Source organism: Buchnera aphidicola (Nurudea shiraii) (assembly GCA_039829955.1).
GTDB lineage: Bacteria > Pseudomonadota > Gammaproteobacteria > Enterobacterales > Enterobacteriaceae > Buchnera_B > Buchnera_B aphidicola_AY.
Window position 1 is genome coordinate 346,030 of sequence record CP140035.1, and the last position, 57,671, is coordinate 403,700.

Here is a 57,671-nt window from a genome sequence, read left to right on the forward strand (position 1 = left end):
TTAATAAATATTAATATTTTAATTTTTTGAAATAAGTTATTACAATTTCAATCAGGAATAATTACATTTAATTCTAAAATAGAGATATCTTTTTCTTTATGATCTAATTGAACAGAAATCATCTTAGGATCTATTTTTACATATTTACAAATTACTCGAAAAATTTCTTTTTTTAATTCAGGTAAATAGTTTGGTTCATGATTTTTTTTTCTACGTTCAGCAACAATAATTTGTAATCTTTCTTTCGCTATTTTTGAAGTATGTTTTTTTTGAGATAAAAAAAAGTTTATTAAAGCCATATTTATCTCCTAAATAACCGTTTAAAAAAACTTTCTTTTTCTTTCTTAATAAATCGCAATGGAACTTGTTGACCTAACAAACGTTTTACAGTATCACAATAAGCTTGCCCTGCATTAGAAGTAGGATGTAAGATTACAGATTTCCCTTGATTAGAAGATCTTAAAACGAAAGAATCTTCTGGAATCACTCCAATTAACGGTATTCTTAAAATATCTAAAATATCTTGTACACTTAACATCTCTCCCTGGCTTACTCTAACGGGATCATATCTGGTCAATAATAAGTACTCTTTTATAGGATCGCATTTATCTTTTGAACGTTTTGACGTAGACGAAATAATTCCTAACATTCGATCCGAATCTCTTATAGAAGATATTTCTGGATTTGTAGTAATTATTGCTTCATCTGCAAAATATATTGCTAATACTGCTCCAGACTCTATTCCAGCTGGAGAGTCACAAATAATAATGTCAAACTTCATTTCTATTAATTCACAAAAAATATTATTAATTCCTAGTTTAGTTAATGCACTTTTATCTCTAGTTTGAGATGCTGGAAGAATAAATAAATTTTCAGTTCTTTTGTCTTTAATTAATGCTTGATTTAAACTTGCATCTCCATTAATTACATTTATAAAGTCATATATCACTCTACGTTCACAACCCATAATTAAATCTAAGTTCCTGAGTCCTATATCAAAATCAATTACTATTGTTTTATGTCCTTTTTGTGCAAAACCTGTCGCTAAAGCTGCACTAGAAGTAGTTTTACCTACGCCTCCTTTACCTGAAGTTACTGTAATAATACGTGTCATACATACATCCTTAATAATTTCAACTAAATTTTAAAATGTTTAATTTTTTATCTTTTATATAAATTCTTACGCTCTTTCCTAGAATATCAGGTAAAAACTGATCACTTAATAAATATTTCCCTGCAATTGAAATTAGTTCTGCAAAAAATTTTATACAAAATATTTGACACGTAGTATCTCCTTGAGCACCAGCTAACACTCTTCCTCTTATAATCCCATAAATATGAATATTACCATCTGCTATTATTTCAGCCCCTGGACTGACATTATTAATAATTATTAAATCAGAATTAGCAGAATAAATTTTTTGACCTGATCGAATAGGATAACTAACAATTTTAGTTTTTTTTTGCATATTTAAATTAATAGCATTAATATTATTCAATTTATTTTTACTAATATAGTTGACTAAGCTCTTTTCTTTTAAAAAAACGGGCAATCCAGATTCTTCAATCTTAGTTTTCAAAACAGTACTGTAACAATTACTAACCCCTAAAATGTAAAAATTAAATGAAGTAATTATTTTTTTTATACTATTCCAATTTTCTATGTTAAATATTTTTTTTAAATTAACTATTATAGGTAAATTTTTAAAAAAAATAGGAGACATATTTACTTTTTTTGTTAATTCTCTACTTATTAATTCTGTTGAATCAGTATGTAAATATAAAACTAATATTTTAAAAACGTTTTCTTTTAATTCTAATGGAGAACTTTTCATTTTTTCAAACACTTTATTGAAAAAGAAATTTAATAAATTTATTAGATAATTAAAGCTATTTTAACCTTTATTTAAAGTACATTTAAATATCAGAAATCTTATTAATAAGATAATTGTACCTTACAAAATTATTATTTAATTATTTTATATAAATTTAAAAATTCTAAATAAAAACTTAAAGTAACATTAAGTATATAATATCATTATAAATCTATATAAATTTTTAAAATGTTGTATTGTATATAAATAAAATTTTGTATTTAAAAAATTCTGATTTTAAACGTAACTATAACAATTAAAAAGCATGAAAAATATAAATAAAATAATTTTTAGAAATATCGATTTATTTTTAAAAAAAAAATTTTAATATCGGGAAATATATCTAACTTATTACATTTAAATAAACTTAGTAATGTTATAATATGTACTCAAAATTTTGAAAATTGGAATTATTTCAAAAAAACGATTCAACATAAAGTTAAATTTATTTTATTAGAAGAAAAAAAAATCATTTGCAATTCTGATGTTATTTTGTATTTTTGGCCAAATAGTAAATATGAAGCTATATTTCATCTTCAATATATTTTTTCTAAACTTTCTAAAAAAAGTTTAATTTTCCTCGTTGGAAGAAAAAATAGCGGAATCAATACTGCTAAAAATTTATTAAAAACATGGATAACATTAGAAAAGATAGATTCTGCTAAGCATTGTTTACTTTTTTGTGGAAAAGTAACTTTTAAACCTAAGTTTCACTTTAATAGTTTTATATACACAACAATTTTTAATGATATTCAAATAAAAACCATTCCAGGAATTTTTGGATACAAAAAAATCGATATAGGTTCTCAACTGTTAATTTCAACGTTTAAGAAATCAATACAAGGAGATGTGCTTGATATAGGATGTGGATCAGGAATTTTATCAGTATTATTATATAAAATTTCACAAAAAGTAAAATTGACACTTATAGATATTAATATAGCAGCTTTGGAATCTAGTAAATTGACACTAAAACATAATAATGTTCCAGGAGAAGTATTTCCAAGCAATGTTTACTCGAATATTTTTAAAAAGTTTAATTTTATTATATCTAACCCTTCTATACATAAAAATTCAAAAATAAATTTAAATTTTATAAAAGAAATAATTGAAAAATCAGAAAAATATTTGAAAGCAGGCGGAGAAATCAGAGTAGTAGTAAGTTCTAATATATTATGCCATAAATATTTTCAAAACACCTGTTTAAAATATAAAATTTTAAAAGAAACAAAAAATTTTAGAGTTTATCAAGGAAAAAATAAGAAAAAAATAAAATAACATATTTAAAATTATACCCAGAGCGGGAATTGAACCCGCAAAGCTTATACAGCCGAGGGATTTTAAATCCCTTGTGTTTACCAATTTCACCATCTGGGCTAATAGATTTTTTATTTTAAAAAAATTTTATAAGGCGCATCCCGGAATTGAACCGGGCTGCACGGATTTGCAATCCGCTACATAACCAATCTGTCAACGCGCCAGATATTTTACTCTATCAAAATTAATGTAAAAAAACAAGCACTTTAATACTAACAAAATTTTATAGTAATAACATATTTCTTAAAAATTATAGATTAAAGCTGTGAAAACTTCTTTTAAAAATTCTTAAGATATTATATAATTTAAACTTAAATTTTTTAAAATGGAGGAATGGCCGAGTGGTTTAAGGCAGCGGTCTTGAAAACCGCCGATGAGAAATCATCCGAGAGTTCGAATCCCTCTTCCTCCAAAATTTATTTTTTTTTCAAAATTAAAGAAAAGTGATATATTCTTAATCCTAATATAAATAACATTATGAAATAACTACACCCAGATATACAACAAACTAACATTAATTTACTTAATTTAAAAAATATTGTTCCTGTACTCCAGTTAGAAAAAAAAAATAGATTTAAATATAAAATACATGACATAAATACTACAGAGACAAAAATTTTTCCTAAAAAAATTGTCCAACCAGATTCAGGGGAAAAATATTTTTTATTGATAGAGATCCAATATAATAAAAAAAAATTGATCCAAGAAGAAATACTACTTGATAATGCAAAACTGTTATGCTGAAAATAAGGTAAAAAAACAATATTCATGAATTGAGTTATTATTAAGACAAAGATAGAAATTATTAAAGGACTAGTAAAATCATTATTAGAATAAAACTTAGGAAGTATAATTTTTACCAAAATTAATGGAATCAATCCAATTGAATAAAACATTAAAATATTTTTAGTCATAAATACATCAAATATTGAAAAATTTCCATATTGAAATAACACAATTATTACAATTTTCGACAATATGAATAATGCTATAGAACTAGGAATAGCTATTAGACATCCTATTCGAAGGGCCCAATCTAATAATTTACAATTTTCTTGTTTACTTATATGACTAGATTTAGTAGAAAACAATGGTAATAAAATTGTTCCTAAAGATACTCCTAAAATACCAGAAATAAATTCTATCAATCTATCAGAATAATATATCCACGATATAGATCCAGAGACTAAAAATGAAGCAGAAATAGTATTCATAATTATAGAAATTTGACTCACAAAAACTCCTATGATAACTATCATAGTTCTTTTAGAAACATTTTGAAATCTAAGGTTTTTTATATCAAATTTTGGAAATACTAACATGTCAATTTTTTTTAAAAATGGAATTTGATATATCAGTTGAATTAAACCCCCTAGAGATGTTGCCCATGCTAGAGATAAAATAGAAACATGAAAATACGAAGAAAAAAACAAAATAAAAATTATTATGTTTACATTGAATAAAATAGAAGAAAAAGCTGGTATAAAAAAATAATTCCAAGAATTTAAAATAGAACTAATAAATGATCCTAAAGAAACAAAAAATATATAAGGAAAAATTATTTTAAACATAAGCACTGTTAAATAAAATTTAAATGTACTTTGTTTTAATCCAGGAGAAATAATAAAAATTATCTTTGATGCAAATAGTATTCCAAAAATTGTAAAAATACTTAAAATAAAAACTATAAAACCTAATGCATTAGATATCAATTCTTGAATACGCTTTATACTATAAAAATGTTTATATTCTAATAAAACAGGAACAAAAGTTTGCAAAAAAAAACCTTCTGAAAAGATTCTTCGAAACAAATTTGGAATTTTAAAAGCTAAAAAAAAAGAATCGGTTAGTCCTGATGCACCAAACGTATATGCAATAAGTGAATCACGTATAAAACCAAGTATCTTAGAAAAAAAAGTTATAGCACTTAACGAAATTAATGATCTTAACACATTCATAACTATATTACCTTTTATAACTTATATATGTGATAATACTGAATTATCAATTTATCTTCTAAAACAATATTAATTTAACGCACATTGGTTCTTAAAATACAAGAATAATACTCTAATATTTTGAAATTTTAACTTATTTCAAGTGATTATAGATAAAATTATTATATATGAGAGATATACAAAATAAATTAAGGTAATTTACTTATAAAATTTGACGATATAACAATATACATTTTAAAAAAAAACAAAAAATAAAATATATACGTAAGAAACTCTTAAAAAATAGCCATTGCTTTCAGTTTAAACATTATTATCATTGTTGTATTAAGAAAAACATGAAAAATATTCAATACATTAAAAAAATTTAATGTGTTTAATTATTTATAATTTTATGTCACTTTGTATAAAAATTAGATGTCATAGATAACATTTTCATAAATAAAAGTTATTTTTATTTAGTTATATTTTTCAAAAATATATTAGTCATTCTTAAAATATAACAAAAAAGTTAAATTTATTGCTTTTATATTAAATATATATAAACATAAGTATTTTATAATAAACCAATAAAAATGAATAAAAAATCTCCCCTAAAAGCAAACAATTGATAAAAATTTTTTAACTTGTTATCATCACTATTTATATGTGTAGAGTTATTTAAATATATACTTTAAATTATTTTTAACACTCATGTTAAAAATACAACTTCCCAATATTTCTATCAAACAGTTTTGAAGTAATCAGAAATAACTAATGTATAATGACGTTACCTTTGTTATCTACTATTCCTAATATTATTTTTCCATTTTTTAATTTTACTTTAACCTGTTGATTTTTATAAGCATTGTTGATTGCTCGTCCTTCTAAAATGATTATAAATCCTATGTTTTTAATTATAACTAAGACTTTTTGATTTATCTCAATTAACCATTTAGGATGCAATAACGTCAAAGTTATTAATTCATTTTTATTTATGTTTTTTGAACTTATCAAATTCAATGCTTGTTTTTTTTTTAGATACATATTAAGAGGAATCTTATCTAAGAGTCCGTATTTAACAGATATATCTGTATCAGTTAATTTATGTCCTTTTTTAATATTTTTAGAAGCAATTAGATATTCTCCTCTAATTTCTATCTTAACTTGAACAAATTGATGTATATTTCCACAAATAACTTTAATATTTATTAATTCTGATGGTCTAAAACGATCTATTAAAATAAACTTAGGATTAAAGCAACTTATTTGATTTTTATAAGAAATATTATTATATAAAATAATACTTATATTTTTAAAATAAGAAAATTGTTGTTCTTTCAAAAATTTAACAAGATATTCCGGAAAACTATTCGCTTGAACTTGAAAAAAAACAAAAAATACTAAACAAAACAACATGAAAATTTTTAAAATCATATGTTTTCCCTCTCAACTTATTGAGATTATTTTAATCAAAATCTCAATATATACTTTTAAAATACTATAACTATATACACCTTATTTAATGTATAATTAAAATATACATAACATTTTAATAATATTTATGGATCTAAAATGTTTAACAAAATAAACAAAGAATTTTTTTTCGATGAATGTGTATTAAATTTACGTTCTTATCAACAAGAATTAATTGCTTCGAATATTGCAAATAGTAATACTCCACATTATCATTCAAAAAGTATAGACTTTTCAAAAGCATTAGATTTTTTATTAAAAACACAAAACAAAACATCTCAAAACGGATTAACATTGACTTCTAAAAAACATATTTCTCCTACCAAAGTAAAAGACTTTGAGGAATATAAAAACAAAATAAAACAAAACTATACTATTAAAAACAAATCAATTGAAATAGATCATGAAAAAGTTAATTTTGTTAAAAATAGTTTGCTTTACCAAATAGAAATTGCTTTCATAAATAGTAAGTTTAAAAACCTCATGAGTGTATTAAAAGGATAATTTATGTCTTTATTAAAAATATTTGATATTTCTAATTCAGCGATGAACGTGCAATCTCAAAAAATGCAAATTCATGCTAGCAATATAGCTAATATAGACAGTTTAGTGAATAAAAATGGAAAATTGTATCCATATATAGCAAAGAAAATTGTTTTAAAATATGGAAATATTAATGACTCTGAATTTGAAAATGTAAAAGTAGAAAAAATAATAGAAGATAAAACTCCGCTGAAAAAAATATACAATCCGAATAGTCCTATTGCAGATCCTCAAGGATTTTCTGAGATTTCAAATGTAAATCTCGTTACTGAAACAATTGATTTTATTTCAGCATCTAGAAACTATCAAACTAATTTAGAATTACTAAATACAGCAAAAGCTATGATTATAAAAACATTAACAATTGGACAATAAAAAAACAAGATGATAATTTTATTATTTGCTATCTTTCTATAATAAAATTAAGTATTTAATTTATGTGGATTTATAAAACTTATTGAAATAATTTAATCATATTAAATATTTTAAATTTTGAAATATAAAATATTTTCGTATATAGATCTCAATACTTCTATAATATTTATATTAAATACAAAAATTTTTGTTGTCTCACAATTTGTACTTACAAAATATAATAACATATCAATTAAAATCAAAATTGTTTATAATTAATTTAAATTTTTTAAAATATTAATTTAAAATAAAATGTGGAAATAGAGAAATACACAGTCAACTGTTTTAAACTTATTTGAAATATAAAATTTTTTAAATCTTTAATAGTTAAAATTTTCGAAAACTTTAACAATTTAAGCAATATAAATATATTTTATGTTTTGCGTATCAAATTTATTTGATACGTTAAAATTTTTCTAATAATATTACTAGCACGACAAATTGAAAATATTATTAATGTGAAATAAATAAATTTTTAATATTAACCATTAAGTTTTTATAATAATGTTAAATATATTAAATTAATATGAAATATTAAAATTTAACTATGCATTTTTATACTATTTTTTTATTAACTAAAAACGATAAAAATCATGTTGAATATTTTACAATTAAAAATTGTATATTATAATTCTATGTCGTTAAATATATAAATTGTTTTAAATACTAAACATTTAATATTAATACGTTATTGAAATATAATTTTTATAATTCATATTTTAATTCTCTAGTTTTCTTAGAAAAGGATTTTAAAATATTTATGGAACTTTTAGAAAATATAATAATGATATCTGCAAAAAAAATACTAGATGATCAAGAAATATTAGCTAATAACTTAGCTAACGTATCAACAATAGGTTTTAAATCAATACTAATTAATCCTACTATTCTATCTAATAATAAATTTTGTGAAAATGACTTAAAATTATCTAACAAACTCAAAGATCGAGACCCTACGCAAGGATTTTTTAGACTTACCAAACAACCTTTAGATATTGCTATTATTGATCAAAACGGATGGTTAATGGTAAAAACTAATAAGAATAAAATTGCTTATACTAAAAATGGACATTTAAAAACAAATATTAAAGGGCAATTAACTAGTCAAGGAAACATAGTTATTGGAGAAAATGGTCCTATAATTATACCAAAATATGATAGTATTAAAATACTATCTGATGGAACAATAAAAAATATAGATAGTAGTACAAAATTAGAAGAAAAAATAGACAAAATTAAATTAGTAAAAATTGATTTTAAAGATTTAACTAGTAATAATGGTTTATATTTCTTAAATAAAGAAAAAAAAACCAACATAAATAGTCAAGAAAATTCTAACATAAAAATATTATTAGAAACTTTAGAAGATAGTAATGTAAGTATTTCAGAAAATATAATTAAGATTATTGAAGATTCTAGAAAGTTTGATATTCAAATGAAAATTTTTCATGATTACGATGAAAATGTACAACTTGTTAATAAATTTTTAAATATTAATAACTAAGAGGGTGTTTTCTATGATTCCATCTTTATGGATTGCAAAAACTGGATTAGATGCTCAGCAAATAAATATGAATGTTATTTCTAATAATTTAGCCAATGTTAGTACTAATGGTTTCAAACGATCTAGAGCAATGTTCGAAGATTTAATTTATCACACTATACGACAACCAGGATCTAAGTCATCTGGAGACACAACACTACCATCCGGTTTACAGATGGGAACAGGAGTACGACCTGTATCTACTGAGAGAATTCATAATCAAGGAAATCTTTCCAAAACCGACTCTTCTAAAGATATTGCTATAAATGGAAATGGTTTCTTTCAAGTACAACTTCCAGATGGAGATTTTGCTTATACAAGAGATGGTTCTTTTCAGGTTGATCAAAACGGTCAATTAGTAACTAATAGTGGATTTCCAGTGCAACCAATAATTAGCTTTCCATCAAATAGTATTAATATGCAAGTAGGAAGAGATGGGACAGTAACTGTTACTATACAAGGTCAATCCCAACCAGTGTCAATAGGTCAATTACATCTTGTGAATTTTATTAATAGCTCCGGACTATCCAATGCAGGAGAAAATTTATATCAGGAAACTGAAGCTTCCGGAAGTCCTATTGTAACATCTCCAGGTCTAAACGGAACAGGATTATTGTATCAAGGATATGTAGAAACTTCTAATGTTAATATTGCAGAAGAACTCGTGAATATGATTCAAACTCAACGTGCTTACGAAATTAATAGTAAAGTTATTACAACAGCCGATCAAATGTTGCAAAAGTTATCTCAATTATAATTTTTAATTTTATGTGTTGTTTACTAAAATCTCGTTAAATTAGAATTGTTAAGGAACATATTTTAAAATTATGACATTCATTTTTAAAATAAAGTATTATTTAGTTTTTACTTGTTTTATAACACTTAGTGGTTGTGTCTTACATCCGAGTACAATACTAAATCAAAATGAACCAGATTCTTCTATAATGTGGCCAGACTTAATTAATCATTCAAACTATCAAGAACAACATACTGATGTTTCTCATTTTGAACCATTATTTGAAGATTACAGACCTCATAATGTAGGAGATACTTTAACCGTAATTTTGCAAGAAAATATTAGTGCTAGTCAAAGTTTATCTAATAATCTAACGCACGACGGCAGTACTAATCTCGGAATAACATTTGGAAGCAACTATAAAAATAACAATTATGAAAATAAAGCGGGACTGAATAGTTTTTCTAAAAATGATTTTCTCGGAACAGGAAGTTCATTTGCAAATAACACTTTTGTAGGATTAATTACAGTAACTGTTAACCAAGTTTTACCAAATGGCAATTTAAAAGTTATGGGAGAAAAAAAAATTTCAATAAATGAAGAAAAAGAAAAAATACGTTTTTCAGGAATAGTGAATCCACGAAACATTTCTCGAAACAATTCTATAACATCAACTCAAATAGCTGATTCACGCATTGAATATATTAGTTATGGACTTATTAATAGAGGACTCCATGTTGGTTGGTTTCAACGCTTATTTTTAAGTATTTTGTCTATTTAACAAAACTAAAATAGTTTTTTAGCATTGTAATTTTCGATATTTTTTACAAAATATTTAACTATTGAAATCAATTGATTAAGGAATTTTTATGTTAATAAAAATATTGTTGAAATGTATTTTTGTAACGTTTTTGTTAATGAGTACGAATATATATGCTGATAAAATAAGAGATTTAGCTACTATTCAAGGAATTCGAGAGAATCAACTTATAGGTTATGGATTAATTGCTGGATTAAACGGAACGGGGGACGATACCAATCATAGTCCATATACTGTTCAAACACTTAAAAATATGTTGAATCAACTCGGTATTGATTTTTCTATAGAAAAAAATATGCAATTAAAAAATATTGCTTCAGTTATAGTAACTGCTAAATATTCAAATTTTATCCATGTAGGGCAAAAAATAGACGCTTTCGTTTCTTCTATTGGAAATGCAAAAAGCTTAAAAGGAGGGATATTATTAATGACTCCCTTGAGAAGTACTGATAACAAAATATATGCTATTGCTCAAGGAAATATAACAGTTGACGAAAAATATTTTTCTAAAAACAAATTTAAAAATTTTTCAATTAACTTATATAACAGCGGAAAAATTATTGAAGGTGCTACAATAGAGAAAGAAACTTATAATAATTTTGAAAAAAATAGAGTTGTCACATTACAACTTAATAATGAAGATTTTACCGTAGTTCAAAAAATTAGTGATTTAATTAATATTAAATATCCTAATTCTGCAATTGCATTGAATTCTAGAACTATACAATTATATACTCCGGAAGATAATGCTATAAAAATTAAAATGTTGTCAATTATCCAAGATATTGACGTTGATACACCTATTCAAAATGCAAAAGTAATAATCAACACCAAAACTGGTGACATTGTAATGAATAATGAAGTAAAAATAAATTCTTGTGCAATAGCACATGATGATATATCTATGATTATTAATCATCCAAAAACCAAAATAAAAAAATTTCATACTCCATTTTTTAATGTTGAAACAAATACTTTAGAAACTAAAAACAAAAAAAATGAATATAACAATTATAATAAAAATAACAAGATACAATACATTGAAAAAGTTGTAAACCTTAGTGATATAGTACATGCATTAAATTCTCTCGGAATTAGACCACTAGAGTTAATAGCAATATTACAAGCTATGCATAACGCAGGATGTTTACGTGCTAAATTAGAGGTTATATAATTATGAAAAATGATTTTTATTTTTCTATGGATAAATTTTTAAACTTTAAAAACAATACTGAATTATCGCAATATACTAAAGAACAAAATGATAACAATATCTCAAAAGTAGCTAAGCAAATTGAAGGGTTATTTGTACACATGATGATAAAAAGTATGAAAAATAGCTTCCCAAAAGATAATTTAATTCAAAGAAATCAAGAAAACTTATATCAAGATGTCTATGATCAATTTATTGCTCAAAAAATTAGTGAAAAAGGAATAGGATTGGCTAAAATGATTGAAAAACAAATAAATTTATCAAATACCATGAATAATCAAATATTTCAACCAGAAAACGCGTAATTTGCTCTAAACATTATTTAAATTTTAAAAGTTAAAACTATTAACAACAACATAAACATAAAATTGTAAATTTTTTAGTTTTAAATATTTTGAAATGTTTTAACATGTAATATTTAGATAAATTTATAAATATAAGAATTTAAATTTATGTATAATTACATTTCTTAAAACATAACACTATAAAATGTTTAATTTTTAAACATTATTAAAAATTTTAATACATAAATATTGTTTTTAATTAAGATATGTAAGGCCTTACTCAACTTTATCTGTATAAATAAATTATGTTTAATACAACATATACATAAAAATTAATTCACTTTTTTTAATAAATATTGTTTTTAAATGTACTAGTCATAAATGTATGTTGTGATAACTACATTAGTTAAATATAAATTAAAAAACAATTAATATTGTATTTCATATTTTTTATTACACATAGTACATAAAAAATAATTAAACTTTTTTCTGAAAAAATTTAAACGTTGTCTCGACATTTCTAATAAACCAAATTTAGAAATGTTTCCAATTTTAATAATAGCACGATCTTTCTTAAGAAAATGACGCAAACTATGTAATATCGATTTTTTGTTGTTAAATGTTTTCATGTTAATGAAATCAATGACAATTAGCCCTCCAAGATCTCTTAATCGCAATTGACGAGCAATTTCATAAATAGCTTCCAAATTCGTGTTAAACGCTGTTTGTTCAATATTCACACCTTTAATTGATTTACATGAATTAATATCAATAGCAGTTAGCGCTTCTAAAGAATCAATGGTAATGGAACCACCAGAAGGAAGTTGAACAATACGTTGAAAAATAGAATCAATTTGTGATTGTATTTGATAATGTTCAAACAATGAATTCTTTCCAGAATATAATTTTATTTTATCTTTAAAGTCATATCTTTTTAGTATACATAAATAATTATACATGTCATTTAAAGTAATGGGGTTATCTACAAGAATTTCACTAATGTCTTTACACAAATAATCTCGAACAGTGCGAAAAATTATGTTTTCTTCTTGATAAATTAAAAATGGAACTGAACTTATTTCTGCTATTTTTTGAATATTTTTCCAATGCTTTAATAAAACGTTTAAATCTTCTTGTAAATCAATTGTTGATTTTTTAAGTCCAGAAGTCCTAATAATTAAACCCATTTTGCTAGGAATGTTTAATGTTACAAACATTCTTTTTAAGTTTATTCTATTTTTACCTTGAATTTTTTTAGATATTCCTTTTAATCCCGGATTTATTGGCATAAGTATTAAATAACTACTTATTAGACTTATAAATGTAGTTAATGAAACTCCTTTTTTTCCTCTTTCTTGTTTACTAATCTGAACAATACATTCTTGACCTAATTTTAAAATATTATTATAGTTATGATAAATTTTATTAGTTTTTTCTTTTAAAAAATATGTCTCAGAGATTTCTTTAAATGGGAGAAAACCACATTTATTAGCTCCATAATCAATAAATGCTGCATTTAAACTAGATTCAATTCTAATTACTTTCCCTTTATAAATATTAAGTTTTCTATGTTTATATTTTGAATATTCTATATCTAAATCATATAAATTTTGACCATTTATATAAGCAACACATAATCTCCCTTCTTGAACAGAATTAATTAATATTCTTTTCATTATAATTTTCTCATTTTAGAATAAAAATAAAAATATATAACGTTTTAAATTAATTTAAAATTTTTATAATATAAAAAATAGATATGTTTATACTATATTTAATTAATAATATTTTAAAATTAACCAAAACATGTCAAAAATTCAAAATAATAAAAATATATAAATTATATTATAGAAGCTAAAAATTTTTAAACTAAAATGTTATATTTTGTTTAAATTAATCTTATAAAGTTTTATTAACTTCAACCATTTTATATTTTTTAATAATGTTTTTACAAATTAAAAATTTTTGACACATTATATATGGATAGTTTATGGTAACTAAAATTATTCCTACATCGTTTTTAGAAATTAAAAAAGAACATATAAAACAAAGAATAGATAACTTTTTATTTAATAAATTTAAACAACTTTCAAAAAATACAATTTATAAAAAAATAAGAACAGGTCAAATTAGAATCAATAAAAAACGAATACAACCCAAATATAAGTTACAATTAGGAGACTATATTAGAATTCCTCCTATTAAAAGTTTTTGTAAAAATATAAAAACTAAAAAATTAAGCAAAAAGTTAAAATCTCTTCTTGATAATAGCATTTTATATGAAGATAACTACTTATTAATACTTAACAAACCTGCTGGAATAGCAGTACATAGCGGAAGTGGAATTAATTTGGGTATTATAGAATGTTTTAGAATACTACGTCATAAAGAAATAGAACTTGATTTAGTCCACAGACTTGATAGAGGAACATCTGGAGTACTTATTTTAGCAAAAAAACGCTCAATGTTACGTGAATTACATAAACAGTTAAAAGAAAAAAAAGTTCAAAAAAAATATTTAGCTTTAGTTCATGGAAATTGGCCTGAAAACATAAAATGTATTTCAGCCCCTTTACTAAAAACTAAAATCAATTTAAATCACATTGTTAAAATTAATAATATTAATGGAAAATTTTCAAAAACTTTTTTTAAAATAAAAAAAAAATATACTCATAATACTTTAATGCTTATTACTCCAATAACTGGAAGAACTCATCAAATTAGAGTTCATACCCAATATGCAAATCATCCAATTGTATTAGATGAAAAATATGGTAAAATAAATTTAGATAACATTATAAAAAGTAACTTCTCTACTAAAAGATTATTATTACACGCTTCTTCTATTGTTTTTTTTCATCCAAAAATAAAAAAGTCTTTAAAAATAGTAGCTCCTATAGATAAAGAATTTCAAAATATGTTGAACAATCTTTAAAATAGCTATATTTATACAATATTTTACAAAATTAAAACTATGAAGAACATATAATAAAAGACTAAATTAGAAAATTTAATAATAAAAATTATAAATTTTAAAATAAACAAGTAACAAAATATTAAAGTTTTTTATTAATATTAAACTTACATAATATATTCAAACGCAAGGAAATATCTTATGGCAGTGCAAAAAAATAAACCAACTCGATCCAAAAGAGGAATGCGAAGATCTCATGATCACATATTAAAAACTCCAATATTATCTGTAGACAAAACATCTAAAGAAATCCATGTGAGACACCATATTACTAAAAAAAAATATTATAGAGGGAAAAAAGTAATTTAATTATTTCTTAAAAATATAATCTTAATTTTTAATATTAAGGTGCTATTTAAGTTCAAATAGCACTCATATATTGTTTTCAATATATTATATAAGTAATAACCTTTGAAAACATCGACACATTTAATAAATATTCTTATATTATATATTGAATTTCTTAAGAAAATTTAAATTTATAAGAAAAACTAAAATTTATATAAAATCATTTTCTATATTAAAATAATGTTTAAATTAAAAACTTTATTTCTATTATAATTAAATATATTAATAAGCTTGTAAAACTAGACTACAATTTAGTTATAAAACTTTCATAAAATGAATATAAATTCTCAATATTAAATTTTAAAATTTTTATAAGGGTTTATCAAAATGCGTCTTGTTTCTATTTTATTTCCTGGACAAGAACCACAAAATATAAGTACATTATCTTATTTTATAAATAAACATTCAATTATAAAAAATACTTTTGATGAATCTTCTGAATATATTGGATGTAATTTACGTAAACTTATTCAAAAAAGTTCAGATACAATGATAAATAAAAGTAAATATTCTAAATTAATTATGTTAACATTATCAATTTCTATATATCGACTTTGGAAAAATAACAATAAGAGAGATTTACTAATATTAGCTGGACATAGTTTAGGAGAATATTCAGCATTAGTTTGTTCTGAATCTTTAAAATTTCAAGATGCTATAAAACTGGTTATCTTACGTGATAAATTTATGAAAAAATGTATGGGGAAGAAAAAAGGAGCTATGCATGCTATAATAGGATTAAGTGAATTAGATATACAAAAGATTTTAAATAATATTAAAAATTCTGAAAATGTTTCAATAGCTTGTATTAATACTAAATATCAAATAGTTATTTCGGGAGAGGAATCTATAGTTTTTAAAATAAGTAATATATGTAAAAAAAGTGGTGCAAAAAAAATTTTTCGTCTTTCTATCACTCCTCCATCTCATTGTACATTAATGAAGAAAGCTTCAAAAAAGCTATCAGAAGTATTGAATACTATACCATTTAAAAAACCAATATTTCCAGTAATTAATAATGTAGATGCACAATGCGAAACTTCCGAATTAAACATTAAAAACGCTTTATCTAGGCAATTATTTTGTCCGGTAAAGTGGATGGATTGTATAATATATTTATCCAAAAAAACATCTATATTTTTTGAAGCCGGATTAAACAATACATTAATTAATCTAAATAAATTTATTATTAAAACTCCATCAACTTCACTTAATATTAAAACTAACATTATTCCATAATTACAATACTATTAAATAAAAATTAATAATGAAATCAAAAAAAATAGCATTAGTAACAGGAGCTAGTAGAGGAATAGGAAAAGGAATTGCAATTAAATTAATAGATAAAGGAATTATCGTTATTGGAACATCTACATCTTTTCATGGAACACAAATAATTGATAATTATTTAAAAAAAAATGGAACTAGTATTATTCTTGATGTTATGAATCCTCATTCCATTCAAAATACTATATCAGAACTTTATAAAAACTTCGAATATATTGACATATTAATTAATAATATAGGAATTACAAAAGATAAATTATTAAAAAATATGACATATAAAGATTGGGAGGATGTTTTAAAAACTAATTTAAATTCTATTTTTTACATATCGAAACCTATAATAAACAGGATGACAAAAAAGAAAAAAGGGAAAATTGTTACCATAGGATCTATTATGGGACATATAGGAAACTATGGACAAACTAATTACTCTGCTTCTAAATCTGGATTAATTGGTTTTAATAGATCTCTAGCTATAGAAGTAGCTTCTAAAGGAATTTGTGTAAATATGATATCACCTGGATTTATAAAAACTGAAATGACTAAAAATTTAACAGAAAAAACAAAAAAAAAATATCTTTCTAAAATACCTATGAAAAAATTTGGAACAATAAATGATATATCTGAAACTGTATTATTTTTGATATCTGACGACATGAATTATATCACAGGTCAGGTTATACACGTTAATGGAGGAATGTATATGCCTTAAAATTTAAATAAATATACAAAAATATTTTAATATTATATTATACAATACCTTTGTTTCGAAATATTTGTTTAAACAAACAAGAGATAATTCATATGGATCATATAGAAAAGAAAGTAAAAAAAATTATATCGCAACAACTAAGTGTCATGCCAGAAGATATTCATAACAAATCACTTTTAATTGAAGATCTGGGATCAGACTCATTAGATAATGTTGAATTAATTATGAATTTAGAAGATAAATTCAATATTGAAATTCAAGATGAAGAGGCTGAAAAGTTCAATACGGTACAATCAATAATTACATTTATAAAAAATAAAGTATCATAAAATTCATGATATATTTGACAAAATTTTTAATATTTTTAAAAAACTATCAAATAAACGTAAAATTTTAATTTTGGAAATTATAAGAATGTCAAAAAGCAAATTCATAGTAATTGAAGGAATAGAGGGATCTGGGAAAACTACTATATGTAATTTTGCTAAAAAATTATTATTTAAATATGGAATTGCTAATGTAAAAAATTTAAGAGAACCTGGTAGTACGCCTTTATCTGAAAAAATAAGATTTTTAATTCAAAATTCCATACAACATGAATATATTTTTAACGAAACAGAGCTATTATTGATTTATGCAGCAAGAGTACAATTAGTAAAATCAATTATTAATCCTGAACTTAAAAAAGGAAATTGGATTATTAATGATAGACATTCATTATCTTCTCTAGCTTATCAGGGTGGAGGTAGAGGAGTTAAAAAAAAAACTATATTATTATTACAATCAATTTTTTTAAAGAACTTTATTCCCGACATAACATTTTATTTAGATGTCCAACCTATTATTGGACTAAAACGCATTCAAATAAGAAACAACTTAGATCGAATAGAGAAAAATACATTAGAATTTTTCGTTAAAGTTCGAAACGCATATTTAAATTCTATAAAAAATAACTCTAAAATTATTAGAATTAACGCTAATTATAATTTAAAATTAGTAAAAAGTAACTTCAAATTAAAGTTTTATTCTTGGTTAAAAGAAAACATATGAATTTATATCCATGGTTATTAACTCACTATGAAAACATAATTAATCATTTTAAGCGAAAAAAAAATAATAATTCTATTATTTTAGAGACAAATAGAGGAATGGGTGTTGCTTTATTAGTAGAAAAAATTGGATTTTGGTTATTATGTTCTAAAAAAGAAAAAACGTTTCTTTTTTGCAAAAAATGTCAAGATTGTCAATTAATGAGCACGCATAATCATCCTGATTGGTACAATGTAAAAACTTTATCTCAAAAAAATATAATAGGAATAGAAATTATAAGAATGTTGCGTAATAAAATAACATTTACTGCAACGAGAAATAAAAACAAAATTGTGTATTTTCCTGACATATCACAATTAACACAATATGGAATTAATGCATTATTAAAAACTTTAGAAGAACCACCTAAAAATACATATTTTATATTTGTAAATTACTTTTCTTATCCATTATTATCGACATTACGCAGTCGATGTATTTCGTATAGAATCTCTGTTCCGTTAGAATCAATTAGCTATACTTGGTTAAAAAGTTATAATTCTAAAATGCAAGATAAAACTATTATAACCTTATTACGTGTAAATCAAGGACTTCCTATTTTAACACAAAAATTTATTTTAAAATCTTTATGGAAAGAGCGAAATACATTTTTTCTGTGTATAGCAAAATTTATCCAAGATAAAAATTTTTTTTGTATTTTAAACAATTTTAAGTTAGGAAATATAGAAAAAAAAATTTTTTGGTTATGTAGCTTACTGATCGATTCTATAAAAATAAAACATGATAATGAAAATAACATGATAAATTTAGATAATGCAGATATAATAAATTTTTTAAAAAATAAACTTTCTTTTCATTTGCTTGATTATAGCTTTAGATCATGGATACATTGTAATTTTAAATTAAATAGCATACCTGGAATTAATTCAGAACTGTTATTAACTGAACAACTGTTACGATGGGAAAACATTTTAAATTATTAAAAACTAATTTTGCAAAAGAGAAAATATTATGTTCTTTGTAGACTCACATTGTCATCTAGATCTTTTAAATTACTATAATCTCCATTCTGGATTAGAAGATGTATTAAATAAATCTATTAAAAATAACGTGAAATTGTTCTTAACAGTATCAACGTCTATCAATAATTTTAATTATTTAAAAAAATTTATAAAAGGAAATAAAAATATATTATTATCTTGCGGAATTCACCCTCTAAATCTAAATTTAGACTTTAATGATGTAAAAAATCTAAAAACATTTTCTAAAGAAAAACGAGTAATAGCCATAGGTGAAACAGGATTAGATTATTATCACTCAACAAAAAAACAAGATCTTCAAAAACTATTATTTCGAAAACATATTCGAATCGCGATAGAATCCAAAAAACCATTGTTAATACATACTAGACATGCGGTAAAAGATACGATAAATATCTTAAGAGAAGAATCAGCACAAAAATGCATAGGAATTATTCATTCTTTTACTGAAAATAACGAAATAGCTAAACATTTTTTAAATATGGGATTTTACATATCTTTTTCTGGAATTGCAACATTTAAAAATTCAGAACATATACGAGAAACCATCAAATTTGTACCATTAGATAAAATACTTTTAGAAACAGATTCCCCATATTTATCTCCCATACCTCATAGAGGAAAAGAAAATCAACCAGCTTATTTATATAACTTAGCTCTAATTATTGCCAAATTAAAAAAAATTAGTATTGAAACTCTTTCATATCATACCACAAAAAATTTCTTTAAATTATTTAATTTAAATTCGCGTTTTTTAAATATTTCTTAAATAAAATATTTTACCGAAAAGCATCTATGATTACTTATTATTTTAAAAAAATTAAACTTTACCTACACAAAAAATGAAGTTATTTTACTTAAACTTTATGTAAAATCTAATAAGGCGTTAAACATATATGTTTAAAAACATATTTTCAAATTTACAAAAAATAGGAAGATCATTAATGCTTCCCGTTTCTGTATTACCTATTGCAGGAATACTATTAGGAATTGGTTCTGCAAAACTTTATTTTATTCCTCATATTATTTCTAGTATCATAGCTGAAGCAGGAGGAACGGTATTTTCTAATATGCCTTTAATTTTTGCTATTGGCATAGCACTTGGATTTACCAAAAATGATGGAGTATCTGCATTAGCAGCAGTGATAGCTTATAGTATTATGATACAGACGCTTTTAGTAACAAGTTCATTTTTCTTAAATCTTTCAATATTAGAAATAAACCAAAAGCATTTATTAGATACTGGAATATTAGGAGGTATTATAGCTGGATCTATTTCTGCATTTACATTTAATAAATTTTATAATATTCAACTTCCTGATTATTTAGGTTTTTTTTCTGGAAAACGATGTGTTCCAATTATATCAGGATTATTAGCAATTTTGATAGGATCGATTTTATCACTTATTTGGCCTCCTATAGGACATATTATTAAAAATTTTTCAGAATGGGCTGCATATCAAAATCCTACATTAGCCTTTGGAATATATGGTATAGTAGAAAGAGCTCTAGTGCCATTTGGATTACATCATATTTGGAACGTACCTTTTCAAATGCAAATAGGAGAATATACAAATATAACAGGACAAACTTTTCATGGAGATATTGCTAGATATATGGCTGGTGATTCTACAGCGGGAAAATTATCCGGTGGTTTTATATTTAAAATGTATGGTCTTCCCTTTGCAGCACTAGCAATATGGCGTTGTGCTTATATAGAAAATAGAGCTAAAATTGGAGGAATCATGATTTCAGGAGCATTGACTTCTTTTTTAACTGGAATTACTGAACCAATTGAGTTCTCTTTTATATTAGTAGCTCCAATATTATATGTTATACATTCTATTTTAGCTGGTTTTGCTTTTCCCATTTGTATTTTTCTAGATATGAAATCAGGAACTAGTTTTTCTCACGGATTAATTGATTTCGTGATACTTAGTGGAAATAGTAATAACTTTTGGTTATTTCCTATTATAGGAGCATTATACGGTTTTATTTATTATAGTTTATTTTATATAATTATAAAAAAATTAAATTTAAAAACACCAGGACGTGAAGATTCTAATATAATTTCATCATCTAAAAATATAAAAGAAATGGTACCCTTACTAATATCAGCATTAGGAGGAAAAAATAATATTGTAACTTTAGATGCATGCATTACGAGATTACGCATTACAGCTGTTGATACTTTAAAAATAAATACAAAAAAAATTAAAGATCTAGGTGCTGTTGGAGTAATTATATCAGGATCTGGAGTACAAATCGTATTTGGGACTAAATCAGATAATATAAAAACAGAAATGGATTATTATATGTCTTGTCTTTCTTCTATTCAGGAGTAAACTACTTAATAAAGTTATAAATAAAATTTAATTATTTTATTTCTAAAGAAGTTTAATCGAATTTAAAATGATCTTGTATATAAAACCAAAAATTTAACAACTTAAGGTATTAAAATGAAAAATTCAAATATATTTAAAAATATAATAGAAAATAAAACATCTTCAAAAATAATTTATCAAAATAAAAATGTAACTGCGTTTCACGATATTAACCCAAAAGCACCTGTACATATATTAATTGTTTCAAATAAGTTAATTAAATCTTCTAACGATATTGATAAAAAGAATATATATATATTAAGTGATATGTTTTATATAGCAATCACATTAGCTAAAAAATTCAAAATCAATGAAACTGGATATCGATTAACCATAAATTGTAACGCGCACGGTGGCCAAGAGATTCCTCATTTACATATGCACTTACTAGGAGGAAAAAATTTAGGACGCATGTTAACTTAAAAGTTTAAGCTTATATTTTAATTAATTTTTTCTAAAACTAGACTATCGTAAGATTTTAACATAAATCTGTTATATATAAATATTAGTTTTATGCTAATTTAACAATCTTCTTGTGAAATATGAAAAAATTTCTATAAAAAGAAAATTAAAAATTTCACTAAAAAACTAATTACATTCTAAAAACTCTTAAATACATTTATTCAGTGAAATAAAATCGTTAAAATATTGTCTAACATAATTTATTACTAATTAATACAATAAAACAATTGAAATTATTTTGGAATGTAATTCTAATAACTTAATATTTTTACACTCTACATTTATTAAAGATATAAATACAAAATTATATTAATTTAAATTCAATTATTAATATGTATTATTAACAATACACAGTTCATTTTCAAAATTATACATCTATCATAAGATAATTTACTTAATTAAACACTAAACTTTTAAGTTTTCATATAATGATAAAAATATTTATATTGACAAAAAATTATCTTATCAAGAGTAACATACAAATGTAATTTGTATTTTTATAAAAAGTACGATTACTAATTTACTTTGTTTCTATGAATTTATTAAATATTAGAATTACGCACAGTTCTAGGAAAAGGAGATACATCTCTAACGTTTTTAACACCAGTGATATAAGATAACAAACGCTCAAAACCTAATCCAAATCCAGAATGCGGAACAGTTCCGTATTTTCTAAGATCCCTATACCACCAATAACTTTTTTTATTTAATCCACATTCGGAAATTCTTTTATCTAAAATTTCTAAGTTTTCTTCTCTTTCAGAACCCCCTAGAATTTCTCCAACACTAGGAACTAACAAGTCCATTGATGCAACAGTCTCATTGTTTTCATTCAATTTCATATAAAAAGCTTTAAAAGATTTTGGATAATTTATAATTATAGTAGGAAGTTTAAAATATTTTTCTACAAGATATTTTTCATGTTCAGAAGACAAATTTATTTCTGATGAAAGTATATTATCAGAAAATTTACCAGATTTTTTTAATATACTTATAGCTTCTTTATATTCTATTCTAAAAAATTTTTTACTTAAAAATTTTTCAAGTCTATTAACAATATCAATATTTAATACGTTTTGTAAAAACTTAATATCAATAAAACATGTTTCTAATACAGTACCTACCACATCCTTCAACATACTTTCAGAAAGATCCATTAAATCCTTTAACGTAAAAAAAGCACTTTCTACTTCTAACATCCAAAATTCAGCAAGATGTCTACTTGTATTTGAATTTTCTGCTCTAAATATAGGTCCAAAAGAATAAACTTTAGATAAAGCACATGCATATGCTTCTAGATTTAATTGCCCAGACACACTTAAAAAACTTTCTCGTCCAAAAAAATCTTTTTTAAAATTAGTTTTTAAAAAATTGTCTATAGGAATATTAGAAAAGTCAAAAGTAGATACTCTAAACATTTCGCCTCCACCTTCCGAATTTAAGCTAGTAATAATGGGAACTGGTATCCAGTAATATCCTTTTTTACAGAAAAATTGATGTAAAGTATAAAACAAACAACTCCTAATTCTAGATATAGCTCCAATAAAATTAGTTCTCGGTCTTAAATGAGAGTTCTGTCTTAAATATTCAAACGTATGTTTTTTAGACGTAATAGGGTATTTTGAAGGATCTTTTATATTTCCAATTACTTTTATTTTTTTTGCTTGAATTTCATATAACTGTTTAATTTTTGGAGATTTTACTAATTTCCCACTAACAACTATAGAACATCCCGTTGTAAGATTCTCAATTTCTTCATAATAATTAGGTAAAGAACAATGTGCTACAATTTGTAACGTGTTAAGACAAGATCCATCATACATATCAATAAATGTAACCCCAGACTTTAAATGTCTTCTATTTTTTATCCAACCTTTTACAGAAATATACTTGTTCGTGTCTATTTTATTTTCATGTATATTAAATATAGAAAACATATTCATAATTTTATTCTCTAATAAATTATTAATATAGATTTTTATTATAATTATAAATTAAAAGCAAACTTTAAATCTTTCATAAACATCTTATTACAACATACTGTTTTTCCTGAACTATCTGAGATTTTAGCTACTGGTTTTCCATTACATTCTACTAATTTAATTACAATATTTAATGGAGTTACATTAGGAATATCGCAAGTTAATTGTGTTCCTATTCCAAATATTATGTTTATCTTTTTTTTGAAAAAATAAAATAACTTTTCTATTTTATTAAAATTTAGATTATCTGAAAATAATAGCGTTTTTGTAAAAGGATCGATTCCTAAAGATTTATAATGACAAATTGCTTTTTTTCCCCATTTAAATGGATCTCCAGAATCATGCCTTAATCCTTGGTAAGAATTAGCTAAATTAAAATTGAAATCATTCAAAAAAGAATCCATAGAAATACAATCTGTAAGAGCAATTCCTAATTTTTGTTTATATTGTTTTAACCATATTTTTAAAGCCATCTTTTGACTATTTTTTAAAATAGGACTTATCTGTTGATGTGCTTGAAACCATTCATGAGATTGAGTCCCTACTGGACTTATATTTAACATTCTAGAGATATGATAATTACTTGTTCCAACTAACCATGGAAAATTCTTTTTCAAAAACTTAACTATAGCAAAATGAACATTATAAGAAAATCGTCTTCTTGTTCCAAAATCTATTATTTTTAAATTAGACATATTTATATTTTTTGTTTTTTTTAAAAAATTAAAAATCTTTTTTTTTAAAAAATCTAAAGCTATTTTTTTCGTAATGTGAGGAGATTCATTTGTATGAACAATTTCACTAATTAATGATAACAAAGGAACTTCCCATAATATAACTTCTTTCCATAATCCATGTATGCAAATACACAATTTACCTTTATTATTAAATATTTTTACTTGTGAAATATCATATCTAAAATTTTTCAACCATAGCAAATATTCTTTTTCAAAAAAAGGAAAGGAAGACAAATATATGTATTCATCATGAGTAAGATATAAGGTAGAAGACATCATTTCAATTTGCTGTAACAAAACTTTAGAATAACATCCAAAACGATTAATGCCTCGACATAAAAATTTAGAAGATACAGATACATCGGGATAATGATAAAATACAGCTTGCTGCATATGAAACTTGTAAGCGTCAGTATCCAAAAAATTTTTTAATATTGGGTAACTATATTTTTTCATATTACACTTCTACATACATTTTAACGAATAATATGTGTAAAATATTCATATAATAATATATTTTATATTATAATTATCTTAAAATATACTTTTTGATTTAAAAGTTATTAACTTATATTTTTAACATGATGTTTTTGAAATAATTATAACTTTATAATCGTTATTACATAAAATTATATAATACTTAATACGACAATAAATATTTTTTAAAATCATATATATGATATAAAAACTAAAATATTATATAAATTTATTCAAAATATATCATTGTGTTTAATCTAAAAAATTTAACTTGTTAATATTAAATTAAGCATAAAATAAAATAAATTTTGATAAAGATATAAATCTTATCTGTAATTTATATTTTCTAAAATACTAATTAAATTATGTTTTTAAAATGTTTGAAGTTTAATTTCAAAATTTTAACATCAGATATTTGTTGATAAATTTTTGAGATAAAATCCATGAATCTATGCAATGGATATTTTCTACTTCTTAGTTACAACACAGAAATAATACATCTATCTGTTTAAATCAAGTTTAAACAATTATACTTTAAGTTCAATAACATTAAAATAACTTTTTAAATTAAAACATCTCATTTTACAAGTTGTAAGAAGACATAGAAATAAATATGTGTACGTATACTATTTAAAAAATCGCAATATAAAAATATCTTAAAATTACAAAATAAAATTAAATATACATAAAAATAAAAAAAGAAACGTTCATAGAATTTACATCTCTATTAGAGTTAAAATTTATTTTAATATGTTAAGATAAAAACTTAACAAAATTTCTAATAATTCAATTAATCAAAATATAGAAAATCACAAACTTAAATAAAGACTATATTATACTTGTTATTAATCAAATAATTATAATACGAAAATAAAAAGTTAAACTATCCTCATTTGTTATAACCTAAAATTCATATTATATAATAATCTCATACGTTATATTTCTAAGATAAAGTTATTATTAATACAAACGATATAAATTTATCAATATCTCATAAAATAAGATTAAACAGAAAAATTGTATTCTTCTTTAATGTATAACAATATTAAAATTTATAAAAGATATTATAAAATATTTGTAAGATAATTACTACAAATCTACAATATATCAATAATTTTAAAAAATTAATTAAATTAAACACAAGTATAATTAACTTTTTAGAAATAATTAATTGTTTAAAATTATAAAAATATCATTTACATTAATATGGAATCTTATGATCAAGTATTATAATATTAAAATTATTCAAATTAATTAGTAAATTTTGATATTTGCAAATCACTTTAAGTTTAAAAATTAGAGGAAATCATGGCGTTAATTTATGTACAAAATGCAAGCTTTACATTCAATCATATTGCATTGTTAAATCAAATAAATTTCAAAATAAATAAACGAGATAGAATTTGTTTAATAGGTAATAATGGAACAGGAAAATCTACTTTCCTTAACATACTTACAAAAGAAGAACCTCTAGATTCTGGATTTGTTATATATAAAAATAACGTAATAGTAAAATACTTAAAACAAAACGTAATCTATAACAATACTCAGTCTGTTTATGAATTTATTTGCGAAGGAATAGAACAAGATTCTGAACATTTAAAAGATTATTTTAACCTTTTAAAACACCAAAACTCTAAAACATCCTCATATTGTTTAAACATATTAAAAAAACTAGAAAACATATTTAATAAAAAGAACTTGTGGAAAAAAAAAGAAAAAGTTGAAAACATCATAAAAAGTCTCAATTTAAACGAACAAGATATGATATCTTCGTTATCTAGAGGTTGCCTTAAAAAAGCAGAATTAGGAAAGATATTAATAAGTGATCCTGACCTAATGATATTAGACGAACCTACAAACTATTTAGATATTATTACAATTAATTGGTTAGAAGAGTTTTTAATAAAAAACTTAAAAAGTGTATTATTTGTCTCTCATAATCGGTCTTTTATAAACAAAGTATCTACAAAAATTATCAATTTAAATCGTGGAAATTTAATTTCTTGGACAGGAAACTATGATTCTTTTTTAAAAGAACAATATAACAATGTTTGTTTATCTCAAATAAAACAAAAAAAATTTAATAAAAAACTCAAAAAAGAAATACTATGGGCTAACAGCGGAGTACAAGCAAGATCTACTAAAAATGAAAGTCGCATTAAAGAATTAAAACGTATGATAAATGAAAAAAATTCTAATACAACATGCAGAAACACAATAAACATTTTAATAAATCAAGATAACTATAAAGGAGATATTTTCTTTAAATTAAGAGAAATATGCTTTAAAAAAAATGATACTAACTTAATTTATAATTTTTCTGATACTATAAAAAAAGGGGAAAAAATTGCATTAATAGGAGCTAATGGAAGCGGAAAAAGTACGCTGTTAAAATTAATATTAGGACAACTACATCCTGATAACGGAAGTATTTTTTCTAATTCAAATGTTAAAATTGCATATTTTGATCAAACTAGAGTTGAAATTAATTTAGAAAATACTGTATTAGAAAATTTATCTTCTATAAAAGAAGAAATATTAATTAATTCAAAAAAATATCACAAATTGAAATATCTAGAAAGTTTTTTATTTCCAAAAGAAAAAATTAAGCTACAAGCAAAAAAATTATCAGGAGGAGAAATAAACAAATTATTATTAGCTAAATTATTTTTAAAAAAAAGTAATGTACTAATATTAGATGAACCTACTAATGACTTAGATCTAGAATCATTAAAGAATTTAGAAAACGCATTACAAAAATATACAGGAGTAATACTGTTTATTAGTCATGATGAAACGTTCGTAAAAAATATAGCTAATAAGTATTGGAATTTTGAAAAAAACGGATATATACAAAAATATCTAAATTTTCATAGTATGAAAATACTAAAAAACTCTAAGAAATATTCAAAATATAACTTAATCCTTAAAAAGAAAAATAAAACACTTCAAAATAAAAAAAAACATAGTTTTCTAAATTACAACTTAAAAAAAGAACTTAAAAACATACTGAATAAAATAGAAAAAACAGAAAATGATATAGCAAAATTACAAAATAATGTCAACTCTTCAAATTTTTTCTCATATACACTCTCTGTTCAAAAAAAAGAAATATTAAATCAGCTAAAGATTTTAGAAAAAAACTTAAAAAAGTATTTATTAAGATGGGAATACTTAGAGTTACAAATTGATAAAACAAACAATTAAATTTATTTAAATATAGAGTTTTCTATTAAAGCAAAATAATTATTTTAAAGAGCCCATATTAAAACGCTTAAACTAAATAATTTTATTGTCTTATAAATACTATTTTTATAAACTTATGAATTTAAATTCTACTGAATAATTTTAGACTTCATTTTACTAACATAATAACAATGCTTTGAACAAAAATTTTCAAACTTTTTTGAACATTTTAAACATTGAAGAAATAAATTGTGACAAGATTGATTGTAACAATTTTTATAGAAATCACAATATTCATTACATTGAGAACATTTTGACAAAACATGATTCGAAACTTTTTCACTTATTCTCGCATCAAAAACAAAATTTTTTCCTTGGAAAAAAATAGGAATTCCATATTTCTTAGCACTATTAACATATCCAATAATTCCTCCCTTTATTTGATATATATTTTTAAATCCATTATATAACATGAATGCTGATGCCTTTTCACATCTTATTCCTCCAGTGCAATACATTACAATTTTTTTTTCTTTTTCATCTTTTAAAAATTTAATAATTTCTTCCAACTGCATTTTAAAAGTATTTACTGGAATATTTATAGCTCTTTTAAAATGCCCAATTTTATATTCATAACAATTACGTATATCTAAAAAAATTACATTTTTTTGATTCAACATAATATTAACATCTATAGCATTTAAATACTTTCCAGTATAATTTAAATCATAAAAATTTTTAGACAAATGATCAGCTAAAATAGTATTTTTCACTTTCATTTTTAATACCCAGAAAGCTTTCCTATTATCCAATGCAATATTAATCCAAACATCTTTTAGTACATTAGAATAATTTCGAATAAAATTTTTTGCTCTACTATACATATTAATAGGAATGCTTATTTGAGCGTTAATTCCTTCTTTAGCTATATATACTCTTCCTAAAATACCGAATCTTTTAAAATTTATATACCAGTCGTCTCTCAATTTTTTAGGATTATGAATTAAAAAATATTTGTAAAAAGATATTGTTATTCTAGAAACATCATCAAACAACATCTTATTTTTTAATTTTTTATTAGAAACTAAATTATGTAACACAGTCATAATACTGTATCTCCTTTATTATTTGTGTACTTACATAAATTTTGAAATATATGATTATAAACTTATTTAAATTTGTGTAAAAACAATAAACTTAAAACAACATTTTCTTTTTTAAAGATAACTGATTGTGAATTAATTGAAATTGAACTAAACGATTTCTAGTATTCTTAATAATTTCAAAAGAAGCATTATCTAAAAATTTTTGATTTGACAATCTTAATTGTAATTGATCTATTTTTAAACTTACTTTTAAAATTTCTTTTTCTACTTTTCTTAATTCTATTTCTCTTAAAAATTTCTTTGATATAGGAATTAATATCTCTGTTTCACGAATTAAATATGTTGAAAATAAAGATTTGTTTTTCTTACCTGAAAATATAGTAATACTTTTCAGATATAAAACATTTTTTAAATATTCTTTATATTTTTCAATCATCTTCTGTACTTCTAAATTTATGTTTTTAAAATATATAGATATTGATTCTTTATAGGATAACTTTACATTCATTCTATGCTGACGTACTATTAAGAATACGTCTCTAATCCACTTCATATCTTTTAATATACTTTTGTTTTTTAAACGTTCTTTATATTTAGGAAACGGACGCAATATAATGCTATTAGTATTTTTTTTTATATCTAAAAAAATTCGAACTTTTTGCCAAATTTCTTCAGTAATAAATGGAATAATAGGATGAGCTAAACGTAAAATTGATTCTAAAACATATAACATAGTACGTTGAGTTCCAATTAATTCTAGTTTTGAACAAGAAGTAATAAATGATTTTACTAACTCTATATAAAAATCGCAAAATGTTTTCCAAATAAATTCATGCAATATACTTGAAGCTATATCAAATCGATACGTATCTAACGCAATTCTATATTTTTTTATTGTAATATTAAGTTTTAACATAATCCATTTGTCAGTGGTTGATAATATAACTTTCTTACCTTGCATAAGTAGTTCTTTATTAAGATTCAATAATACAAATCGACTTGCGTTCCAAAGTTTATTACAAAAATTTCTACAAATATATAAACGATGCAAATTCCAATTAATATATTTAGTTTGATTCGATAAAGATGAACAAGTAAATCTCAATGCATCCACACCAGTAGCATCAATACCATTAGGAAATGTTTTTGTGGTATTTTTTAAAATTTGATTTTTTAAAGAAGGTTGTAACATGTTCTTTGTTCTTTTTTTAATTAAATTTTCTAGTGTAATACCATCAATTATATCTAATGGATCAATTACGTTTCCTTTCGATTTAGACATTTTTTTTCCATTTTCGTCACAAATTAAACCTGTGATATATGCTATTTTAAAAGGAACTTTAGAAAAAATATTAGTATCTTTTATAAAATGAATACTAAGCATAATCATTCTAGAAATCCAAAAAAAAATTATGTCAAAACCGCTTACAATTATATTAGTTGGATAAAACATATTTAAAATTTTAGTTTTTTTTGGCCATCCTAATGATGCAAAAACCCATAAACCTGAAGAAAACCATGTATCCAATACATTTTTATCTTGTTTTAATTTTATATTGTTAGGTAACATATATTTTTTTCTTATTTCGCATTCGTTATGCCCGACATATATGTTATGATGTAAATCATACCAAATAGGAATCTGATGTCCCCACCACAACTGTCTAGAAATACACCAATCTTTAACGTTCTTCATCCAGGAAAAGTAAATTTTTTCATATTTTTTAGGAATAAAGCTTATATATCCATCTTGTACAACTTTAGATGCTTGTTTTGCTAATAACGAAACATTTAAATACCACTGATCAGTTAAAAAAGGCTCAATAATAGAATTACTTCGATCACCATATGCAAGAGTAACATTTTGTATTTCTGTTTTATCTAATTGCTGATTTTTAATCAATTCTTTTAAAATTTTTTCTCGCGCTACAAATCTATTTAAATTCTGAAATCTAATAGGAATTTCTTCAGAATATAAAAACGAAGGTTCTCCATTTATATTATATTCTTTTGCAATATGAGAAATATTTCCATCTTCAGTAAAAACATTTATCATAGGTAAATTATGTCGTAAACTGACATCAAAATCGTTGAAATCATGAGCAGGAGTAATTTTAACACATCCCGTTCCTTTTTTCATTTTAACGAAATTATCTCCAATAATAGGAATAACTCTATTAATTAATGGAACTAATACTTTTTTTCCTATTAACGTACTATATCGCATATCTTCAGGATGAACTGCAATCGCTGTATCTCCAAAAAGTGTCTCAGGTCGCGTAGTAGCTACTATTAAGTACTTGTGTTGTTGTACATTATGTGTTAAATTAGTATCGTCATTAATTATAAAATATTTTATATACCACATACTGTTTTTAGAATCACAATGCTTTACTTCCAGATCAGAAACTACTGTCTTTAAAATAGGGTCCCAATTAACTAGCTTTTTTCTTTTATATATTAATTTTTGATTATATAAAACTATAAAAGCCTCCCTAACTGCATAAGACATTTCAGAATCCAAAGTAAATTTTTCTTTACTCCAATCTACAGACATTCCTAGTCTACGCATTTGATTAGTAATGTTTTTTGAAAGTTTTTCTTTCCATTTCCAAGCTTTTTTTATAAAATTTTTTTTTCCACATTCTTTAAGTGTTTTTTTGTCTTCTAATAATATTTTTTTTTCAAGAACAATTTGAGTAGCTATCCCAGCGTGATCAGTGCCTACCTGCCAAAAGGTATTTTTTCCTTTCATACGATTATATCTTATTAAAATGTCCATAATCGTATACTGAAACGCATGTCCTATATGTAAATCACCAGTAATATTTGGAGGAGGAAGTATAATACAAAAGTTAGATTTTTTATATTTCAAATCCGGTTTGAAATAATTATTAACTTCCCAAAAATTATATAACTTTTCTTCTATTTGTGCAGGATCAAAATGTTTTTTCATTTTTAAAATGATAATAGAAATATAAATATATTATATTAAATAATAATTCAAAGACATAAAAAAATATACATTTATATAAAAATACTACTAATTTTTTAATTTATTTAAAATAAATTGAGCAAGTAACGACATAGGACGACCCGTTGAACATTTTCTTCCTTTCGAAATCCATGCAGTTCCAGCAATATCTAAATGTGCCCATTTATATTTCTCTGAAAATTTAGATAAGAAACAGGCAGCAGTAATGGCACCCGCGTATTTTCCTCCAGTATTATTAAGATCGGCTATATTTGATTCTAAACTTTTATAATATTCATAAAACAAAGGCAAACTCCACACTTTATCATCTGTTTGAACACTTGCTTTTTCTATTTCTTTAGCTAATTTATTATTGTTGGACATTAATCCAGTTACATAATTTCCTAATGCAACTACACAAGATCCAGTTAACGTAGCTATATCAATAACTATATCAGGATTAAACCTTTCTACATAAGTTAATACATCACATATTATCAATCTGCCTTCAGCGTCTGTATTTAATACTTCTATTGTTTTTCCAGACATTGTAGTTAAAATATCACTAGGTCTTAAAGACCCCCCGCTTAACATGTTTTCACATCCCGCTAATATTCCTATGACATTTATAGGCAATTGTAATTCAGATATAAAAACCATTAATCCCAATACAACTGCTGCTCCAGACATATCATATTTCATTTCTTCCATATTATTAGAAGGTTTTAAAGAAATACCTCCAGAATCAAAAGTAACACCTTTTCCTATGAAAACAATATTTTTAGATGCATATTTTTGATCACCTTGATATTTAATAACAGACATCATAGGTTTATTTTTAGATCCACTACCAACAGACAAATATGCATTCATTTTTAAATTTTTCATATCATTATGATCAATAATATTTACACTCATAATTTTTGGATATTTTAAAGATAATTGTTTAGATTTATAAGAAAGATATGCAGGAGTACAAATATTAGGTGGAGTATTTGACAAATCTTTAGCAAGTTTTATTCCTTTTGAAATAGCTATTCCATGTTTAATAGCTTGTTTTACATACAATATATCGTCATTTAAGTTAACATCAAAAAAAATTTTCTTTAACACAAAAAAGGGTTTTGATCGTATAGTTTTAAACTTATTAAAACAATATATATTTTCCTGAATTATTGCAATAAAATGTCTAATTTTCCAATATATATTTAATCCTTGTACATCCATATCAGAAATAAAATATTTTGCATTATGAATTGGTAATTCCTGAACAATCTTAAAACTCATTTTAATAATTTCTATATATCGATGTATATTAAACGAGCATTTTTTTCCAAATCCAAGTAATAGAATCCTTTTAGAAGTGATATTAGGAACATTGTGTAAAAACAAAAATTGTTTGTTTTTTCCTTCTATTTCTTTATTACTAATTACTTTTTTTATATAACCATTAGAAATTTTATCTAAATCTTTAAGAGATCCGTAAATTTTTGCATCTTCAAAGAATCCTAAAATTAAACAGTTAAAGTTACTTTGACTTATTTTTGTGTAATCTAGATTATATTTCATATTTTCCCAAAATAGTTTTAATGTAGAAGTTAGTTTCATTAAATCGATGTAACTAAATAAAAATTAAAATATCTAAAACGTTTTTAATTTCAATAACATTTGAATATTTCGCAATATATAATATTAAAAATACTTAGAATTTAACAATTATTTATAAAAATAAAACTGGAATACAAACCCTGTAAAGAAATTGTGATTTAAATTCAATAAAAAATATGATAGCATTTAATTTTATTCAAATAATTTAATGTAAATATTCTATATTTTCAAACACATTGTATATTTAAAATATATTAAATGAAACATTATGTAATATATAAATTTTTTCGTAATTGTTTTTAAAAAATATTTTATTATATATGAGAATTTATATTATTTTAATTTAAAACTTCTTTAAATTATCTTTATTTTTCCTTTATTATATCATTAAAATATATATAAAAATAATTTCTTATTTAGGAAAATAATGAACACATTATACAAAAAAAGTTGTCTTAGATTGCTAGATTTCAATAGTCGTGAAATTCAACATATTATCAAAGTAGCAGGTTCTTTAAAAAATTTAAAAAAAAATGGAAAAGAAAAATGCTATTTAAACAATAAAAAAATTGTTCTAATTTTTGACAAAGAATCTACAAGAACAAGATGTGCATTTGAAGTTGCAGCATTTGATCAAGGAGCGAATGTTACATATTTAGGTCCTGGTAGTACTCATTTAGAATATAAAGAATCAATTCAAGATACTGCAAGAGTGTTAAGTCGCATGTATAACGGAATTCAGTATCGTGGTCATAACCATAAAACCATTGAATCTTTAAAAAAATATTCTACTATACCAGTATGGAATGGATTAACAAAAAAATTTCATCCTACGCAAATTTTGGCAGATTTATTAACTATTAAAGAATTGTTACCTTTCAAATCATTATCTAATGTTAGTTGTGCCTATGTTGGAGATGCAAAAAATAACATAGGAAACACTTTATTAGAAGCAGCATCACTACTAGGATTTAATTTACGTCTGGTTGCTCCTATAGAACTCTGGCCTCAATCAAACTTTTTTTTGAAATGTAAACTACAAGCAAATAAAAATGGAGGAGACATAATTTGTACAGAAAATATTAAAATAGGAGTACGACATGTAGATATTATTTACACTGATGTATGGATTTCTATGGGAGAATCGAAAGAAATGTGGAATAATCGTGTAAAACTATTGAAAAAATATCAAGTAAATTCTGATATGATTCATTTAACACAAAACAAAAACGTTCAAGTTTTACACTGTTTACCATCTTTTCATGATGAAAGTACTATTATAGGAAAAAAAATAATACAAGAAAACAATTTAAAAAATGGTATAGAAATTACTAATGATATATTTGAACTATATTCAAATACAATTTTTGAACAATCTGAAAATCGACTGCATACAATCAAAGCACTTATGATCACTAGTCTTATAGAAAATTTTTCTTATTAAAATATAACTTTATATTAAAACTAAAATGATAATTAACATAAAGCACTTAAAAGTTTAAAATATATTGTATCTATTTTGAAACATGATATACATTATCATTATAATTATAATGCTAATTTTAATAAAGAAGAATAATAAAAAAATGAATCAAAGTTTACATTTAAAAAGTATTATATCTATCAACGATTTAACCAAAAAAGAACTAAAATTAATTTTAAAAATTGCTAATGTTTTTAAAAAAAAAATTATCTCAAATTATTAAAAAATAAAATCATCGCCATCTGTTTTTTCGAAGCTTCTACTCGCACAAGATTATCTTTTGAAACTGCTATACTTAAATTAGGAGCATCAATTATTGGATTTTCTGACGGAAATAACATTTCTCTTGAAAAAAAAGGAGAAAGTCTATCAGATACTATATCAGTTATTAGCGCATATGTTGATTTAATTATTATCCGTCATCCTAAAGAAGGATCAGCTCGATTAGCATCTGAACATTCTAATCACATTCCCGTGATAAATGCTGGAGATGGTGCTAATCAACATCCCACTCAAACATTATTAGATTTATTTACTATTCAAGAAACACAAAGAAAGTTAAATAATTTAAAAATAGGAATTGTAGGAGATTTGAAATATGGAAGAACAGTTCATTCGTTAACGCAAGCTTTGTCAAAATTTAAAAACAATAGCTTTTTCTTTATTTCTCCGGATACACTTACTATGCCTAATTATATAAATACTATGCTACACGAAAAAAAAATAATTTGGAATAGATACGAAAGTATTCAAGAAATAATTCCAAAAATAGATATTTTATACATGACACGTGTTCAAAAAGAACGATTTAAATCTCCTGAACATGTCAATATAAAAACACAATATATATTAAAAGCAACTGATTTACACAATGCTAAAAAGAACTTAAAAATCTTACATCCATTACCTAGAATTAATGAAATTGCTAAAGATGTAGATCAAACACCACATGCTTGGTATTTTCAACAAGCGAAAAACGGAATATATGCACGTCAAGCATTATTAGCACTTATATTAAAAAAAAATATAATATGAATCATATTAAAAAATTAGAAGTAGAAGCAATTAATTGCGGAAGTGTTATTGATCATATCCCTATTTGTATAGGCTTCAAATTATTAACACTATTTAAACTTTCAAAAATAGAAGAGCGTATTATAATAGGATTAAATTTACCTTCAAAAAAAATAATTAAAAAAGATCTAATAAAAATAGAAAACATATTTTTAACTGGTAATCAAATAGATCAATTATCAATCTATGCTCCATACGCTACAGTAAATTATATTAACAATTATAAATTAATAGATAAGATATTTCTTAATGTACCACATCAAATAAATAAAATCTTGCTATGTCCTAATAATAATTGCATCAGTAATGACATAGAAATATCATCTAGCTTTAAATTTAAAAAAAATAATAATATGTATTTAATATGTAAATATTGTGAAAAAGAATTTAAAAAAACATTATTTTAGGAAATCAATGACTAATAAAATTGATGTTTTAAATCATTCTTTATATATTTAATAGTAAAAATTTAAAATTAGTAAAATATTTCCAGGAAAATTACACTATGAATACAAACGAATGTAATAAAGATATAGGGTCACATCCTATAGGACCGTATACAACAGCAATACAAGTAGAAAATTTAATTTTCATATCAGGACAAATTTCTAGTTCCATTGATAAAAATAATGAAAATAACAGTATTATACTTCAAACTAAAAATATATTAAAAAATATCAAATGTATTTTAAAAAGATATAATGCTAAAGTTGAAAACGTCATAAAAACTACTTTATTTATAACTGATCTAGAAAAATTAAATATTGTCAATGATACCTACAAAAAGTTTTTTTCAAAATATTCTAATCGTTTCCCTACTAGATCTTGTGTTGAAGTATCTAAATTACCACAAAACTCTTTGATTGAAATCGAAGCTATCGCATATAAAAGTTTGACTTAAAATAAAATATAACAAGGCAAAGAATGTACTCCTTTGCCTTATAAAATAAATATTTATAAAATATGAAAATAAAATTTCTGTAAAATTATATTAAATTAATAACAATTTTTAAAATGTTTTAAAATTATGTTATTTAAGTCAAATAAAATCTGACGTATGTTTTATATAAATAAATTAAAATTTAAACATTTTAATTTCATATATGTAATACATTAAATAACTTTACGATGATAAGAAAGGATATGTTTATTATCTTTATACGTATTTTTAGTGATTTTTGTTTGATCAATTATTTTTTTAGAATTAAAAGATTCTTTATTATAATTTTTTTTCTTATTTCCATATCGATAATTATTTTGATGTTTTACATTATGCAACATTTTCATATTAATTAATTTATTGAGTATTTTAGTATGAGAAAACAATTTTGATAAAACTGTTGATAATTTTTTTGGTAATTCAACTGTAGAATAAGTTGAAAATAATTTAACGCTACCAATATTTTTACTGCTAATGTTCCCCTCATTAGCAATTGCTCCAACAATATGACGTACTTCTACACCATCGTTTTTTCCCACTTCAATTCGATATAAATTCATATTATTATTTTCTTTATTTCCTCGATGAAGTTGAAAATTCTTTTTAGTATCATGATATCGATTAACATAATTTTTACGTTCGATTGTATTTCGAAATGCATACATTGAAATATCAGGTTTAATAATAAGAGGCCGTTCTCCTTGTGCCATTTTCAATAACGCAGCTGCTAACAATTCTATGTCTAATTTTTCTAAAGATATTAACTTAGGTAATAACTTGCGATATTGATCTAGATCTTGACTTTCTAATTGAAATTGTACTTTTTTTGCAAATTTTTCTAATCTACGCTTACTTAAAAATTCAATTTTTGGTAATTTTACTTCTGTCATATTTACTTTCATAATTCGTTCAATATTTCTTAATAAACGTCTCTCTCGATTTTCAACAAATAATAATGCTTTTCCTTTTCTACCTGCTCTTCCTGTACGACCAATACGATGTACATACGATTCTACATCCATAGGAATATCATAGTTAATTACTAAACTTATTCGATCAACATCTAATCCTCTAGAAGCAACGTCAGTGGCTATTAATATATCTAATCTTCCATCTTTTAATTTCTCTAACGTTTGTTCTCTAAGAGATTGATTCATATCTCCATTTAATGCAGCACTGTTATAACCATGATTTCCTAAAGCTTCAGAGACTTCTAATGTCGCGTTTTTAGTTCGTACAAATATGATTGTTGCAGAAAAATCTTCTGCTTCTAAAAAACGTACTAATGCATCAGTTTTTCTACCATATACTATCCAAAACTTCTGTTGAATATCAGGACGTGTAATAGTATTAGATTGAATTTTAATTTCTTTTGGATTTTTCATAAATCTTTTAGAAATTCTTCGAATAGCATCCGGCATGGTAGCTGAAAATAAAGCTGTTTGATGATTCATTGGAATTTGAGACATAATATTTTCTACATCTTCTATAAATCCCATTCTTAACATCTCATCAGCTTCATCTAATACCAAACCATTTAAATTAGATAAATTCAATGTCCCTCTTTTCAAATGATCAAGTAAACGACCTGGAGTACCAACTATAATTTGAGGTCCTTTTCTCAAGATTTTTAATTGCACATCATATTTTTGACCACCATATAACGGTAGTACACGTAATCCAATTAAATTTTTTGAGAAACAAGAAAAAGCCTCAGCAACTTGAACTGCTAGTTCACGAGTAGGTGTTAAAACTAAAATTTGAGGAATTTTTAAATGTAACTTAACATTATTTAATAAAGGTAAAGCAAAAGCAGCAGTTTTTCCACTTCCTGTTTGTGCCATCCCTAATACATCTTGTCCAGATAAAAGGTATGGAATACATGCAGATTGAATAGGAGAAGGTTCAACATATCCTATATCATTCAATGCATTTATGATAGACGAATTTAAACCTAAATTAGAAAATGTTTTTTTATAAGTATAAATCATGTAAAATATATGTGCCTCTTAAGTAACAACGACCAGTTTACATAACTTATAATAAAAATATTTTTTATTTTCATTGGAAAATGTTAACCGGTTCAAAATAGATAATTAAAATACTCATACTCTAAAAAGAGTAATAATAAATTATTTTCATTATATTTCAATAAAATATTTAAATACATATTTTATCAAATATAACTTAATACATATAGAATAAGATTCGAATCGTATTGAACGCTTAAATGCATCTATACATTTAAATTTAAAGTTAATAACTAAAATAGCATTTTGAAACAAATTCTAAATATTACTTTACTAATTTTAAATAGTTATATAGATTAGCTTGAATTAGTACAAGTATTATATTTTAAAGTATAATACAAATATTTCTATAAAATAGAACTTTCAATATTAAAATTTAAATATAATATGTTTTGTTAAAACTTATAAAAATTTTTTAACATATTGTAGTAATACAACATTATTTGTGATACAAATTGAAATTTAATATAAAGATGTTTTATTTTCTTTAATACTTAATCTCAATCTACCTTGCCTATCTATTTCTAATACTTTTACAAATACTTTTTGATTTAACTGAAGATGATCAGCTACTTTCTCTACACGTTTACTAGAAATTTGAGAAATATGAACTAATCCTTCTTTTCCTATTCCAATAGATACAAACGCACCAAAATCAACAATCCGAGTAACTTTACCACTATAAATCTTTCCTACTTTAATTTCAGTTGTAATTTCTTTAATCCTACGAATAGCATTTCTAGCTTTCTCTTGTATCATAGCAGAAATTTTAACTGTTCCATTATCTTCAATTTCGATTGTAGTACCTGTTTCTTCTGTTAACATTCGAATAACTGATCCGCCTTTTCCAATTACATCTTTGATTTTTTCAGGGTTTATTTGAATTGTATGAATACGAGGAGCAAATTCAGAAATATCCCCCCTTGGTAATCTTATCGCTTTTTTCATAATTTTTAAAATATACAACCTAGCTTTTCTTGCTTGATAAAGTGCTAACTTAATAATCTTTTTAGTGATACTATTAATTTTTATGTCCATTTGCAATGCAGTAATACCATTTTTACTTCCAGCCACCTTAAAATCCATATCGCCTAGATAATCTTCATCACCTAAAATATCAGATAAAATTACAAATTTATCTAATTCTTTTACTAATCCCATAGCTACTCCTGCCACTGCTGATGATATTGGAACTCCAGCATCCATAAGAGCTAAAGAAGCACCACATACCGATGCCATAGAAGAAGAACCATTAGATTCCATTATTTCAGAAACAATACGTATTGTATAAGGAAAATTTTCCAACTTCGGCATAACTGCTAATATACTACGTTTTGCTAACTTTCCATGACCTATTTCACGACGCTTGGGAGAACCTACAGTACCTATTTCACCTACTGAATACGGAGGAAAATTATAATGAAATAGAAAGTTGTCTGTCCTATCACCTAACAATTCATCAACGTTTTGAGCATCACGAGATGTTCCCAAAGTAACTGAAACTAAAGATTGTGTATCTCCTCTTGTAAATAATGCAGAACCATGAACTCTAGGTAATATCCCGGTACGTATACGTATCTCACGTATTGCCTCTTTTTCTCTACCATCTATTCTTAATGAATTACTTAAAATACGATTCCGAACAATATCTCTTTCAATGTCTTGAAATAAAGACTGTATTTCTATTTCATTTATAACAAAATCTTCACCAATCAAAGTGGTTATTGTATCAGATTTAATTTTGTTTAACATTTCTAATCTTTTTTTTCTATCTAAAATTTTATATGCATCATCAATATTGCTTTTAGAAAGATCAATAACCCTTAATTTTAAACTTTCATCTATAAGATTTAAATTAGTTTCCCAAGCAGGAATATCTATATCACTCACTAAACTGTTGATATTCTGAATAACTATTTGTTGTTGTTGATGTCCAAAAAAAATAGCTTCTAAAATTCTATCTTCAGATAAAATATTAGCTGCAGCTTCCACCATTAAAATAGATTGCATAGTACCAGATATTACTAAATCTAAATCACTTGACTTAATCTGATCAACATTTGGATTTAATATATATTTATTATTTATATAGCCAACTCTAGCCGCTCCAATAGGTCCAGAAAATGGTAATCCTGATATGCTTAGTGCAGCAGATGCTCCAATTATCGCAATAATATCAGGATTTACTTTTGGATTTAACGAAACTACTGTAGCAATAATTTGTATTTCATCGAAAAATCTTTTTGGAAACAATGGACGAATAGGACGATCAATTAAACGAGCAATTAATATTTCATTTTCACTTGGTCTACCTTCACGCCTAAAAAAACCACCAGGAATACGTCCTGCGGCATAAGTTCTTTCTTGATAACTTACTGTCAACGGAAAAAATTTTTGATCGGATAATACTTTTTTTTGACCAACAACAGTTACGAATACCGAAGTATCATCCATGCTAGCCATTACAGCTGCATTGGCTTGTCTAGCCATTTCACCTGTTTCTAATGTAACAGTATGTTGACCATATTGAAATTTACGTACAATAGGGTTTAACAAAATAATGTCCTTAATATTTTATAATTGACATTTCTATCAAATATGATTTAAAAATTAAAAATTTTATTTGTTTTTAAATAAAATATAAAATATTTAATAAAACACATGAAATGTTTGAAAATAAAATGTTTTTAAAAATATTGTTACTATGTAAATTTCACATTTACTGAAAATCTTTAAAAAGGGCTACCTGCCCTTTTAAAAACATAGTTTTATATATGCATTAAAACAAAACATTTATAATTTTAATTTTTAACGACGTAATTTTAACTGATTAATAATGTATACGTAACGTGATGTATCTTTATTTTTTAAATAATTTAATAACTTTCTACGATGCGATACCATATTTAGTAATCCGCGCCTACTACAGAAATCTTTTTTATGAATAAAAAAATGTTTTTGTAAACAATTAATTTTATATGTTAATAAAGCAATTTGTACCTCAGATCGTCCGCTATCTTTTTTGTTAATACCGAATTTTATAATCAAATCATTTTTTTTTAAGATATCTACAGACATATTATTATACTCCATGTAATGTTTTGCTATTAACAGAAAAATAAAAACTAAGAAATATATTTAATATTTATTATATTACTATTATATAGATCTTGTAAAAAATATCCAGAATACTAATTATCTGAAACTAAACGATAAGGAAATAACTCTCGACATTTATTAACTTTTCCTATTCCAATAAATTGTTTATCTTTTCCTTGTGTTATTCGAAAAAATAAACTATTTGAGTTACAAACAACTTTAATTTTTTTTCCACTTTTTATTGTATGCGCTTCTGTATCAGATACATTTATTTCTGGAAAAATTAATACAGGAGAATCTATAGGAAACAAAATCTTATTTAATTTTTTAAAAAAAATCTTTATTTCAAATTTCTTTAGTGATTTAAGTTGACTTATAGTAACCATACTAGAAGATAAATAATTCCCTACTTGTAACCTATGCAATTTAATTACATGCGCTCCACAACCTAAAGATTCTCCTATATCCTCTATTAAAGTTCTAATATACGTTCCTTTAGAACATATTACTTCTAATTCTAAAAAACAGTTGTCATAATTGATATATTTCAATTGATAAATAGTAATTTTTCGACTTTTTCTAGGAACGATAATTCCTCTTCGAGCATATTTATATAACGATTTACCTTTATATTTTATGGCGGAATACATTGAAGGAGTTTGTTGAATTTCCCCTCGAAAAGAATTTAAAACTTCAACTAACTTTTGAAATACAAAATTTACTGTTCTCGTTCTAATAATTTTACCTTCGGAATCTGATGTATCTGTAGTTTGCCCTAATTTAGCTAAAACACAATAATGTTTTCTAGCTTTAAATAAAAACTGGGAAAATTTAGTTGCTTCTCCACAACAAATTGGTAACATTCCTGTAGCAATAGGATCTAATGATCCTGTATGTCCTGCTTTTTTTATATTTAATATCTTTTTTACTTTCTGTAAAATACCATTAGAAGAAAAACCGCTAGGCTTGTTTATTAATATAATGCCATTAATTCTTTTAAATACATTTAAAGACATTTAACTATCCTTAACGTTAAAGCTTTTTTTTTGCTTCATGCAATAAAGACTTGTTTATCAAATTATTCATTCTTATACCTTTTATTAATGAATCATCATAAAAAAAACTTAAAACAGGAACAACTCTTAAAAAAATTCTCTTAGCTAATATATATCTGATATAGGATGCAGATTTTTGTAGTTTCGAAATAACCTCACTGGAAGAAAACATTGTATCTGTATTAAAAACACTAATATATACTTTGGAATAGTTTAAATCTCGAGAAACTTGTACTTCCGAAACTGTTATTAAAAATTTTAAAAAAAAATTTCCTAAGAAATGTTTAATAACCCATGAAATTTCTTTTTTTAGTTCTTTTGATACACGAAGAGAACGGTTAGACTGTAACATTTAAAATGCTCTCCAATCATTTCTTAAAAATTAGAAAATTAACAATATTTATGTTTTATTTAATTTCTAACGTACAAAACGCTTCTATTAAATCATTAATACAAATATCATTATAATTTTTTATTCCGATACCACATTCTATTCCCTTTTTTACTTTATTTACATCTTCTTTAAATCTTTTTAAAGATTCTAACTCTCCATTATAAATTACTTTGTTATTTCTTATTATTTGAATTAAATCATTTCGTCGAATTATGCCTTCAAGTACTGTACATCCAGCTATATTTCCAAATTTTCGAGATTTAAACGTATTTCTTACTTTAGCTAATCCTAAAGTTTTCTTTTTATGCTTAGGAGACTTCATTCCATGCATAGCTTTTTTAACTTCATCAAAAATATGATATATTACTGAATAACATCGACAATTCAAATTTTCTACTTCAATAATCCGTTTTGCAGAAGATTCAAGTTTAACATTAAATCCTATAATAATAGAATTTGAAGCTAACGCTAATGATGCATCAGTTTCTGTAATATTCCCTACTCCTTTTCCTATAATTTTTACTTTTATATCCTTGTTAGATAATTCCTGTAAAGAATTAGAGATAGCTTCTAAAGATCCTTGAACATCTGACTTTAAAATAATGTTAAAATTCAATAAATTATCCCGTTTTATATTTTTAAAGATATCAGATAATTTAAAATCTTTTTTATTAGAAAAAAGATTTTCTTTAATTTTTTTTTGACGATATAAAGCCACTTCTCTAGCATCTTTTTCATGTTTAACTACGATAATTTTGTCTCCAGAAATAGGAATTCCTGACAATCCTAAAATTTTAACTGGAATAGAAGGACTAGCGGATTGAATTTCTTTATTTTTTAAATCTTTCATAACGCGAATTTTCCCATATTCTAATCCACATAGTACTATATCTCCTTTATTTAATGTACCTTCTTGTATTAAAATAGTAGCACTAGGTCCATTTCCTTTATCCAAAGATGCTTCAATTACCGATCCTGTAGCCATACCTTCAAACGTTGCTTTTAATTCTAACATTTCAGACTGTATTAAAATAGATTTTAACAAATCTTCAATACCTTCACCTGATTTAGCTGAAATATGAACAAAAATATTTTCACCGCCCCATTCTTCTGGAACAATGTTATGTTTTATTAGTTCATTTTTAACTTTTTCAGGTTCTGAGTCCAATTTATCTATTTTGTTTATTGCTACTAATATAGGTACAGATGCTGCTTTAGCATGTTGTATTGCTTCTATTGTTTGAGGCTTAACACCATCATCTGCAGCTACTACTAACACTACTATATCAGTAACCTTTGCACCTCGAGCTCTCATAGCAGTAAAAGCTGCATGACCCGGAGTATCTAAAAACGTAATAATTTTATTATTTACTGTAATATGATAAGCACCTATATGTTGTGTTATCCCTCCTGATTCTTGAGAAGCAACTTTAGTTAGTCTAATATAATCTAACAATGATGTCTTTCCGTGATCAACATGACCCATAATAGTTACTATAGGAGGACGGGTTTCTACATTTTTCTTATTAACATTACGATTTTCCATAATTTTTTTTTCTAATTCATTTTCATAACATATGGTAACTTTATGTCCCATTTCTTCTGCTACTAATTGTGCTATATCTCTATCTAAACTTTGATGAGCAGTTGTTATTATGTAACCTAGTTGGGTCATAACATTAATCAATTTAGAACTTTTTATTGCCATTTTATTGGCTAATTCAGATATCGTAATAATACTTCCAATGGTTACATTTCTATTCACTATAGAAGATGGTTTTTTAAAGATTTGCTTTAATGTACTATTTTTATAGTGTTCATTATTTTTTTGTACACGAACAGATTTTCTTATATTTTCTAAATTTTTTGTTCTTTCAATATTTTTTTGACGATGTACTTTTATTTTATTTTTTTTATCGTTTAATCGAGTATTAAATGTAATATTGTTATTAACACTATTATTTATATAATCAGTTTGAAATATGTGTTTCTTAACATGACGTTTATCATTTGTTAAAAACTTTCCTTTATTATTATTTTTATTTGCTTGTTTTTTTTCAATATCAAAGTTTTGTACACTTAAGTTACTCTTTAATTTCGTTTTTTTTAAAAATATTTTTTTGTTTCCAACAAGATTAGGAATATTAGATATTTTTCTTTTATTATTTTCAAACATTTTGTGTGAACTACTTAAAATACGACCATCTTGAAAGCTATTCTTATAAGAATGATCTTTATTTCTATTATTTTGATTTCGAGTTAATTGAACATTATTTAAATTTTTTTTAACTATTTCGTTAGTAGTTTTTAATGTTTTACTTTTTAATGTTTCATCACATTTTGAATATATTTTCTTTTTTCTAATTTCAACATGTATGTACTTATTTTTTCCCCCTGAATTAGGTATACTTAGAGTACTTCTAGTTTTCCTTTTTAAAATTAATGTATTTTTAGAAATAGAATTAATATTTTTTAAATATTCTTCTAAAACTTTTTTTTCGTATTTCGAAATGTAATTATATTTTGTTTTTATAATTCCGGCTTTTTTACATTGTTGTATTAACTTTTCTATTGAAATTTTCATTTCATTAGCTAATTTTTCTATTTTAATTTCCATAATTATATTGATTCCTTCTTAAGTCTTATCACTAAACCAACATATATTACGCGCTTCCATAATTAAATCACCAGCAGTTTTCATGTTGAGTTCTTCAATATCGATTAGATCATCTACACTTTGATCAGCAAGTTCTTCTAAATTAAAAATATTTTTCTTTACTAATTTAAAAGCTATTATTTTATTTATTCCTTTCAATTTTAATAATTCTGGTTCTGGCTCTTTTTGTTCTGGTCCTTTTTTATTTTCTTCCTGCATTAGAATTAAAGATTTTCTTGCTTCTTCTCGAATTAAAGAAGCTAACTTTTTATCAACACCACTAACATTGAGTAATTCTTCAATTGGAACATAAACTAATTCTTCTAATGAAGAAAAACCTTCTCTAATTAAAATCTTTAAAATTTTTTCATCTATTTTTAAGTATTTTTTAAAAACATTCAAAATTTTATCAACTTCTTTTTGATGTTTTAATGTTAAATCATCAATTGTCATAACATTAATTTCCCATCCGCTTAAATGAGAAGCTAATCTAACATTTTGTCCATTTCTTCCAATAGCTTGCGCTAAGTTTCCAGAATGTACAGCAATATCCATAGTGTGTTTGTCTTCATCCATTACAATAGAAGAAACATCAGCTGGAGCCATAGAGTTAATAACAAATTGAGCAGGATCATCATCCCAAAGCACTATATCAATACGTTCACCACATAATTCACTAGATACTGCTTGAACTCGGGCTCCTCTCATCCCAACACATGCTCCCACTGGATCTATTCTTTTATCATTACTCTTTACCGCAATTTTAGCTCTTGACCCTGGATCACGAGCTGCTGCTTTAATTTCGATAATTTTTTCTCCTATTTCTGGAACTTCAATTTTAAATAATTCGATTAACATTTCAGGTTTTGATCTACTTACAAATAATTGAGCACCTTTTGATTCAGGATGAACTGCATAAAGAACACCTTTAATACGATCACCTATTCTGAAATTCTCTCTTGGTAACATATCTTCTTTAAGAATCAATGCCGAAGCATTATTACCTAAATCTAAAGTGATACTATCTCTATGAATTTTTTTTACTATTCCTGTTATAATCTCTCCAGAATGATTTCTAAATTGATCTACGATCATTGCTCTTTCTGCTTCTCTTACTTTTTGAACAATAACTTGTTTTGCTGTTTGAGTAGTTATTCTATCAAATGTAACTGATGACATTTTATCTTCTATATAATCATTAACTTTTATTAAGTCATTTTCAAAACGAGCAGCTTCTAATGTAATTTCTTTTGTCGGATGTAATACCTCGTTAACAACTAGCCAACGACGAAATGTTTCAAAACTTCCATCTTTTCGATTAATTTTCACTCGAACATTAATATCTTGATTGTGTTTCTTTTTAGTTGCTATTGCTAACGCACTTTCTAAAACCTCAAAAATTTTTTCACGTGATAAAGATTTCTCATTAGAAACAACTTCCACAACAGCTAAGATTTCTTTATTCATCTTAGTTTTACCTCAATTTATATAATAACATTGTGGAATTAAAATTACTGTATTATGCATACCTCTAAAATAAAAATATATTTATTATAATAATTTATAAATATTTCATAAACTCACATGTAATATTTAAAAATAATTATTTTTATGGATTTTTAAAATTTAGAAACAATTCTATTATTATTTTTAATTTTTCTTTGTATGTTTGTCTGAATATAACAAAATCTCCATTTACAGAGATTTTGTTATATTCAGACAAACATACAAAGAAAAATTAAAAATAATAATAGAATTGTTTCTACCGAGGACGGGACTCGAACCCGCAAACTAAGAAATTAAGTACTATCCCCTCAAGATAGCGTGTTTACCTGTTCCACCACCTCGGCATCATTAATTTAAATTTAAAAACTTTTTAAAATATATTTTTATAATTATACAATAGTATTGTAACTAATATTACATATTATTAAACTAATCAAAAAAAATAAAAAAGCAAATATACCTATCACTTTAGTTAATGTGTTATCGCTATAATAAGTGATTTCACGATTGCGAGATCCTGATATAGAACTAGAATATGAATCACCATCCTGATCATTTTGAACCATAATTAAAACAACAAGAAAAATACAAATAAAAATAAAAACACATACAAAAAAATTATACATACATCATTCCTAAACTTTATAAAATTCCACATTAAAACTAATATTTAAAAGCTAAAATTTATATATTTTAAAAAACTTCAAATTTTAAAAATCAATAATACTGTTTTAAATTCCAATATGTTTTACCTTTTCTTTTATTTGATCAGATATATACTTAACAACATTTTTATCTTCGTCTTCTACTATTATTCTAAAACATGTCTCCGTTCCTGATTCTCTTAAATAGATCCTCCCAAATTTACTCAAAATATTTTGATATTTAAAAATTAAAATTCGTATTTTTTCATACTTTAAAAGATAATTTTGTCTTTCAAACTTTATATTAATCATTACAAAAGGAAAAAACCGTATTTCAGAGCATAATTCAAAAAGGTTCATACGATAATCAATCATAATTTTTATAATTTGCAAACTAGTCACTATTCCATCACAAAACGGCAATTTATCCAACATAATAACATGTCCAGAACTTTCTGCACCAAATCTCCAATTCTTGTCTTTCAACTTTTTTATTACATTTACATCACCTACTTTTGATATAGCAAACGGAATACCTAATTTTTTTAATCCTATCAATAATCCTCGATTACTCATTTTTGTTACAACTACGCCTTCTTTTTTAAAATGTCGAAACAAATAAAATTTTGCTAATATATATAGAATTTTATCACCATCTACTTTATTTCCTAAATGATCAATCATAATTACACGATCACCATCACCATCCAACGCTAATCCAAAATCTGCTTTTTCAAGTAATACTATGTTTTTTAAATTATTTGTATTTACTGATCCACAATTTTTATTAATGTTATATCCATTTGGAGATGCAAAAATAACTCTCAAACGTGCACCAAAATCTCTAAAAATCTTAGGAGCTATTTTATAAGTAGAACCATTAGCGCAATCTAATACAATTTTAAAATTTTTTAAACTAAAACATCTTGGAAATAATGATTTACAGAATGTAATATATTTTTTATGAATAGAATATGCTCTTTTAATAGAAGAAAAATTAGATAAATTTTTAAAAGAAAAAGGTTTTCCTAAACTATTCTCAATTTTTTTTAATTTAGAAGAAATTTTAACACCATTTTTAAAAAATAATTTTATACCATTATCTTGAAATAAATTATGCGAAGCCGATATTATTATCCCTAATTCTAATTTAAGTAATTTTGTTAAATATCCTACAGCTGGAGTAGAAATTCTCCCTAAAGATATAACAGAAACTCCAGAAGTAGATAATCCTGAATTTAATGCTGCTTCTAATGCAAAACTAGACTTACGAGTATCTATTCCAACTATTACCTTTTTTCGACTATGCCTAAAAAGCAAATTTCCTAAAATAAATCCAAATTTTAAGAAAAAATCAGGAGTAATAGGAAATTCACCAACTTTCCCTCGAATACCATCAGTTCCAAAATACTTTCCAATATTCAAATGTGCATCCTATAGTTAATAATATAAATTATTATATAATAACAAATGATTATAACTTATACATTCAAACGTAAATATATAAAATTTTTAATTTTCTACAATTATTTTAAAATACTTTAAACACATAAAACTATTTTTTTACAATCTCACTTCTACAACATTTATTGTATATCGAATTTCAAGCTATCTCTCAATATTAATTTAAACTTAAGAGATAGCGCACAATATTAAAAAATTTCTACATATAAATTTTTTATAAACTTAAATTAATTTGAGAAATAAAATTAACTATGTTACAAAAAACTAAATACATACTAAAACTATATTAAAGTTACAAATATAACTTTTTAGAAACACCATTTTAATTGTTATTCTCGTGCCATCCTGCCGGAATTCTCATAGATTTTCGTTCCATTAAATCATTAATTTGATTACAATCAATTGTTTCATATTTGATCAATGCATCTTTCATTGCATGAAGTATATCTAAATTGTCGTATAATATAGTTCTAGCTCTTTGGTAGTTTTTTTCTATTAACAATTTTACTTCTTCATCAATAATTCTTGCTGTTTCATTTGACATATGTTTTGATTTTACTACTGTTTTTCCCAAAAATATTTCTCCTTCTTCTTCAGAATATAGAAGAGGACCTAATTTTTTTGAAAATCCCCATTGAGTAATCATATTTCTAGCTAAACGTGTTGCAATTTTTATATCATTAAAAGCACCAGTAGAAACGTTCTCAATACCATAAATTATTTCTTCTGCTAGTCTACCTCCATATAAAGTAGATATTTGACTTTCTAATTTATTTTTACTAATACTTAATATATCATCTTTTGGTAAAAAGAAAGTCACCCCTAATGCTCTCCCTCTAGGAATAATAGTTACTTTATGCACGGGATCATGCTCTGGAACTAATCTACCTACAATAACATGACCTGCTTCATGGTACGCTGTAGATTCACGTTGTTTCTTTGTTATTACCATAGACTTTCTTTCGGTTCCCATGACAATTTTATCTTTCGCTTTTTCAAAATCTAACATAGATACTACTTGACTGTTAGTCCTAGCCGCTGATAATGCTGCTTCATTAACTAAATTTGCTAAATCAGCCCCAGAAAATCCAGGTGTTCCTCGAGCAATAATCATAGAATCCACATCAGCATCTAAAGGTACTCTTTTCATATGAACCTTAAGTATGTGAGAACGCCCTCTAATATCAGGTAATGCTACAAAAATTTGACGATCAAACCTCCCAGGTCTTAAAAGAGCAGGATCTAAAACATCTGGTCGATTCGTGGCAGCAATTAGAATTATTCCTTCATTACCATCAAAACCATCCATTTCTACTAACATTTGATTTAATGTTTGCTCACGCTCATCATGACCACCTCCTAGTCCAGTACCTCTTTGTCTACCTACTGCATCTATTTCATCGATAAAGATTATACATGGAGCAGACTTTCTAGAATGCTCAAACATATCACGCACTCTTGATGCTCCTACTCCTACAAACATTTCTACAAAATCAGATCCAGAAATAGTAAAAAAAGGAACTTTAGCTTCACCTGCAATAGCTTTCGCTAACAAAGTTTTTCCAGTTCCTGGAGGGCCAATCATTAACACCCCTTTTGGAATTTTTCCACCTAATTTCTGAAATCTACTAGGTTCTCTAAGATAATCAACTAACTCTTTTACTTCAGATTTTGCTTCATCACAACCAGCAACATCAGAAAAAGTTATAGTTATTTGATCTTCAGATAACATCCTAGCTTTACTTTTTCCAAAAGACATGGCACCCTTTCCACCACCAAATTGCATTTGACGCATAAAAAAGACCCAGATTCCAATTAACAACAACATGGGAAACCATGAAATAAAGATAGAAGTTAGAAAACTCGGCTCTTCTTGTACCTCTCCTGTAATCTTAACGTTTTTTACTAATAAGGTGTCAAGCAACTTAGGATCATTCATAGGAACATAAGTTACATATTTTGTATTATCTTTTTTTATTACACTAATTTCACGACCATTAATATGCGTTTCACGAATTTGATCTTGATTTACTTCTGATAAAAAAGTAGAATAATCAACTTTTCTATAACTCGAATTAATAGAGCTAAAATTTTGAAATATAGACATTAATATAACTGCAATTACTAACCAAAGAATCAAATTCTTAACCATATCACTCAAGAGATTAACCTCATAAATTTAAGACTATTAAACAAAAATATTAAAAACTATATTTTTCGTCCAAACGCTATAATATATACTTCTCTAGAATTTGTGCGAGAAGCTTGTGGTTTAAAGATTTTTACTTTAATAAAAAAATCAAAAAATTTTTTGACCAATATATTAAACTGACTTCCATGAAATGACTTTACTAATACAATTCCATTGTTTGATAATATTTTTTTAGATATCTTTAAAACTAACTTATTTAAATTTATAAAACGACAATGGTCAATGCAATGAAACCCACTCATATTAGGAGACATATCTGACATAATTAAATCTATTTTTGTATTATTTAAATGAGACAAAAAAAAATTTAAAAAACTACGATTTCTAATGTCTCCTTGAATAAAAGATACAGCCTTAATTGGCATCATAGGTAACATATCACATGCAATAATACGTCCCCTTTTTCCTACTTTTTCACTAGCATATTGTGACCAACCACCTGGAGAAGAACCTAAATCAACAACTTGCATACCTTTTTTAAATAATTTAATAGTACTATGAATCTGATCTAACTTAAAATAAGATCGAGAACGAATATTGTTCTTATGAGCCATAATAACATACTGATCTTGAATATGCCGTCTTATCCATTTTTTTGAACTTAAAGAGCTTGGCTTTGACATTAAAACCACTTTTAAAAATAATTATGTATAATTTAACGTGAACAATAATATGTGCTTACAAAATATTAAAATTTTAAAAAAACCTTTTAGAAATCATAAAACAAACATAAAAACATATTAAAAATTTTTAATAAAATAGCACAATATTTTAATACTAATTAATTATATTTATAATATTGAAACATATTATATCAAAGTAAAACTTTTCTCAAAGAGAATAAGGCTATTTTACTTCAACAAAGATATAACGTTCTTACTAATCGTAGAAAATTAAAATGATATAGTTAAAATTATATCAAATATACTCTATATTTTCTATTTTATATCTTACATTCCCTGAAGGAGTGTGAATTATAGAAATATCATTAATTTTTTTTCCAATTAATCCTCGAGCCATAGGAGAATTAATAGAAATTAAATTTAATTTAAAGTTTGATTCGTCATCTCCTACAATTTTATATATGAACCTTTTTGTAGTACTTAGGTTAAGTATAGTCACTGTAGAACCAAACACAATAGTTCCATTGTTTTTCAAACGAGAAACGTCAATTATTTGAGCTCTAGACAGTTTTAATTCAATTTCTTTAATCCTTCCTTCGCAAAAACTCTGTTCTTCTTTTGCTGCATGATATTCTGCATTCTCCTTTAAATCACCATGTTGTCTAGCCTCTATAATAGAAGCTATAATTTTAGGTCTTTTTATCCTTTTGAGAATATCTAATTCTTTTTTAAGCTTTTTAATACCTGATGCCGTCATTGGATTTAAATCATTCATATTAATTCCTTTAAATATACTTTAAAATAAATTCCAAAATACTATTAAAGTTAACTTTACATTCAAAACATCTTTAAAATTTGTTATAATTAAAACACATAATCTTAAAATTTTAAAAAATTAAAGCTCAAAAAGTTACATTTGTTTTATAAAATAGCAGTGAATTCAATTTAATTGCAATTAAAACGTGTAGTGATAATCATTAAACAATATTTAAATATTATTAAAAATAACCAAAAAGGTTAACAAAATCTTAAATAGATTACCAAAATAATTACATTAACAAAATTGAGATAATTTAAGAAATTAAAACTTCAATTTTAAAATGCATTTTAAAAATATCAATGTTAAAATATAATCATATGTTTTGTCATAACAAAAAGCTATATTAATAAGACATGTTATTACACTAAAATTAAACGGGACGAAATTTATGATTACGAAAGAAATTCAAAATTTATTAAAAACATCTCTGTCTCTCAAAGAAATTAAAGTAAAAGGGGACACAAAACATCTAGAAATAATAGCCATTGATAATATTTTTCAAAATAAAAGTGAAGTAGAAAAACAAAAAATAATCTATACACAATTAATGAATTATATTACAGAAAACAAAATTCATTCCATTTCAATAAAAACATATTCTATACAAGAATGGAAAAATAAAAAAATTACTAAAAAATGAAAACATGCTATATAACTGGACCAACTAACCTTTTTGGAGAAATTAAAATATCTGGTTCTAAGAATTCTGCTTTGCCTATATTATTAATATCTATATTATCTAAAGAACCGATAGAACTACATAATATTCCAAAAATTCAAGACACCATAAATGTAATAAAAATGCTAGAAAAACTAGGAGTTGAAGTAAAAATTAAAAAAGAAATATATCTTAATGCTAATCAAGCAAAACTTTGTACAATTCCTCAATATATTACTAAAAAAACACGCGCTTCTATTTGGATATTAGGTCCCTTACTAGCAAGATTTGGATACGCAAAAGTATTTTTTCCTGGAGGATGTGACATAGGAAAAAGAAAAATTAATTTACACATTTTTGGATTAACTAAATTAGGAGCTAATATTACTGTATATGATAACTACATAATTGGAATGGTAACAGGAAAGTTAAAAGGAACTAACATCATACTTTCAAAATACAGCGTAGGAGCTACCATTACAATTATGAGCACAGCTACTTTAGCTCTTGGAATAACTATAATTTCTAATGCTGCACTAGAACCAGAAATTATTGACGTTGCAAACTTTCTTAACAACTTAGGAGCTAAAATTATAGGAGCAGGTAGCACAAAAATTATCATACAAGGAGTTTCCAAACTTTATGGAGGAAAATATAAAATTATACCAGACAGAATTGAAACAGGAACTTTCTTAATAGCAGCAGCTATTTCTCATGGAAATGTTATTTGTTATAATACCAGACCAAAAATGTTAACATTTTTATTAAAAAAATTAACTCAAACAGGAGCTATAATACAAACTGGAAATGACTGGATTAGCTTGAATATGACCAATAGATATCTTAAAGCTACTAACATTATAACTTCTCCATATCCAGGCTTTCCTACAGATATGCAAGCACAATTTACATTGTTAAACCTAATATCTTATGGTACTAGTATAGTAACTGAAACTATATTTGAAAATCGTTTTATATATGTTCAAGAACTCAAAAAAATGGGCGCAATAGCAAAAATTAGAAAAAATTCCATTACATGTTATGGTGTAAAAAAATTAAAATCAGCGGAAATAATTGCATCAGATTTAAGAGGATCTGCTAGTTTAATATTAGCTGGATGTATTGCATATGGAAAGACAACTGTAAAAAATTCTCATATTGTAAAAAGAGGATACGAAAAATTTTTTAAGAAACTAAAAACATTAGGAGCTAATATAAAACATATATAAGTGTTACATATTTTCAATCTCTAACGTTTAAAATTTATAAATTTTGGTATTTTGTAAACATAGATACATATAACATTAAGCTATATTTACAATGCTATTGTATTATATCTTAGAATATTTATCATTAAATTCGTTGAAAATTATTTTGATAACATTCTAAAATGTATTGTTTATTTTAAAAAATATTTTAATTAATTTATTTCTGATATATATGTAAAATGCATATAAAAGTATATTAAAAATTTTAAAATTCTAATTCAATCAATATTCAAAATATAATTCTTACATAAAACTAAATGGAACAAATGCATGTACGCAATTTTTACACATGGCGGAAAACAATACAAAGCTGAATCAGGAAAAATCATTAAATTAGAAAAACTAAATTGTAGTTTAAAACAAGAAATAAAAATTGACAATATTTTAATGATCTCTGATGGAAATAAAATCACTATAGAGAAAAAAGAACTTCTTAAATTTTTTATATTAGCAAACATTAAAAATCATGGACGTGATAAAAAAGTTAAAATTATAAAATTTAATCGAAGAAAACACTCTAAAAAACAACAAGGTCATCGTCAACATTTTACTAAAATTTTAATTACAAATATTTGCAAAAATAAGGAATAAATATGGCTCATAAAAAAGCAGGGGGATCAACTAGAAATGGAAGAGATTCTCATTCAAAAAGATTGGGTGTAAAACATTTTGAAGGTGAAACAATACCTTCTGGAAGCATTATAGTTCGTCAAAGAGGAACTAAATTTCATGCTGGAAAAAATGTAAAATGCGGAAGAGACCATAGCTTATTTTCAACTTTACATGGAAAAGTAAAATTTCAAGTAAAAGGAAAAAAATGTAAAAAATATATTAATGTTATTCCAATCTAGTCATAATTCTTAATTTCATGTACAAATAAAGTAATGTTTCTATAAATACATCTTAGTTTGTACATGAAATTAAATTAAATTCTAAAACTACTTTTTCGAATGAATATAATACAAACCGTTTTACAAAAACATTTAAGGATACTAAAAATGAAATTTTTAGATCAAGTAATAATTAACGTTATTGCAGGAAATGGAGGAAATGGATGTATTAGTTTTAGAAGAGAGAAGTATATTCCAAAAGGAGGACCTGATGGAGGAGATGGAGGAAACGGAGGCCATGTTTGGATAAAATCAACTAGAAACTTAAATACTTTAATTGATTTTAAATATAAAAAATATTTTAAAGCTAATAATGGTGAAAATGGAAGAAACAAAAAAAAATCTGGAAAAAAAGGAAAAGATATAACAAT

General features: G+C 24.2%; 50 protein-coding genes, 4 tRNA genes and 1 pseudogene (1 of these 55 running past the window's edge). 29 read left to right on the forward strand and 26 right to left on the reverse strand.

The window, feature by feature from the left end; translation table 11 throughout:
* Nucleotides 1-47: 47 nt before the first annotated feature.
* Genes minE through minC form a run of 3 tightly spaced genes read right to left on the reverse strand, consistent with a single transcriptional unit; the run spans nt 48 to nt 1,835 of the window.
* The gene (gene minE, locus U0T63_01510; protein ID XBC39029.1) at nt 48-299 is read right to left on the reverse strand and encodes a cell division topological specificity factor MinE; all 252 of its coding nucleotides are present in this window, start codon (nt 297-299) and stop codon (nt 48-50) included.
* Nucleotides 300-301: 2 nt separating this feature from the next.
* A complete protein-coding gene (gene minD / locus U0T63_01515) occupies nt 302-1,114 on the reverse strand; it encodes a septum site-determining protein MinD (protein XBC39030.1) in 813 nt (270 codons plus the stop codon).
* A 19-nt stretch (nt 1,115-1,133) separates the two neighbouring features.
* Nucleotides 1,134-1,835 carry a septum site-determining protein MinC gene (gene minC / locus U0T63_01520; protein XBC39031.1) on the reverse strand — a complete coding sequence of 234 codons (702 nt, stop codon included), beginning with the start codon at nt 1,833-1,835 and terminating at the stop codon, nt 1,134-1,136.
* A 360-nt stretch (nt 1,836-2,195) separates the two neighbouring features.
* Here minC and U0T63_01525 point away from each other — a divergent pair, with 360 nt between their 5' ends.
* Nucleotides 2,196-3,152: a methyltransferase gene (locus tag U0T63_01525; protein XBC39491.1), complete on the forward strand. Its 957-nt coding sequence runs from the start codon at nt 2,196-2,198 to the stop codon at nt 3,150-3,152.
* A 14-nt stretch (nt 3,153-3,166) separates the two neighbouring features.
* On the opposite strand, the gene U0T63_01530 is transcribed toward U0T63_01525, so the two are convergent.
* Together U0T63_01530 and U0T63_01535 are read right to left on the reverse strand one after the other, a co-directional pair.
* A tRNA-Leu gene (locus U0T63_01530) sits at nt 3,167-3,251 on the reverse strand.
* A gap of 32 nt (nt 3,252-3,283) precedes the next feature.
* Nucleotides 3,284-3,354, reverse strand: a tRNA-Cys gene (locus tag U0T63_01535).
* A 164-nt stretch (nt 3,355-3,518) separates the two neighbouring features.
* Between U0T63_01535 and U0T63_01540 the strand changes: the two genes are divergently transcribed.
* Nucleotides 3,519-3,603: transfer RNA gene (locus tag U0T63_01540), tRNA-Ser, on the forward strand.
* Nucleotides 3,604-3,607: 4 nt separating this feature from the next.
* Here the strand turns inward: U0T63_01540 and murJ are convergent.
* Nucleotides 3,608-5,149: a murein biosynthesis integral membrane protein MurJ gene (gene murJ, locus U0T63_01545; GenBank protein XBC39032.1), complete on the reverse strand. Its 1,542-nt coding sequence runs from the start codon at nt 5,147-5,149 to the stop codon at nt 3,608-3,610.
* Between the two features lie 750 nt (nt 5,150-5,899).
* Entirely contained in the window at nt 5,900-6,562 is a 663-nt protein-coding gene (gene flgA / locus U0T63_01550; GenBank protein XBC39033.1) for a flagellar basal body P-ring formation chaperone FlgA, read from the reverse strand.
* 138 nt (nt 6,563-6,700) lie between these two features.
* Between flgA and flgB the strand changes: the two genes are divergently transcribed.
* The 7 genes from flgB to U0T63_01585 all read left to right on the forward strand — a co-directional run bounded on the left by flgB (nt 6,701) and on the right by U0T63_01585 (nt 12,175).
* On the forward strand, nt 6,701-7,105 hold the full coding sequence (flgB, locus tag U0T63_01555; protein XBC39034.1) for a flagellar basal body rod protein FlgB: 405 nt from the start codon (nt 6,701-6,703) through the stop codon (nt 7,103-7,105).
* 3 nt (nt 7,106-7,108) lie between these two features.
* The gene (gene flgC / locus U0T63_01560) at nt 7,109-7,519 is read left to right on the forward strand and encodes a flagellar basal body rod protein FlgC (protein XBC39035.1); all 411 of its coding nucleotides are present in this window, start codon (nt 7,109-7,111) and stop codon (nt 7,517-7,519) included.
* 799 nt (nt 7,520-8,318) lie between these two features.
* Nucleotides 8,319-9,062 carry a flagellar basal body rod C-terminal domain-containing protein gene (locus U0T63_01565; protein XBC39036.1) on the forward strand — a complete coding sequence of 248 codons (744 nt, stop codon included), beginning with the start codon at nt 8,319-8,321 and terminating at the stop codon, nt 9,060-9,062.
* A gap of 13 nt (nt 9,063-9,075) precedes the next feature.
* A complete protein-coding gene (gene flgG / locus U0T63_01570) occupies nt 9,076-9,858 on the forward strand; it encodes a flagellar basal-body rod protein FlgG (protein XBC39037.1) in 783 nt (260 codons plus the stop codon).
* 70 nt (nt 9,859-9,928) lie between these two features.
* Complete coding sequence (locus U0T63_01575; GenBank protein XBC39038.1) at nt 9,929-10,618, forward strand: flagellar basal body L-ring protein FlgH; 690 nt, start codon at nt 9,929-9,931, stop codon at nt 10,616-10,618.
* Nucleotides 10,619-10,706: 88 nt separating this feature from the next.
* Nucleotides 10,707-11,831, forward strand: a complete 1,125-nt coding sequence (locus U0T63_01580; protein XBC39039.1) for a flagellar basal body P-ring protein FlgI — start codon at nt 10,707-10,709, stop codon at nt 11,829-11,831.
* Nucleotides 11,832-11,833: 2 nt separating this feature from the next.
* Nucleotides 11,834-12,175 (forward strand): rod-binding protein, encoded by a 342-nt coding sequence (locus U0T63_01585; GenBank protein XBC39040.1) that lies wholly within the window; start codon nt 11,834-11,836, stop codon nt 12,173-12,175.
* 407 nt (nt 12,176-12,582) lie between these two features.
* Here the strand turns inward: U0T63_01585 and U0T63_01590 are convergent, their stop codons facing one another.
* Nucleotides 12,583-13,830 (reverse strand): Rne/Rng family ribonuclease, encoded by a 1,248-nt coding sequence (locus U0T63_01590; protein XBC39041.1) that lies wholly within the window; start codon nt 13,828-13,830, stop codon nt 12,583-12,585.
* 314 nt (nt 13,831-14,144) lie between these two features.
* Here U0T63_01590 and U0T63_01595 point away from each other — a divergent pair, with 314 nt between their 5' ends.
* The 10 genes from U0T63_01595 to U0T63_01640 all read left to right on the forward strand — a co-directional run bounded on the left by U0T63_01595 (nt 14,145) and on the right by U0T63_01640 (nt 22,372).
* Nucleotides 14,145-15,089, forward strand: a complete 945-nt coding sequence (locus U0T63_01595) for an RluA family pseudouridine synthase (protein XBC39042.1) — start codon at nt 14,145-14,147, stop codon at nt 15,087-15,089.
* Nucleotides 15,090-15,269: 180 nt separating this feature from the next.
* Complete coding sequence (gene rpmF, locus U0T63_01600) at nt 15,270-15,437, forward strand: 50S ribosomal protein L32 (GenBank protein XBC39043.1); 168 nt, start codon at nt 15,270-15,272, stop codon at nt 15,435-15,437.
* A gap of 366 nt (nt 15,438-15,803) precedes the next feature.
* On the forward strand, nt 15,804-16,715 hold the full coding sequence (locus U0T63_01605; GenBank protein ID XBC39044.1) for an acyltransferase domain-containing protein: 912 nt from the start codon (nt 15,804-15,806) through the stop codon (nt 16,713-16,715).
* 28 nt (nt 16,716-16,743) lie between these two features.
* Nucleotides 16,744-17,475, forward strand: coding sequence for a beta-ketoacyl-ACP reductase (locus U0T63_01610; protein ID XBC39045.1), 732 nt, complete (start codon nt 16,744-16,746; stop codon nt 17,473-17,475).
* 92 nt (nt 17,476-17,567) lie between these two features.
* Nucleotides 17,568-17,804 carry an acyl carrier protein gene (gene acpP, locus U0T63_01615; protein XBC39046.1) on the forward strand — a complete coding sequence of 79 codons (237 nt, stop codon included), beginning with the start codon at nt 17,568-17,570 and terminating at the stop codon, nt 17,802-17,804.
* An 85-nt stretch (nt 17,805-17,889) separates the two neighbouring features.
* Nucleotides 17,890-18,525 (forward strand): dTMP kinase, encoded by a 636-nt coding sequence (gene tmk / locus U0T63_01620; protein ID XBC39047.1) that lies wholly within the window; start codon nt 17,890-17,892, stop codon nt 18,523-18,525.
* Complete coding sequence (locus U0T63_01625) at nt 18,522-19,508, forward strand: DNA polymerase III subunit delta' C-terminal domain-containing protein (protein ID XBC39048.1); 987 nt, start codon at nt 18,522-18,524, stop codon at nt 19,506-19,508. Before tmk ends, U0T63_01625 begins: the two co-directional genes overlap by 4 nt.
* A gap of 28 nt (nt 19,509-19,536) precedes the next feature.
* Nucleotides 19,537-20,334 carry a YchF/TatD family DNA exonuclease gene (locus U0T63_01630; protein XBC39049.1) on the forward strand — a complete coding sequence of 266 codons (798 nt, stop codon included), beginning with the start codon at nt 19,537-19,539 and terminating at the stop codon, nt 20,332-20,334.
* A gap of 127 nt (nt 20,335-20,461) precedes the next feature.
* Nucleotides 20,462-21,910, forward strand: a complete 1,449-nt coding sequence (ptsG, locus tag U0T63_01635; GenBank protein XBC39050.1) for a PTS glucose transporter subunit IIBC — start codon at nt 20,462-20,464, stop codon at nt 21,908-21,910.
* Between the two features lie 114 nt (nt 21,911-22,024).
* Nucleotides 22,025-22,372, forward strand: a complete 348-nt coding sequence (locus U0T63_01640) for a histidine triad nucleotide-binding protein (protein XBC39051.1) — start codon at nt 22,025-22,027, stop codon at nt 22,370-22,372.
* Nucleotides 22,373-22,953: 581 nt separating this feature from the next.
* Here U0T63_01640 and asnS read toward each other — a convergent pair.
* Nucleotides 22,954-24,354, reverse strand: a complete 1,401-nt coding sequence (gene asnS, locus U0T63_01645) for an asparagine--tRNA ligase (GenBank protein XBC39052.1) — start codon at nt 24,352-24,354, stop codon at nt 22,954-22,956.
* Between the two features lie 44 nt (nt 24,355-24,398).
* Nucleotides 24,399-25,586: a nicotinate phosphoribosyltransferase gene (gene pncB / locus U0T63_01650; protein ID XBC39053.1), complete on the reverse strand. Its 1,188-nt coding sequence runs from the start codon at nt 25,584-25,586 to the stop codon at nt 24,399-24,401.
* Between the two features lie 1,329 nt (nt 25,587-26,915).
* On the opposite strand from pncB, the gene U0T63_01655 reads away from it, so the two are divergent.
* Nucleotides 26,916-28,817, forward strand: coding sequence for an ATP-binding cassette domain-containing protein (locus U0T63_01655; protein ID XBC39054.1), 1,902 nt, complete (start codon nt 26,916-26,918; stop codon nt 28,815-28,817).
* Between the two features lie 128 nt (nt 28,818-28,945).
* Here U0T63_01655 and U0T63_01660 read toward each other — a convergent pair whose 3' ends face one another.
* From U0T63_01660 to U0T63_01670, 3 genes are all read right to left on the reverse strand, one after another.
* Entirely contained in the window at nt 28,946-29,902 is a 957-nt protein-coding gene (locus U0T63_01660) for a rhodanese-related sulfurtransferase (GenBank protein ID XBC39055.1), read from the reverse strand.
* A gap of 91 nt (nt 29,903-29,993) precedes the next feature.
* Nucleotides 29,994-32,858, reverse strand: coding sequence for a valine--tRNA ligase (locus U0T63_01665; GenBank protein ID XBC39056.1), 2,865 nt, complete (start codon nt 32,856-32,858; stop codon nt 29,994-29,996).
* Nucleotides 32,859-32,945: 87 nt separating this feature from the next.
* The gene (locus U0T63_01670) at nt 32,946-34,445 is read right to left on the reverse strand and encodes a leucyl aminopeptidase (protein XBC39057.1); all 1,500 of its coding nucleotides are present in this window, start codon (nt 34,443-34,445) and stop codon (nt 32,946-32,948) included.
* Nucleotides 34,446-34,911: 466 nt separating this feature from the next.
* Between U0T63_01670 and argF the strand changes: the two genes are divergently transcribed.
* From argF to U0T63_01690, 4 genes and pseudogenes are all read left to right on the forward strand, one after another.
* On the forward strand, nt 34,912-35,928 hold the full coding sequence (gene argF / locus U0T63_01675) for an ornithine carbamoyltransferase (GenBank protein XBC39058.1): 1,017 nt from the start codon (nt 34,912-34,914) through the stop codon (nt 35,926-35,928).
* Between the two features lie 142 nt (nt 35,929-36,070).
* Nucleotides 36,071-37,002, forward strand: a pseudogene (gene pyrB / locus U0T63_01680) (aspartate carbamoyltransferase).
* On the forward strand, nt 36,999-37,448 hold the full coding sequence (gene pyrI, locus U0T63_01685) for an aspartate carbamoyltransferase regulatory subunit (protein XBC39059.1): 450 nt from the start codon (nt 36,999-37,001) through the stop codon (nt 37,446-37,448). Before pyrB ends, pyrI begins: the two are co-directional and overlap by 4 nt.
* A gap of 98 nt (nt 37,449-37,546) precedes the next feature.
* Nucleotides 37,547-37,942: a Rid family detoxifying hydrolase gene (locus U0T63_01690; protein XBC39060.1), complete on the forward strand. Its 396-nt coding sequence runs from the start codon at nt 37,547-37,549 to the stop codon at nt 37,940-37,942.
* Nucleotides 37,943-38,154: 212 nt separating this feature from the next.
* On the opposite strand, the gene U0T63_01695 is transcribed toward U0T63_01690, so the two are convergent.
* The 13 genes from U0T63_01695 to greA form a co-directional block, all read right to left on the reverse strand.
* Complete coding sequence (locus U0T63_01695; GenBank protein ID XBC39492.1) at nt 38,155-39,969, reverse strand: DEAD/DEAH box helicase; 1,815 nt, start codon at nt 39,967-39,969, stop codon at nt 38,155-38,157.
* A 504-nt stretch (nt 39,970-40,473) separates the two neighbouring features.
* Nucleotides 40,474-42,567 (reverse strand): polyribonucleotide nucleotidyltransferase, encoded by a 2,094-nt coding sequence (pnp, locus tag U0T63_01700; protein ID XBC39061.1) that lies wholly within the window; start codon nt 42,565-42,567, stop codon nt 40,474-40,476.
* A 252-nt stretch (nt 42,568-42,819) separates the two neighbouring features.
* Nucleotides 42,820-43,089 carry a 30S ribosomal protein S15 gene (gene rpsO, locus U0T63_01705; GenBank protein XBC39062.1) on the reverse strand — a complete coding sequence of 90 codons (270 nt, stop codon included), beginning with the start codon at nt 43,087-43,089 and terminating at the stop codon, nt 42,820-42,822.
* Between the two features lie 113 nt (nt 43,090-43,202).
* On the reverse strand, nt 43,203-44,126 hold the full coding sequence (truB, locus tag U0T63_01710; protein ID XBC39063.1) for a tRNA pseudouridine(55) synthase TruB: 924 nt from the start codon (nt 44,124-44,126) through the stop codon (nt 43,203-43,205).
* 16 nt (nt 44,127-44,142) lie between these two features.
* Nucleotides 44,143-44,517, reverse strand: coding sequence for a 30S ribosome-binding factor RbfA (gene rbfA / locus U0T63_01715; protein XBC39064.1), 375 nt, complete (start codon nt 44,515-44,517; stop codon nt 44,143-44,145).
* Nucleotides 44,518-44,572: 55 nt separating this feature from the next.
* Nucleotides 44,573-47,179 carry a translation initiation factor IF-2 gene (gene infB / locus U0T63_01720; protein ID XBC39493.1) on the reverse strand — a complete coding sequence of 869 codons (2,607 nt, stop codon included), beginning with the start codon at nt 47,177-47,179 and terminating at the stop codon, nt 44,573-44,575.
* A 15-nt stretch (nt 47,180-47,194) separates the two neighbouring features.
* Entirely contained in the window at nt 47,195-48,682 is a 1,488-nt protein-coding gene (gene nusA / locus U0T63_01725) for a transcription termination factor NusA (protein XBC39065.1), read from the reverse strand.
* A gap of 296 nt (nt 48,683-48,978) precedes the next feature.
* Nucleotides 48,979-49,065 (reverse strand) — tRNA-Leu (locus U0T63_01730).
* A gap of 45 nt (nt 49,066-49,110) precedes the next feature.
* On the reverse strand, nt 49,111-49,347 hold the full coding sequence (gene secG / locus U0T63_01735; protein ID XBC39066.1) for a preprotein translocase subunit SecG: 237 nt from the start codon (nt 49,345-49,347) through the stop codon (nt 49,111-49,113).
* A gap of 105 nt (nt 49,348-49,452) precedes the next feature.
* Nucleotides 49,453-50,790 carry a phosphoglucosamine mutase gene (gene glmM, locus U0T63_01740; GenBank protein ID XBC39067.1) on the reverse strand — a complete coding sequence of 446 codons (1,338 nt, stop codon included), beginning with the start codon at nt 50,788-50,790 and terminating at the stop codon, nt 49,453-49,455.
* A gap of 361 nt (nt 50,791-51,151) precedes the next feature.
* A complete protein-coding gene (ftsH, locus tag U0T63_01745; protein ID XBC39494.1) occupies nt 51,152-52,981 on the reverse strand; it encodes an ATP-dependent zinc metalloprotease FtsH in 1,830 nt (609 codons plus the stop codon).
* Nucleotides 52,982-53,037: 56 nt separating this feature from the next.
* On the reverse strand, nt 53,038-53,664 hold the full coding sequence (locus U0T63_01750) for an SAM-dependent methyltransferase (GenBank protein ID XBC39068.1): 627 nt from the start codon (nt 53,662-53,664) through the stop codon (nt 53,038-53,040).
* A gap of 295 nt (nt 53,665-53,959) precedes the next feature.
* A complete protein-coding gene (gene greA, locus U0T63_01755) occupies nt 53,960-54,439 on the reverse strand; it encodes a transcription elongation factor GreA (protein XBC39069.1) in 480 nt (159 codons plus the stop codon).
* A gap of 433 nt (nt 54,440-54,872) precedes the next feature.
* On the opposite strand from greA, the gene U0T63_01760 reads away from it, so the two are divergent.
* The 5 genes from U0T63_01760 to cgtA form a co-directional block, all read left to right on the forward strand.
* Nucleotides 54,873-55,124 carry a BolA/IbaG family iron-sulfur metabolism protein gene (locus U0T63_01760; protein ID XBC39070.1) on the forward strand — a complete coding sequence of 84 codons (252 nt, stop codon included), beginning with the start codon at nt 54,873-54,875 and terminating at the stop codon, nt 55,122-55,124.
* Nucleotides 55,121-56,371 (forward strand): UDP-N-acetylglucosamine 1-carboxyvinyltransferase, encoded by a 1,251-nt coding sequence (gene murA, locus U0T63_01765; GenBank protein XBC39071.1) that lies wholly within the window; start codon nt 55,121-55,123, stop codon nt 56,369-56,371. The genes U0T63_01760 and murA overlap by 4 nt, the downstream gene beginning before the upstream one ends.
* Nucleotides 56,372-56,680: 309 nt before the next feature.
* Complete coding sequence (rplU, locus tag U0T63_01770) at nt 56,681-57,001, forward strand: 50S ribosomal protein L21 (protein ID XBC39072.1); 321 nt, start codon at nt 56,681-56,683, stop codon at nt 56,999-57,001.
* A 2-nt stretch (nt 57,002-57,003) separates the two neighbouring features.
* Complete coding sequence (gene rpmA, locus U0T63_01775; GenBank protein XBC39073.1) at nt 57,004-57,261, forward strand: 50S ribosomal protein L27; 258 nt, start codon at nt 57,004-57,006, stop codon at nt 57,259-57,261.
* Nucleotides 57,262-57,408: 147 nt separating this feature from the next.
* Nucleotides 57,409-57,671 carry the beginning of an Obg family GTPase CgtA gene (cgtA, locus tag U0T63_01780; protein XBC39074.1) on the forward strand. Its footprint extends 757 nt past the window's final position, so only the first 263 of its 1,020 coding nucleotides appear in the window; the start codon lies at nt 57,409-57,411; its stop codon lies off the right edge, out of view.

Excerpts from the sequence above, each read along its gene's own strand:
- minE (XBC39029.1), bottom strand. The coding sequence starts at position 299 with ATGGCTTTAATAAACTTTTTTTTATCTCAAAAAAAACATACTTCAAAA.
- minD (XBC39030.1), bottom strand. The coding sequence starts at position 1,114 with ATGACACGTATTATTACAGTAACTTCAGGTAAAGGAGGCGTAGGTAAA.
- minC (XBC39031.1), bottom strand. The coding sequence starts at position 1,835 with ATGAAAAGTTCTCCATTAGAATTAAAAGAAAACGTTTTTAAAATATTA.
- murJ (XBC39032.1), bottom strand. The coding sequence starts at position 5,149 with ATGAATGTGTTAAGATCATTAATTTCGTTAAGTGCTATAACTTTTTTT.
- flgA (XBC39033.1), bottom strand. The coding sequence starts at position 6,562 with ATGATTTTAAAAATTTTCATGTTGTTTTGTTTAGTATTTTTTGTTTTT.
- flgB (XBC39034.1), top strand. The coding sequence starts at position 6,701 with ATGTTTAACAAAATAAACAAAGAATTTTTTTTCGATGAATGTGTATTA.
- flgC (XBC39035.1), top strand. The coding sequence starts at position 7,109 with ATGTCTTTATTAAAAATATTTGATATTTCTAATTCAGCGATGAACGTG.
- U0T63_01565 (XBC39036.1), top strand. The coding sequence starts at position 8,319 with ATGGAACTTTTAGAAAATATAATAATGATATCTGCAAAAAAAATACTA.
- flgG (XBC39037.1), top strand. The coding sequence starts at position 9,076 with ATGATTCCATCTTTATGGATTGCAAAAACTGGATTAGATGCTCAGCAA.
- U0T63_01575 (XBC39038.1), top strand. The coding sequence starts at position 9,929 with ATGACATTCATTTTTAAAATAAAGTATTATTTAGTTTTTACTTGTTTT.
- U0T63_01580 (XBC39039.1), top strand. The coding sequence starts at position 10,707 with ATGTTAATAAAAATATTGTTGAAATGTATTTTTGTAACGTTTTTGTTA.
- U0T63_01585 (XBC39040.1), top strand. The coding sequence starts at position 11,834 with ATGAAAAATGATTTTTATTTTTCTATGGATAAATTTTTAAACTTTAAA.
- U0T63_01590 (XBC39041.1), bottom strand. The coding sequence starts at position 13,830 with ATGAAAAGAATATTAATTAATTCTGTTCAAGAAGGGAGATTATGTGTT.
- U0T63_01595 (XBC39042.1), top strand. The coding sequence starts at position 14,145 with ATGGTAACTAAAATTATTCCTACATCGTTTTTAGAAATTAAAAAAGAA.
- rpmF (XBC39043.1), top strand. The coding sequence starts at position 15,270 with ATGGCAGTGCAAAAAAATAAACCAACTCGATCCAAAAGAGGAATGCGA.
- U0T63_01605 (XBC39044.1), top strand. The coding sequence starts at position 15,804 with ATGCGTCTTGTTTCTATTTTATTTCCTGGACAAGAACCACAAAATATA.
- U0T63_01610 (XBC39045.1), top strand. The coding sequence starts at position 16,744 with ATGAAATCAAAAAAAATAGCATTAGTAACAGGAGCTAGTAGAGGAATA.
- acpP (XBC39046.1), top strand. The coding sequence starts at position 17,568 with ATGGATCATATAGAAAAGAAAGTAAAAAAAATTATATCGCAACAACTA.
- tmk (XBC39047.1), top strand. The coding sequence starts at position 17,890 with ATGTCAAAAAGCAAATTCATAGTAATTGAAGGAATAGAGGGATCTGGG.
- U0T63_01625 (XBC39048.1), top strand. The coding sequence starts at position 18,522 with ATGAATTTATATCCATGGTTATTAACTCACTATGAAAACATAATTAAT.
- U0T63_01630 (XBC39049.1), top strand. The coding sequence starts at position 19,537 with ATGTTCTTTGTAGACTCACATTGTCATCTAGATCTTTTAAATTACTAT.
- ptsG (XBC39050.1), top strand. The coding sequence starts at position 20,462 with ATGTTTAAAAACATATTTTCAAATTTACAAAAAATAGGAAGATCATTA.
- U0T63_01640 (XBC39051.1), top strand. The coding sequence starts at position 22,025 with ATGAAAAATTCAAATATATTTAAAAATATAATAGAAAATAAAACATCT.
- asnS (XBC39052.1), bottom strand. The coding sequence starts at position 24,354 with ATGAATATGTTTTCTATATTTAATATACATGAAAATAAAATAGACACG.
- pncB (XBC39053.1), bottom strand. The coding sequence starts at position 25,586 with ATGAAAAAATATAGTTACCCAATATTAAAAAATTTTTTGGATACTGAC.
- U0T63_01655 (XBC39054.1), top strand. The coding sequence starts at position 26,916 with ATGGCGTTAATTTATGTACAAAATGCAAGCTTTACATTCAATCATATT.
- U0T63_01660 (XBC39055.1), bottom strand. The coding sequence starts at position 29,902 with ATGACTGTGTTACATAATTTAGTTTCTAATAAAAAATTAAAAAATAAG.
- U0T63_01665 (XBC39056.1), bottom strand. The coding sequence starts at position 32,858 with ATGAAAAAACATTTTGATCCTGCACAAATAGAAGAAAAGTTATATAAT.
- U0T63_01670 (XBC39057.1), bottom strand. The coding sequence starts at position 34,445 with ATGAAATATAATCTAGATTACACAAAAATAAGTCAAAGTAACTTTAAC.
- argF (XBC39058.1), top strand. The coding sequence starts at position 34,912 with ATGAACACATTATACAAAAAAAGTTGTCTTAGATTGCTAGATTTCAAT.
- pyrI (XBC39059.1), top strand. The coding sequence starts at position 36,999 with ATGAATCATATTAAAAAATTAGAAGTAGAAGCAATTAATTGCGGAAGT.
- U0T63_01690 (XBC39060.1), top strand. The coding sequence starts at position 37,547 with ATGAATACAAACGAATGTAATAAAGATATAGGGTCACATCCTATAGGA.
- rpsO (XBC39062.1), bottom strand. The coding sequence starts at position 43,089 with ATGTCTGTAGATATCTTAAAAAAAAATGATTTGATTATAAAATTCGGT.
- truB (XBC39063.1), bottom strand. The coding sequence starts at position 44,126 with ATGTCTTTAAATGTATTTAAAAGAATTAATGGCATTATATTAATAAAC.
- rbfA (XBC39064.1), bottom strand. The coding sequence starts at position 44,517 with ATGTTACAGTCTAACCGTTCTCTTCGTGTATCAAAAGAACTAAAAAAA.
- nusA (XBC39065.1), bottom strand. The coding sequence starts at position 48,682 with ATGAATAAAGAAATCTTAGCTGTTGTGGAAGTTGTTTCTAATGAGAAA.
- secG (XBC39066.1), bottom strand. The coding sequence starts at position 49,347 with ATGTATAATTTTTTTGTATGTGTTTTTATTTTTATTTGTATTTTTCTT.
- ftsH (XBC39494.1), bottom strand. The coding sequence starts at position 52,981 with ATGGTTAAGAATTTGATTCTTTGGTTAGTAATTGCAGTTATATTAATG.
- U0T63_01750 (XBC39068.1), bottom strand. The coding sequence starts at position 53,664 with ATGTCAAAGCCAAGCTCTTTAAGTTCAAAAAAATGGATAAGACGGCAT.
- greA (XBC39069.1), bottom strand. The coding sequence starts at position 54,439 with ATGAATGATTTAAATCCAATGACGGCATCAGGTATTAAAAAGCTTAAA.
- U0T63_01760 (XBC39070.1), top strand. The coding sequence starts at position 54,873 with ATGATTACGAAAGAAATTCAAAATTTATTAAAAACATCTCTGTCTCTC.
- murA (XBC39071.1), top strand. The coding sequence starts at position 55,121 with ATGAAAACATGCTATATAACTGGACCAACTAACCTTTTTGGAGAAATT.
- rplU (XBC39072.1), top strand. The coding sequence starts at position 56,681 with ATGTACGCAATTTTTACACATGGCGGAAAACAATACAAAGCTGAATCA.
- rpmA (XBC39073.1), top strand. The coding sequence starts at position 57,004 with ATGGCTCATAAAAAAGCAGGGGGATCAACTAGAAATGGAAGAGATTCT.